Annotated in this window: 63 protein-coding genes, 1 tRNA gene and 1 riboswitch (1 of these 65 cut by a window edge); of the genes, 18 read left to right on the top strand and 46 right to left on the bottom strand. The window is 61.2% G+C overall.

What is annotated here, in order from left to right; all coding sequences use genetic code 11:
* From EA798_RS15895 to btuB, 4 genes are all read right to left on the bottom strand, one after another.
* On the bottom strand, positions 1–885 hold the 5' portion of the coding sequence (locus EA798_RS15895; RefSeq protein ID WP_122099552.1) for a cobyrinic acid a,c-diamide synthase CobB. 408 nt of this gene lie to the left of the window's left edge; the window shows 885 of its 1,293 coding nt (coding positions 1–885); the start codon lies at positions 883–885; its stop codon lies beyond the left edge, outside the window.
* 88 nt (positions 886–973) lie between these two features.
* On the bottom strand, positions 974–1,585 hold the full coding sequence (cobO, locus tag EA798_RS15890) for a cob(I)yrinic acid a,c-diamide adenosyltransferase (RefSeq protein ID WP_122099551.1): 612 nt from the start codon (positions 1,583–1,585) through the stop codon (positions 974–976).
* Entirely contained in the window at positions 1,582–2,151 is a 570-nt protein-coding gene (locus tag EA798_RS15885; RefSeq protein ID WP_048328720.1) for a hypothetical protein, read from the bottom strand. Before EA798_RS15885 ends, cobO begins: the two co-directional genes overlap by 4 nt.
* A 46-nt stretch (positions 2,152–2,197) precedes the next feature.
* Positions 2,198–4,051, bottom strand: a complete 1,854-nt coding sequence (gene btuB, locus EA798_RS15880) for a TonB-dependent vitamin B12 receptor (RefSeq protein WP_122099550.1) — start codon at positions 4,049–4,051, stop codon at positions 2,198–2,200.
* Between the two features lie 119 nt (positions 4,052–4,170).
* A riboswitch (cobalamin riboswitch) is annotated at positions 4,171–4,386 on the bottom strand.
* Between the two features lie 143 nt (positions 4,387–4,529).
* Between btuB and EA798_RS15875 the strand changes: the two genes are divergently transcribed.
* A complete protein-coding gene (locus EA798_RS15875) occupies positions 4,530–5,333 on the top strand; it encodes a metallophosphoesterase family protein (RefSeq protein WP_106155525.1) in 804 nt (267 codons plus the stop codon).
* Positions 5,334–5,355: 22 nt separating this feature from the next.
* Here EA798_RS15875 and nhaD read toward each other — a convergent pair whose 3' ends face one another.
* From nhaD to ttcA, 14 genes are all read right to left on the bottom strand, one after another.
* Entirely contained in the window at positions 5,356–6,609 is a 1,254-nt protein-coding gene (nhaD, locus tag EA798_RS15870) for a sodium:proton antiporter NhaD (RefSeq protein WP_122099549.1), read from the bottom strand.
* A gap of 186 nt (positions 6,610–6,795) precedes the next feature.
* Positions 6,796–7,320 carry a C40 family peptidase gene (locus tag EA798_RS15865; protein ID WP_122099548.1) on the bottom strand — a complete coding sequence of 175 codons (525 nt, stop codon included), beginning with the start codon at positions 7,318–7,320 and terminating at the stop codon, positions 6,796–6,798.
* A gap of 76 nt (positions 7,321–7,396) precedes the next feature.
* Entirely contained in the window at positions 7,397–8,029 is a 633-nt protein-coding gene (locus tag EA798_RS15860) for a C40 family peptidase (RefSeq protein ID WP_122099547.1), read from the bottom strand.
* A 67-nt stretch (positions 8,030–8,096) separates the two neighbouring features.
* Positions 8,097–8,861: an NAD-dependent deacylase gene (locus EA798_RS15855; RefSeq protein WP_122099546.1), complete on the bottom strand. Its 765-nt coding sequence runs from the start codon at positions 8,859–8,861 to the stop codon at positions 8,097–8,099.
* A gap of 122 nt (positions 8,862–8,983) precedes the next feature.
* A complete protein-coding gene (locus tag EA798_RS15850) occupies positions 8,984–9,280 on the bottom strand; it encodes a cyd operon YbgE family protein (RefSeq protein ID WP_122099545.1) in 297 nt (98 codons plus the stop codon).
* Positions 9,277–9,381 carry a cytochrome bd-I oxidase subunit CydX gene (gene cydX / locus EA798_RS15845; protein WP_003292563.1) on the bottom strand — a complete coding sequence of 35 codons (105 nt, stop codon included), beginning with the start codon at positions 9,379–9,381 and terminating at the stop codon, positions 9,277–9,279. The genes EA798_RS15850 and cydX overlap by 4 nt, the downstream gene beginning before the upstream one ends.
* A 45-nt stretch (positions 9,382–9,426) precedes the next feature.
* A complete protein-coding gene (cydB, locus tag EA798_RS15840; protein WP_122099544.1) occupies positions 9,427–10,569 on the bottom strand; it encodes a cytochrome d ubiquinol oxidase subunit II in 1,143 nt (380 codons plus the stop codon).
* A gap of 12 nt (positions 10,570–10,581) precedes the next feature.
* Positions 10,582–12,195 (bottom strand): cytochrome ubiquinol oxidase subunit I, encoded by a 1,614-nt coding sequence (locus EA798_RS15835; protein WP_122099543.1) that lies wholly within the window; start codon positions 12,193–12,195, stop codon positions 10,582–10,584.
* Positions 12,192–12,371, bottom strand: a complete 180-nt coding sequence (gene cydP / locus EA798_RS15830) for a cytochrome oxidase putative small subunit CydP (RefSeq protein WP_045157703.1) — start codon at positions 12,369–12,371, stop codon at positions 12,192–12,194. Before cydP ends, EA798_RS15835 begins: the two co-directional genes overlap by 4 nt.
* A 322-nt stretch (positions 12,372–12,693) precedes the next feature.
* Positions 12,694–13,248: a putative natural product biosynthesis protein gene (locus EA798_RS15825; protein ID WP_122099542.1), complete on the bottom strand. Its 555-nt coding sequence runs from the start codon at positions 13,246–13,248 to the stop codon at positions 12,694–12,696.
* Positions 13,249–13,353: 105 nt separating this feature from the next.
* Positions 13,354–13,722 carry a DUF2946 domain-containing protein gene (locus tag EA798_RS15820; RefSeq protein WP_102821403.1) on the bottom strand — a complete coding sequence of 123 codons (369 nt, stop codon included), beginning with the start codon at positions 13,720–13,722 and terminating at the stop codon, positions 13,354–13,356.
* A gap of 58 nt (positions 13,723–13,780) precedes the next feature.
* Positions 13,781–14,452, bottom strand: coding sequence for a DNA-3-methyladenine glycosylase I (locus tag EA798_RS15815; protein ID WP_122099541.1), 672 nt, complete (start codon positions 14,450–14,452; stop codon positions 13,781–13,783).
* Positions 14,453–14,758: 306 nt separating this feature from the next.
* Positions 14,759–15,835: a 3-deoxy-7-phosphoheptulonate synthase gene (locus EA798_RS15810; protein WP_122099540.1), complete on the bottom strand. Its 1,077-nt coding sequence runs from the start codon at positions 15,833–15,835 to the stop codon at positions 14,759–14,761.
* 557 nt (positions 15,836–16,392) lie between these two features.
* Positions 16,393–17,217, bottom strand: a complete 825-nt coding sequence (gene ttcA / locus EA798_RS15795; RefSeq protein ID WP_106155538.1) for a tRNA 2-thiocytidine(32) synthetase TtcA — start codon at positions 17,215–17,217, stop codon at positions 16,393–16,395.
* Positions 17,218–17,350: 133 nt separating this feature from the next.
* Between ttcA and EA798_RS15790 the strand changes: the two genes are divergently transcribed.
* The 4 genes from EA798_RS15790 (at position 17,351) to EA798_RS15775 (ending at position 20,131) form a co-directional block, all read left to right on the top strand.
* On the top strand, positions 17,351–17,944 hold the full coding sequence (locus EA798_RS15790) for a DNA-J related domain-containing protein (protein WP_106155539.1): 594 nt from the start codon (positions 17,351–17,353) through the stop codon (positions 17,942–17,944).
* 139 nt (positions 17,945–18,083) lie between these two features.
* Positions 18,084–18,683 carry a Yip1 family protein gene (locus tag EA798_RS15785; RefSeq protein WP_015277777.1) on the top strand — a complete coding sequence of 200 codons (600 nt, stop codon included), beginning with the start codon at positions 18,084–18,086 and terminating at the stop codon, positions 18,681–18,683.
* A 189-nt stretch (positions 18,684–18,872) separates the two neighbouring features.
* Positions 18,873–19,574 carry a Yip1 family protein gene (locus EA798_RS15780; RefSeq protein WP_122099538.1) on the top strand — a complete coding sequence of 234 codons (702 nt, stop codon included), beginning with the start codon at positions 18,873–18,875 and terminating at the stop codon, positions 19,572–19,574.
* Between the two features lie 62 nt (positions 19,575–19,636).
* Positions 19,637–20,131, top strand: a complete 495-nt coding sequence (locus EA798_RS15775; protein ID WP_015277779.1) for a SprT family zinc-dependent metalloprotease — start codon at positions 19,637–19,639, stop codon at positions 20,129–20,131.
* A 16-nt stretch (positions 20,132–20,147) separates the two neighbouring features.
* Here the strand turns inward: EA798_RS15775 and EA798_RS15770 are convergent, their stop codons facing one another.
* A complete protein-coding gene (locus EA798_RS15770) occupies positions 20,148–21,326 on the bottom strand; it encodes an MFS transporter (RefSeq protein WP_122099537.1) in 1,179 nt (392 codons plus the stop codon).
* 197 nt (positions 21,327–21,523) lie between these two features.
* On the opposite strand from EA798_RS15770, the gene napE reads away from it, so the two are divergent.
* Genes napE through EA798_RS15745 form a run of 5 tightly spaced genes read left to right on the top strand, consistent with a single transcriptional unit; the run spans position 21,524 to position 25,630 of the window.
* Positions 21,524–21,703 (top strand): periplasmic nitrate reductase, NapE protein, encoded by a 180-nt coding sequence (gene napE, locus EA798_RS15765; protein WP_106155542.1) that lies wholly within the window; start codon positions 21,524–21,526, stop codon positions 21,701–21,703.
* 59 nt (positions 21,704–21,762) lie between these two features.
* Entirely contained in the window at positions 21,763–22,017 is a 255-nt protein-coding gene (locus EA798_RS15760) for a chaperone NapD (RefSeq protein WP_106155543.1), read from the top strand.
* Complete coding sequence (gene napA / locus EA798_RS15755) at positions 22,017–24,521, top strand: nitrate reductase catalytic subunit NapA (RefSeq protein ID WP_122099536.1); 2,505 nt, start codon at positions 22,017–22,019, stop codon at positions 24,519–24,521. Before EA798_RS15760 ends, napA begins: the two co-directional genes overlap by 1 nt.
* Before the next feature lie 13 nt (positions 24,522–24,534).
* Positions 24,535–25,023 carry a nitrate reductase cytochrome c-type subunit gene (locus tag EA798_RS15750; protein WP_038662229.1) on the top strand — a complete coding sequence of 163 codons (489 nt, stop codon included), beginning with the start codon at positions 24,535–24,537 and terminating at the stop codon, positions 25,021–25,023.
* A gap of 10 nt (positions 25,024–25,033) precedes the next feature.
* Positions 25,034–25,630 carry a cytochrome c3 family protein gene (locus EA798_RS15745; RefSeq protein WP_015277785.1) on the top strand — a complete coding sequence of 199 codons (597 nt, stop codon included), beginning with the start codon at positions 25,034–25,036 and terminating at the stop codon, positions 25,628–25,630.
* A gap of 111 nt (positions 25,631–25,741) precedes the next feature.
* Here EA798_RS15745 and dcd read toward each other — a convergent pair whose 3' ends face one another.
* Positions 25,742–26,308 (bottom strand): dCTP deaminase, encoded by a 567-nt coding sequence (dcd, locus tag EA798_RS15740; RefSeq protein ID WP_003302346.1) that lies wholly within the window; start codon positions 26,306–26,308, stop codon positions 25,742–25,744.
* Positions 26,309–26,638: 330 nt separating this feature from the next.
* On the opposite strand from dcd, the gene EA798_RS15735 reads away from it, so the two are divergent.
* Positions 26,639–26,848: a cold-shock protein gene (locus tag EA798_RS15735; RefSeq protein WP_003282211.1), complete on the top strand. Its 210-nt coding sequence runs from the start codon at positions 26,639–26,641 to the stop codon at positions 26,846–26,848.
* 103 nt (positions 26,849–26,951) lie between these two features.
* On the opposite strand, the gene apbC is transcribed toward EA798_RS15735, so the two are convergent.
* Positions 26,952–28,046, bottom strand: a complete 1,095-nt coding sequence (apbC, locus tag EA798_RS15730; RefSeq protein WP_122099535.1) for an iron-sulfur cluster carrier protein ApbC — start codon at positions 28,044–28,046, stop codon at positions 26,952–26,954.
* 181 nt (positions 28,047–28,227) lie between these two features.
* Between apbC and metG the strand changes: the two genes are divergently transcribed.
* The 4 genes from metG to EA798_RS15710 all read left to right on the top strand — a co-directional run bounded on the left by metG (position 28,228) and on the right by EA798_RS15710 (position 31,381).
* Positions 28,228–30,270 carry a methionine--tRNA ligase gene (gene metG / locus EA798_RS15725; RefSeq protein ID WP_122099534.1) on the top strand — a complete coding sequence of 681 codons (2,043 nt, stop codon included), beginning with the start codon at positions 28,228–28,230 and terminating at the stop codon, positions 30,268–30,270.
* A gap of 62 nt (positions 30,271–30,332) precedes the next feature.
* Positions 30,333–30,545: a cysteine-rich CWC family protein gene (locus tag EA798_RS15720; RefSeq protein ID WP_122099533.1), complete on the top strand. Its 213-nt coding sequence runs from the start codon at positions 30,333–30,335 to the stop codon at positions 30,543–30,545.
* A complete protein-coding gene (locus tag EA798_RS15715) occupies positions 30,535–31,227 on the top strand; it encodes a pseudouridine synthase (protein WP_122099532.1) in 693 nt (230 codons plus the stop codon). The genes EA798_RS15720 and EA798_RS15715 overlap by 11 nt, the downstream gene beginning before the upstream one ends.
* Positions 31,228–31,307: 80 nt before the next feature.
* Positions 31,308–31,381: transfer RNA gene (locus tag EA798_RS15710), tRNA-Gly, on the top strand.
* Between the two features lie 100 nt (positions 31,382–31,481).
* Here the strand turns inward: EA798_RS15710 and EA798_RS15705 are convergent.
* The 14 genes from EA798_RS15705 to EA798_RS15640 all read right to left on the bottom strand — a co-directional run bounded on the left by EA798_RS15705 (position 31,482) and on the right by EA798_RS15640 (position 40,362).
* Positions 31,482–31,772, bottom strand: a complete 291-nt coding sequence (locus EA798_RS15705; RefSeq protein WP_003302338.1) for a helix-turn-helix domain-containing protein — start codon at positions 31,770–31,772, stop codon at positions 31,482–31,484.
* 5 nt (positions 31,773–31,777) lie between these two features.
* Positions 31,778–32,092 carry a type II toxin-antitoxin system RelE/ParE family toxin gene (locus tag EA798_RS15700; RefSeq protein ID WP_017244792.1) on the bottom strand — a complete coding sequence of 105 codons (315 nt, stop codon included), beginning with the start codon at positions 32,090–32,092 and terminating at the stop codon, positions 31,778–31,780.
* A 43-nt stretch (positions 32,093–32,135) separates the two neighbouring features.
* Positions 32,136–33,143, bottom strand: a complete 1,008-nt coding sequence (locus EA798_RS15695) for a phage integrase (protein ID WP_244221286.1) — start codon at positions 33,141–33,143, stop codon at positions 32,136–32,138.
* Positions 33,143–34,420: a hypothetical protein gene (locus EA798_RS15690; RefSeq protein WP_110777815.1), complete on the bottom strand. Its 1,278-nt coding sequence runs from the start codon at positions 34,418–34,420 to the stop codon at positions 33,143–33,145. Before EA798_RS15690 ends, EA798_RS15695 begins: the two co-directional genes overlap by 1 nt.
* Before the next feature lie 147 nt (positions 34,421–34,567).
* A complete protein-coding gene (locus EA798_RS15685) occupies positions 34,568–35,752 on the bottom strand; it encodes a zonular occludens toxin domain-containing protein (protein ID WP_122099530.1) in 1,185 nt (394 codons plus the stop codon).
* A 12-nt stretch (positions 35,753–35,764) separates the two neighbouring features.
* Positions 35,765–36,091 carry a DUF2523 domain-containing protein gene (locus tag EA798_RS15680; RefSeq protein WP_122099529.1) on the bottom strand — a complete coding sequence of 109 codons (327 nt, stop codon included), beginning with the start codon at positions 36,089–36,091 and terminating at the stop codon, positions 35,765–35,767.
* Positions 36,091–37,560, bottom strand: a complete 1,470-nt coding sequence (locus tag EA798_RS20775) for a virulence factor TspB C-terminal domain-related protein (protein ID WP_244221285.1) — start codon at positions 37,558–37,560, stop codon at positions 36,091–36,093. The genes EA798_RS15680 and EA798_RS20775 overlap by 1 nt, the downstream gene beginning before the upstream one ends.
* A gap of 149 nt (positions 37,561–37,709) precedes the next feature.
* On the bottom strand, positions 37,710–37,919 hold the full coding sequence (locus EA798_RS15670; RefSeq protein WP_122099528.1) for a major capsid protein: 210 nt from the start codon (positions 37,917–37,919) through the stop codon (positions 37,710–37,712).
* Positions 37,920–37,929: 10 nt separating this feature from the next.
* Positions 37,930–38,145, bottom strand: a complete 216-nt coding sequence (locus EA798_RS15665) for a hypothetical protein (protein WP_015277797.1) — start codon at positions 38,143–38,145, stop codon at positions 37,930–37,932.
* Entirely contained in the window at positions 38,142–38,321 is a 180-nt protein-coding gene (locus EA798_RS15660; RefSeq protein ID WP_008567547.1) for a hypothetical protein, read from the bottom strand. Before EA798_RS15660 ends, EA798_RS15665 begins: the two co-directional genes overlap by 4 nt.
* Before the next feature lie 15 nt (positions 38,322–38,336).
* Entirely contained in the window at positions 38,337–38,696 is a 360-nt protein-coding gene (locus EA798_RS15655) for a hypothetical protein (protein ID WP_042926025.1), read from the bottom strand.
* A 294-nt stretch (positions 38,697–38,990) separates the two neighbouring features.
* On the bottom strand, positions 38,991–39,779 hold the full coding sequence (locus EA798_RS15650; protein ID WP_244221284.1) for a DNA cytosine methyltransferase: 789 nt from the start codon (positions 39,777–39,779) through the stop codon (positions 38,991–38,993).
* Entirely contained in the window at positions 39,769–40,107 is a 339-nt protein-coding gene (gene pflM / locus EA798_RS15645; protein WP_122099526.1) for a lysogeny maintenance protein PflM, read from the bottom strand. The genes EA798_RS15650 and pflM overlap by 11 nt, the downstream gene beginning before the upstream one ends.
* Positions 40,108–40,146: 39 nt before the next feature.
* Positions 40,147–40,362 (bottom strand): MerR family transcriptional regulator, encoded by a 216-nt coding sequence (locus EA798_RS15640; protein WP_017244781.1) that lies wholly within the window; start codon positions 40,360–40,362, stop codon positions 40,147–40,149.
* A gap of 102 nt (positions 40,363–40,464) precedes the next feature.
* Here EA798_RS15640 and EA798_RS15635 point away from each other — a divergent pair, with 102 nt between their 5' ends.
* Complete coding sequence (locus EA798_RS15635; protein ID WP_122099525.1) at positions 40,465–40,887, top strand: Arc family DNA-binding protein; 423 nt, start codon at positions 40,465–40,467, stop codon at positions 40,885–40,887.
* 209 nt (positions 40,888–41,096) lie between these two features.
* Here the strand turns inward: EA798_RS15635 and EA798_RS15630 are convergent, their stop codons facing one another.
* The 5 genes from EA798_RS15630 to EA798_RS15610 all read right to left on the bottom strand — a co-directional run bounded on the left by EA798_RS15630 (position 41,097) and on the right by EA798_RS15610 (position 45,477).
* Entirely contained in the window at positions 41,097–41,831 is a 735-nt protein-coding gene (locus EA798_RS15630) for a hypothetical protein (RefSeq protein ID WP_122099524.1), read from the bottom strand.
* A gap of 2 nt (positions 41,832–41,833) precedes the next feature.
* Entirely contained in the window at positions 41,834–42,616 is a 783-nt protein-coding gene (locus tag EA798_RS15625; RefSeq protein ID WP_122099523.1) for a hypothetical protein, read from the bottom strand.
* On the bottom strand, positions 42,613–44,586 hold the full coding sequence (locus EA798_RS15620) for a hypothetical protein (RefSeq protein ID WP_122099522.1): 1,974 nt from the start codon (positions 44,584–44,586) through the stop codon (positions 42,613–42,615). Before EA798_RS15620 ends, EA798_RS15625 begins: the two co-directional genes overlap by 4 nt.
* A 37-nt stretch (positions 44,587–44,623) precedes the next feature.
* The gene (locus EA798_RS15615) at positions 44,624–44,845 is read right to left on the bottom strand and encodes a hypothetical protein (protein WP_061337462.1); all 222 of its coding nucleotides are present in this window, start codon (positions 44,843–44,845) and stop codon (positions 44,624–44,626) included.
* Between the two features lie 164 nt (positions 44,846–45,009).
* Entirely contained in the window at positions 45,010–45,477 is a 468-nt protein-coding gene (locus tag EA798_RS15610; RefSeq protein WP_122099521.1) for a very short patch repair endonuclease, read from the bottom strand.
* Between EA798_RS15610 and EA798_RS15605 the strand changes: the two genes are divergently transcribed.
* On the top strand, positions 45,389–47,179 hold the full coding sequence (locus EA798_RS15605; RefSeq protein ID WP_244221283.1) for a DNA cytosine methyltransferase: 1,791 nt from the start codon (positions 45,389–45,391) through the stop codon (positions 47,177–47,179). The two genes, EA798_RS15610 and EA798_RS15605, sit on opposite strands and share 89 nt — an antisense overlap.
* A 250-nt stretch (positions 47,180–47,429) precedes the next feature.
* Here the strand turns inward: EA798_RS15605 and pcaD are convergent, their stop codons facing one another.
* From pcaD to EA798_RS15580, 5 genes are all read right to left on the bottom strand, one after another.
* Positions 47,430–48,218: a 3-oxoadipate enol-lactonase gene (gene pcaD, locus EA798_RS15600; RefSeq protein WP_122099519.1), complete on the bottom strand. Its 789-nt coding sequence runs from the start codon at positions 48,216–48,218 to the stop codon at positions 47,430–47,432.
* Between the two features lie 180 nt (positions 48,219–48,398).
* Entirely contained in the window at positions 48,399–49,604 is a 1,206-nt protein-coding gene (gene pcaF, locus EA798_RS15595; protein WP_122099518.1) for a 3-oxoadipyl-CoA thiolase, read from the bottom strand.
* Entirely contained in the window at positions 49,601–50,398 is a 798-nt protein-coding gene (locus tag EA798_RS15590) for a CoA-transferase subunit beta (RefSeq protein WP_122099517.1), read from the bottom strand. The genes pcaF and EA798_RS15590 overlap by 4 nt, the downstream gene beginning before the upstream one ends.
* On the bottom strand, positions 50,398–51,255 hold the full coding sequence (locus tag EA798_RS15585; RefSeq protein ID WP_122099516.1) for a CoA transferase subunit A: 858 nt from the start codon (positions 51,253–51,255) through the stop codon (positions 50,398–50,400). The genes EA798_RS15590 and EA798_RS15585 overlap by 1 nt, the downstream gene beginning before the upstream one ends.
* Before the next feature lie 227 nt (positions 51,256–51,482).
* Entirely contained in the window at positions 51,483–52,325 is an 843-nt protein-coding gene (locus EA798_RS15580; protein WP_122099515.1) for an IclR family transcriptional regulator domain-containing protein, read from the bottom strand.
* A 218-nt stretch (positions 52,326–52,543) separates the two neighbouring features.
* Between EA798_RS15580 and EA798_RS15575 the strand changes: the two genes are divergently transcribed.
* Complete coding sequence (locus EA798_RS15575; protein ID WP_122099514.1) at positions 52,544–53,359, top strand: DUF1206 domain-containing protein; 816 nt, start codon at positions 52,544–52,546, stop codon at positions 53,357–53,359.
* A gap of 93 nt (positions 53,360–53,452) precedes the next feature.
* Here EA798_RS15575 and EA798_RS15570 read toward each other — a convergent pair.
* On the bottom strand, positions 53,453–54,145 hold a 693-nt coding region (locus EA798_RS15570), incomplete at its 5' end, for a sodium:solute symporter family transporter (protein ID WP_420849560.1).

Here is a 54,145-nt window from a genome sequence, read left to right as displayed (position 1 = left end):
ACGCAGGTGCAGTTCGGGGTAACCCCCCGGCAGGTACAGGCTGTCCACGGCCGGCAAGCGGGCGAAGCGCAGCGGCGAGAAAAACAGCAACTCGGCGCCCAACGCCTGCAGCAGGTCGAGATTGGCCTGGTAGAGAAAGGCAAAGGCCGCATCGCGCGCGACACCGATGCGTACACCCGCCAGCAGGGGTTCGAGCGGCGCGCTGGCCGGCGCGGCGAAGGTGACCGGTGCAGGCAACTCGGTGTCGGCACTGATTGCCAGGGCATCGGCCGCGGCATCCAGGCGGGCGTCCAGATCAGCCAGCTCCTCGGCCTGCACCAGCCCGAGGTGCCGACTGGGCAGCTCCACCTCGACACTGCGCGGCAGGGCGCCGTACCAGCGGATCGATTCCGGCAGGCTGTCGCGCAGAATCTCGCCATGCCGGGCGCTGCCGACCCGATTGGCCAACACGCCGTCGAACGGCAGGTCCGGCTGGAAGCTGCTCAGCCCGTGCGCCATGGCGCCGAAGGTCTGCGCCATGGCCGAGCCATCGATGACCGCCAGCACCGGCACGCCGAAGCGCCGCGCCAGATCGGCCGCCGAGGGCGCACCATCGAACAGGCCCATCACCCCTTCGATCAGGATCAGGTCGGCCTCGCCCGCCGCTTCCCAGAGCAGGCGCCGCGACTCCTCTTCGCCGACCATCCACAGGTCGAGCTGATAGACCGGCTTGCCGCTGGCACGCGCGAGGATCATCGGGTCGAGAAAGTCCGGCCCGCACTTGAACACCCGCACGCGCTTGCCCTGCCGCGCATGCAACCGCGCCAGCGCCGCGGTGACGGTGGTCTTGCCCTGGCCGGAAGCAGGTGCGGCGATCAACAGTGCCGGGCAGTTTCTACTGGTCATCGCGGTCTCCCGTTCACCATTTCACGCAGGCAGGTGCCGTAGGGTGGATGACGCTTCACCCATCCACCGTCACTGGTCGCAACGATCATCAGAACTCCACGCCTTTCTGCGCCTTAACACCCGCCTTGAACGCGTGCTTGATCAGGCCCATTTCGGTGACGGTATCCGCCGCCTCGATCAGCCCGTCCGGCGCGCCGCGGCCGGTGACCACCACGTGCTGCAGCAGCGGCCGCGACTCGACGTCGGCAAGCACCGGCGCGAGCTCCAGGTAGCCGTACTTCAATGCGATGTTCAGCTCATCGAGCACCACCAGGCCAATCTCTGGATCGGCCAGCAGCTCGGCCGCCACCGCCCAGGCTTCGCGGGCCTTGGCGATGTCACGCTGGCGATCCTGGGTTTCCCAGGTGAAGCCCTCGCCCATGACGTGGTAGCGCACCTCATCCGGAAAGCGCCGAAAGAACGCCTCCTCGCCGGTGCTGGCCGCGCCCTTGATGAACTGCACCACGCCGACCTTCATGCCATGGCCCAGCGCACGCGCCAGCATGCCGAAGGCCGAGCTGCTCTTGCCCTTGCCGTTGCCGGTATGCACCAGCAGCAGGCCGTACTCGTCCTGCGCCTCGGCGATCTTCTCGTCCATCAGCGCCTTCTTGCGCTGCATGCGCGCCTTGTGGCGTTCGTCGCGTTCGCTCGACTCGCTCATGCCCGCGCCTCGCCGCGCTGGGCGCTCCATGCGCGCAGGCCGATGAACAACAGCGCCGCAACGCCAACGTACAGCGCCAGGGATGACAGGTAACGCGGGTAGTAGGTGGCGATTCGGTCGACCAGCAGCATCAGGCTCGGCTCGGGGTAGCGCCCGGAGAAATAGAGGAAGCCGCCGCCGGAGAACAGGTAGCAGACGAAGGCGCTGACCATCACGCACAGCGCCAAGGTCGCCAGACTGCTGAATTGGTCACGATGCCAGCGGGCATACAGGCGCCCGCCCAACCACAGCGAACCGTAGGCCGGCACCAGCATCCAGTAGGCCGGCGACATGCACCAGTCGCTCACACCCGCCCACTGGATGGCGGCGAAATCGAGCAGCGAAGCCTCGAGAAACAGCGCCGGAAACACCCACTTCGGCCGTACGAGCACACCGGCGAGAAAGAACACCGCCCAGGACGCGCTGGGCAGGTTGACGCTGGCGAAGTGCTGTCCGCGGGTCATGGCCAGCAGCGCAGCGAGCGCAAGGCCCACCAGCAGCTGGTATCTCGGGGCAAGCTTGATCATTGCAGTCTCCTTTGTTGGGCGCGGGCGACATGCCCGCGCCGCAGTCTTACAAGGCCTGGTAGCGCACCGTCAGGTAGGCCGCCTGGCCGGGCTGGTTGTAACCCTCCGCGGTCTCGTAGTCGGCATCCAGCAGGTTGGCGACGCGCGCCTGCAGGCGCCACTCGGGGGTAATGCGGTATTCGCCGCGCAGATCGAGGGTGGCGTAGCCGGACAGCTCGCGGGTGTTGGCCAGATCGTCGTAGCGCTGTCCCTCGGCATGCAGGCTGGCACCGACGCTGAAGGCGCCGAGCCGGCGATCGAGGTCGAGGTTGAACAGCTGCTTGGCGCGACGCGCCAGTTCGTTGCCCCGGTTGGCGCCGGCGGAGCGGTTCTCCGGTTCCAGCAGGCTGTAGTTGGCATTCCAGTCCCAGCCGAGCAGTTGGCTGCCGAGCACCAGCTCGACCCCGCGGATGCGCGCTTGCTGCACGTTGGCCGGAGCGGAGATGCTGGCGTCATAGGCGATGAGCTCATCGACCACGGTGCGATAGGTATTCACTGCCCACTGCCCCCAACGATGCTGCCCGGCAAGGCCGACCTCAAGGCTCCTGGAGGTTTCCGCATCCAGTTCGGGATTGCCGTAGCCGGGGAAATACAGCTCGTTGAAGGTCGGCGCCTTGAATGCCGTGCCGTAGCTAATGGTTCCGCGCAACCAGTCGGTCAGCGCATAGCCGTAGCCGATGTTGCCGGTGTCGTGCTGGCCGAACTGCTCGTTGTCATCACGACGCAGCGAAAGCTGCCAGTCATGGCGGCCGACCTCGCCAAGGTATTGAGCGAAGTAGCCGTCGTTGTCCCGAGAATCCTCGGCGTACACCGTCGTGCCATTGACCTCGTCGCGCTGGTGGTCTGCGCCCAGCGTTAGGGTATGGCCGGTGGCGAGCTCGATATCGTTCTGCCAGCTGAGCGTGTCGCGACGGCTGTCGAAACGCGAGTTGAACCGCCCGTCCTGATAGGCATCGGACTTGTCTTCGCTGCGTCCGGCCTGCAGCGTCACCCGCCAGGGCTCCAGTGGACTGAAGCGCGCGCGCGTGCCGAATACTTTCGACTCGCCATCGGCGTTTGCGCCGAAGCCAGATGTGCGCTTGCTGTTCACGCTGTCGTAATCGTTGTGCGCCTTGGCCTGCAGCAGGTTGGCGTCCAGCTCCAGGCCATTGTCGAAGCGGTAGCCGGCGGCAAGCGTGGCAGACAGGTTGCGATAACCATCGGCATCACTTTCGTAACCGCTGGTGCCCGCCGACTTGACGTTGATGCCATCGGTGTCCGAGCCGCTGACGCCCAGGCTGTACCAGCCACGACCGTCACCGCCGGATACGCCGGCGCTGCCCGTGTAGGTGTCATGAGTGCCGTAGCCGGCGGAGAAGAACGGCTTGACGCCCTGCCCCTGGCCCTTGCGGGTGAAGATCTGGATCACGCCGCCAATGGCTTCCGAGCCGTACAGGCTGGAACGCGGGCCGCGCACCACCTCGATGCGCTCGATCAGCTCCAGCGGCAGATCCTGCAGCGCGGCACCGCCGGCCGTTACCGAGCCGATCTTGATGCCATCGATCATTACCAACACATGGTCGGACTCGGTACCGCGCATGAACAGCGAGGTGGACTTGCCAGGCCCGCCGTTGTTGGCCAGCGAAACGCCAGGCACCTGCTTGAGCAGCTCCGGTAACGAACTCGCCTGGCTGCGCTCGATGCGCTCGCGATCCAGCACGGTGACTGCGGCCAGGCTCTGCTGGGCAGTTTGCGCGGTACGGGTGGCGGTCACCACCTGCTGTTCGAGGTCCAGCGGGGCTGCAGCCAGTTGGCCGATGGAAAAGGGGAAACTGCCGAGCAGCACACAGGCCGCTGGCTTGAAACGGGGCTTGCCAGTCAAGGTTCAGGTCTCCGTCGTGCCCACCCGCACGACTGAAAGTCGACGAAGACAGACGGAGGAACTGCAGAAGAGAAGTGAATACCACGAGGGATACGCACCCGCCCAGCGCCCGCCGCACTGTCAGTGAAATGCGACAGGCCGGTCTCCGGGCTTGCGAGCGTACGCCTTGCGGCGTCCCGAAACCGCGCCTTCCCATGCGTTGAGCACAGTGGCTGTTAGGGTTTCTCGACTCGCCTACCGTTGCGGGGGCAGCGCCGGAATCTTCGTGAGAATGGACCGGCTTCCCTGTTTCACCCCCTCGCTGAAGAGGGGGCACCTGAGGCGTCGCGGAGGTTAGTCCAAGGCCGGGCTTGGTGCAACCGCGGGGTTGTCGCAGCGCCCTGCAATTTCCGCTTGCATCTCGGTGCTCGGAACGGCGGACGCCAAAAGGCTTCGAATGCAACAATGCCCCGATCAGCCAGGACCCATATCCGACGCCATGACCAGCATCGTGCAGATTTCCGATACCCATTTCGGCACCGAACAAGCCAGCGTGGTTCAAGCACTGGAAGATCACATACGCGAACACAGCGCCGACCTGCTGGTGTTCTCCGGCGACATCACCCAGCGCGCCCGCCGCGAGCAGTTCGCCAGTGCCGCCGCCTTCGTGCAACGCGTGGAAGCCAATGGGGTGCGCGACACGCTGGTGATTCCGGGCAACCACGACATTCCGCTGTACAACGTGTTCGCGCGCCTGTTCACGCCCTACGGCAATTACCGCCGGCATTTCGGCGACGAACTGGAACCGGTTTTCGAGAACGAGCAGATGCTGGTGATCGGGCTCAATACCACCCATCCGCGCCGGCACAAGGACGGCGTGGTGACGGCGCGACAAGTCGAGGACGTGGCTCGACGTCTGGGGGAAAGCGACCCGCGCAAGATTCGCATCGTGGTGGCCCACCAGCCATTCGGCGCGATGGTACCGAGCGACCTGAGCAACCTGCAGCACGGCGCCGAACCCGCGCTGCAGCGCTGGGCCGAACACGGGCTGGATCTGGTCATGGGCGGGCATATCCATCTGCCCTATGTGCTGCCGCTGTCCAGGCAGTACAGCGGCCTCGCGCGCGAGATCTGGATGGTGCAGGCCGGCACCACGCTCTCGACCCGCCTGCGTGGCACCTCACCGAACTCCTTCAACCGCCTCAAGCTGCACCCGGGCGCCGAAAAGAAGGTCTGCGTGGAGCGCTGGGATCTTTCCGGCGGCCGCTTCGTGCTGGGTTCGCACTTCAACCTGAGCTGGTGACTCCGGCGCTCGCGCGTGGTGATCAGCCTATCGACAGACCGATCAGGTAGACACCGGCGAAACCGATGTTGAAGGCGACGAACAGATAGAGCATGTGCCGCAGGTAGCTGCCGAAGGTCAGCCCCGGCACCTTGCTCATCGCGACGATACCGGCGGCCGAACCGATCACCAGCAGCGAACCACCGACGCCGACCGCATAGGTCAGAACCATCCATTCGGCAACGCCCATTTCCAGCCCGGACTTGAGCAACGCGGCGGTCAGCGGCACGTTGTCGATCGCCGCCGACATCACCCCCATCAGGTAGTTGGCCATCACCGCCGGCACCTGGTCATAGATGTGCACCAGCCCGTCAAGCACGCGGATCTCCTTGAGCATGCCCACCAGCAGCAGGATGCCGAGGAAGAAGAACAGCGTCTCGAACTCCACCTGACGCACGTACTCGAGGATCGGGTCGGAATCGTTGTCGTCACTGAAGAAGCGCGCCACCAGGAACATCACCGACAGCCCGGCGAGGAAGGTCAGCACTGGCGGAATCTGGAACAGGAAGTTGCCGATGATGGTGCTCAGAATGGTGCACAGGAAGATCAGCGCAATCGCCACATCGACGCCACGCACATCGTTGCGCTGGCCTTGCACCATCACCTCGCCTTTCATGCCGATCGACAGCATCGCTGCCAGCACCATCACCGCGATAAACGCCGGCACGGCCAGCACCAGCAGCTGGAGTATTGCCACCTTGCCAGCCAGGAAGATCATCAGCGTGGTGACGTCACCGGTGATCAGCGCGACGCCACCGGAGTTGACGGCAAACACCACCAGCGTGGCGAACTTGATGGTCTTCGCCCGATCCAGCTGCAGCGAGAGGATCAGGGTGATGGAGACCAGCGTCGCGGTAATGTTGTCGGCCAGCGACGAGAACACGAAGCAGAAGGTGGCGGTGAGAAACAGCAGCGCGCGCTCGCTGATTCTTTTCGGCAACACGAGATAGATCAGGTTCTCGATCATCCCCTTCTTGTTCAGATAGGCGACGAAGGTCATGGCCGCCACCAGGAAAATCCACAGCCCGGCAATTTCGGCGATGTTTTCGTTGAGGCTCTCCAGCACGGTTTCCCGCGCCTCGCCGGCCGGAGCGAAGATGAAAAGCAGCAGCCAGGCCAGCGTGCCGAAGAACAGCGTCACCTTGGCCTTGTTTACATGGGTTATTTCTTCAAGCACGACACCAAGCAGTGCCGCCACCGCCAGTGCAATCAGCACGTACGTCAGCAATACAGGCATAACTCACCTAATGGGAAAGCAGGGAAAGGGGCTTGTGCACAGCGGGCTGCGCACGGAAGGAAAATTGGGCAGCGCATGGTAGCCAAACGCCGAGACGAGCGAAATCACCGCATGTCAAACGGAGACTGTTTCAGGATGTGATATCAGCAGAGGCAACGCATGGGCTGCCAAGAGGGGAACAGCGACTCAGGGGTTGCGTGCCAGCTGTTCGTGATCGAGCACACGCTTGGCACCCAGGTAGTTTTTCTGCCAGTAGCTGGCGCCAAGACTGTCCAGGCGTACCGTGCCACCGGACGAAGGCGCATGGACGAAACGGTCCTGACCGACATAGATACCGGCGTGGCTGACGCGCCGGCCTCCGCTGGTAGCGAAAAACACCAGATCACCGGGTTGCAGCGCATGGCGCCGCACGGCCGGCCCGCGCAGATTGCTCATTTCCTGCGTGGTACGAGGCAGGCTGATGCCGGCCGCGCCGCGATAGACGTAGCCGATCAGCCCGCTGCAGTCGAAGCCGCTGTCCGGCGTATTGCCGCCCCAGCGATAGGGCGTGCCGACCAGCCCGAGCGCGCTGAACAGCACATCTTCGGCAACACCGGGCACCGGATGAGTGACATTGGGTTCCTGAACGACTGGCGGCGCCGGCGGCTGACCGGCACAGGCGGCCAGCAGCGCAAAGAGAACGACAAGCGTAAGACGGGCCGGGTAGTGCATCGCAGAGCGGTCCAGGCAAATGAGCCATCACTCTGCCGGCATGCGGGGCCAGACGCAACCCCCGCAAGTCGCCAAATCAGCGTTGAGCCGTATGCGGCTCCAGATCGGTAGCCAGCGCCAGGACGCGCTTGGCTTCCATGTAGCTGGCACGCCAGTACTTGTCATCGAGGCTGTCGACGCGTACGCCGCCGCTGCGGCTGCTGGAAGCATGGATGAACTGGTCATCGCCGATGTAGATGCCGGCGTGGCTGACGCGACCGCGGCCGCGGTTGTTGAAGAACACCACGTCACCCGGCTCCAGCTCGTTGCGCTTGACCACCGGCGCGTCGAGGTTGATCAGCTCGCGGGTGGAGCGTGGCAGCTCGAGCCCTGCTTCCTTGCGGAACAGGAAGCCGACGAAGCCGCTGCAGTCGAAGCCGGTCTTCACCGAACTGCCGCCGAAGCGATAAGGCGTACCGACCAAGGTAAAGCCACGTTCGAGGATGCTGTCAGCCAGTTCCGGCAGCTGGTATTCGTGCTCGTCGGTGAGCTCGGCCAGCGACTCTTCTTCGCTCTTGTCGAGGGCCGCGAAGTCGAAGCCAGCCAGGGGATGGTTTTGCGACAGCCGAGGCGATTCGATCTGCTGCTCGGTCTGTACAGGCTGACCGGCACAGGCCGTCAGCAGGGCGATAAGTGCGAGAGGCACGAGGGGTGCGAAGCGTTTGCGCATGGGCACGACCGTGTCGGTGATTTCAAAGTGCCGGCGACTATGCCTTCTATCGCTTCGATGATCAAATTTAATCGGACGAAATGTGACGGATTAAATGCGACAAAACGTCTACGGCCCTTCCTTCCAGCCGCACGTCGGCAAACGGGCTGATATCGGTCGGTTGTAGATTCACCTCGACGACGAAGCCACCGCTCTGTCGGGCTCGCCAGACGGGTTCGAGGATGTAGCCGAAGCTCGCCGTCGTGCCCACTACCAGCACGGCGTCAAAGCCGATACGCGATTGTTCCTGCAACGTAGCCAGGGCTGTCGCAGGCAGCATTTCCTCGAATAGCACCACGGCGGGACGCAGCACCCCGTCGCAAGTCAGGCAACGTGGCGGCAATGGCTGATCCAGCAGCGAAGGCAGTGGACGTTCGTCGACCTTGCCGCAGCCCATGCACGACAGCGGCGCCAGCTGACCGTGAATCTCGATCAAGCGATCCGGCGGACTGCCGGCGCGGCGGTGAAAGCCATCGATGTTCTGGGTCAGCACCCAGGTGCCCGGCTTGCGCCGCTGCAGCTCGGCGATGGCGAAGTGACCCGCGTTGGGTTCGGCCGCCAGGCAGGCCCGCCCGATCTCGGCGAGATACTTCCAGCACAACGCCGGATCACGCCGCAGCGTCGGCCCGGATAGCGCCACCTCGATCGGCAGGCCGTCTTCGGTTTCGCCGTTATAGAGCCCGCCGAGGCCACGATAGGTGGGCAGCCCGGAATCGGCCGACAGCCCTGCCCCGGTGATGATCAGAATGCGTTCGGCGCCGCTCAGCGCCTGGGCGGCCTTGTCGATATCCATGAATGTCGCGAACCCGTTTCGGTGGCACTCCCCCGATCATGCGGGGAACCGATGGCCGCGTCGCGACCACGGCCATCAGCCTACGAATCGCCGCGCCTGACTGCAAAGGCATTCGCCCCTGCTCAGCCCAGCTGGGCCTGGAACAGCACCGCGTAGCCCAAAGCACACAACAGCCAGGCCGGCAGCGGGCCGAGCAGCCAGCGCCAGCCCCACCATTGCGGCACGAAGCCGACGCCGTGCACGAAGCCTGCAGAAATACCCCACATCACCAGCATCAGCTGCGGGTGACTGTAGCCGCCCTGCCCGTCCAGCATCGCCGCTGGATGGATCAGCAGCACCAGCGCCAGCGGCGAAGCCAGCAGCAGGGAAAGTACGCGGCCGGCCGGCCCATAACTGAGCCGGTGCAGGACGCCGCTCACGGCTCGGCGTCCAGATCCTGTGTGGCTTCCAGCCACAGCGCGTTGATGATGCCGAAGCTGCAGGCCAGCAGCACACCGAGAATCCAGGTGAAGTACCACATAGTCATTGCTCCTTGGCGGGCGGGCGCGGCGGCCCACCCGCTCGGTCAGTACAGCCCGTGGGGGTTGGCTTCAATGGTTTTCTGGGTGAGCCGGCCCCACATGCGCACGTAGCTCCACAGCGTGTAGCAGAGGATCAGCGGCACGAAGAGGCAGGCCACGACGAACATGATGCCCAGGGTCTTCTGGCTCGACACCGCGTCCCAGATAGTCAGGCTCGACGCCGGATCGAGGCTCGACGGAAAGACGAAGGGAAACAGGGCGAAACCGGCGGTGCAGATGCTACCAACGATCATCAGGCTGGTTCCGACGAAGCTCACTCCACCGCTGTTGCGACTGCAACCGAGCAGCGCCAGCAACGCCCCGAGAATGCCCGCGACCGGCGCGATAACGGTGATCGGATAGCGTCCATAGTTGCCCAGCCAACCCGCATTGTCCTGCACCACCTGCTTATCCAGCAGCGGATTGAGCGCTGCCCCCGGATCGGTAACTGACAGTTGGGTGAAGCCCTGGACGCCCAGCATCAGCCACAACCCGGCGGCAACAAAGCCGAACAGGAACACCAGCACGCACAGGCGCGTGGCCTGCCGCGAGCGCTCGGCTAACGCGCCGTCAGTGCGCAGCATCAGCCAGGCGCCGCCGTGAGCGCTGAGCATGCTCAGGCTGACGATGCCGCAGAGCAGCGCGAACGGGTTGAGCAGCGCGAAGAACGAGCCCTGGTAGGTCGAGCGCATCAGCTCGTCGAGCTGGAACGGCAGGCCAAGGAACAGGTTGCCGAAGGCCACGCCGAACACCAACGCTGGCACCGCACCGCCGACGAACAAGGCCCAGTCCCAGGCGCTGCGCCAGCGCGGATCTTCCACCTTGCTGCGGTAGTCGAAGCCCACCGGCCGGCAGAACAGCGCGAACAGCACCAGCAGCATCGCCCAGTACAAGCCGGAGAAAGCGACCGCATAGACCATCGGCCAGGCGGCGAACAGCGCGCCGCCAGCGGTGATGAACCACACCTGATTGCCATCCCAGTGCGGCGCAATGGTGTTGATCGCCACGCGTCGCTCGTTGTCGGTCTTGCCGACGAAGGGCATCAGTGCCATAGCGCCCATGTCGAAGCCATCGGTCAGGGCGAAGCCGATCAGCAACACACCGATCAGCACCCACCAGACAAGTTTGAGTACTTCGTAATCGAACATTTCGTATCCCCCTCAGACGCTGCCGGGCTGGGAAGTCAGGCCACTCGGCTGCGCCGGTGCCACCAGTGCTTCACGCACGTTCCGCTCGAAGTGATAACGACCGGTGTGCAGGCTGCTCGGCCCAAGCCGTGCGAAGCGGATCATCAGGAACATCTCGATCACCAGCAGCAGGCTGTAGAAGGCCACCAGGGCGATCAACGAGCCCCAGATATCACCGGCCGCCAGCGTCGAGGTGGACAGATGGGTCGGCAGTACCTCGGCGATCGACCACGGCTGGCGGCCATGCTCGGCGACATACCAGCCGGTCTGCGCCGCGATCCACGGCAGCGGCAGGCTGAACAGCGCAAACCTGAGCAGCCAGGGTTTGGTCTCGGCATTGCGCTTGATCGAGGCCCAGCTCGCCAGGGCGAACAGCACCAGCATCAGAAAGCCGGCAGCGACCATCACGCGGAAGGTCCAGAACAGGCTGAACACGTCGGGAATGGTGTCCAGTGCAGCGAGCTTGATCTGTTCTTCGCTGGCGTCCACCACATCGGCGGTGTACTTCTTCAGCAGCAGCCCGTAACCCAGGTCCTGCTTGACCTCGTTGAACGCGGCGATGGCTTCGGCTGACTTGTCGCCGCTACGCAGCACCTGTAGCCGCTCGTAGGCGAGCATGCCGTTGCGGATGCGCAGCTCGTGCTCGGCGACCAGCTGCCTGATGCCCCTGACCTCCTCGTCCACCGAGCGCGTAGCGATCAGGCCTAGTGCATAAGGGATCTTCACTTCGTAATCGGTGCGCATCTCCTGCTGATTGGGCAGGCCGAACAGGGTGAAGCCGGCCGGCGCCGGGTGGGTATCCCACTCGGCTTCGATGGCCGCCAGCTTGACCTTCTGCACGTCACCGATCTCATAGCCGGATTCGTCGCCAAGAATGATCACCGAGATCGTCGACGCCAGGCCGAACACCGCCGCGATGGCGAACGAGCGGCGGGCAAAGCCCAGGTCGCGCTTCTTCAATAGATAGAAGGACGAGATTGCCAGCACAAAGATCGCCCCGGTGACGTAGCCAGCCGACACCGTGTGGACGAACTTGACCTGCGCCACCGGGTTGAACAGCAGCGCACCGAAGTCCACCAGTTCCATGCGCATGGTCTCGAAGTTGAATTCCGAGCCCACCGGGTTCTGCATCCAGCCGTTGGCAATGAGGATCCATAGCGCCGAGAGGTTCGAGCCCAGCGCCACCAGCCAGGTTACGGCCAGGTGCTGCACCTTGCTGAGCCGATCCCAGCCGAAGAAGAACAGGCCGATGAAGGTCGATTCGAGAAAGAACGCCATCAGCCCTTCGATGGCCAGCGGTGCACCGAAGATGTCGCCGACGTAGTGGCTGTAGTAGGCCCAGTTGGTGCCGAACTGGAACTCCATGGTCAGGCCGGTGGTGACGCCCAGGGCGAAGTTGATGCCGAACAGCTTGCCCCAGAACTGGGTCATGTCCTTGTAGACCTGCTTGCCGGTCATGACATAGACCGACTCCATGATCGCCAGCAGGAACGCCAGCCCCAGGGTCAGCGGCACGAAGAGAAAGTGATACATAGCCGTCATGGCGAACTGCAGACGCGATAAATCGACAACGCTTTCCGAGATCATCTCGGCCCTCCCTCGGGGTTTGAGCCCCGCGAATCAAGCAAATGGTCGGCAACGCGCACCGAACCGTTCTCGGGAATGCTGGGTGCATCGAACCAGACGTTTTTTATGGTTATGAGGATTGCGACCTTGACCAGCACTACCAGCACGACGTCTCGCCGGAGCGATGACTTGAACATGCCTACCTCCTTGCGTGACCGCCCGAGCGCCTGGCGCTCCGGCAGCATGTTGCGATTGAAGGCCCCCTTGGGGTGGGGGCCGGCATCCAGGCGCGACGCCTGGACTCAATCGCGAAGCCCCGAACCACCCGTGGAAGCTGCTCTGGTTCGAGGCAGACAAAGTGTCCGGCGCACCCTGCAAGCCGACAACTGCGACAGCCTGCCCCACCCGCCCGGGCCGCCCCGTGCCGATGCGGCGCTGCGCTCGTAGCACCCGGCGACACTGGCAAGCGACGGCGGGGCAGATACAACGAGATCGCCAGACTGTGGCGCCCTGTCGCAGTCATGGCACACGCAACCAGCGGCGAAATCCGTTGCCGGCCGTACTCGACAGCGGGCTCCAGGCGAAGTCCCAGGGCGCTGGCGGCAGCTCTTCCGCCTCGGCGGCGAGCGGGCGTGCACCCTGGCGAATCCGCGGCTTCCAGTCGAATACATGCTCGCTGCTGCCGCGCCAGCCGAGCACGACGCCGATTGCCGGGCTGTCATCGCTGGCGACCCAACGCGCCGCGGCGGCAAGCATCATGGCCTCGATCTGCTCCGGCTCGACCAGCTCGCGGTAGTCGGAGGCCAGCAACCAGCGGCAGACACCAAGGTGGAAGGTCCAGTCCAGCGCCAGCTGGCAGCCGTAGGCCCAGGTCATGAACTGGCGAAAGATCTCCAGTCCCTCTGGCGGGTCGAGCTTGAGCAGCCGCGGGCAGACATCGAACAGCGCATGCCAGTACGGCAGCAACTTGGCATCCAGATGCACGAAGCTGCGGGCGTTGCTGGGGTAATCGGGAAAAGGCAGCCGATAGCTCACGCGGCTATCGGCGCGGGTGAATCGTTCCATCATGGTCATGTGAAATCCCCTGAATTGACTGGGCCGTCGGAAGGCTCCGACAGGTAGCCGTCTGGTCCGCCACTGCTGGACAGAAGGACGGCGAATCACGTCAATCAGGAAATCTCAGGGTGCGCGCGGATTCAGTGCCGGCCAGTGGTGGCGCGGGCCGTGACGCTCAATCGGTGGTAGCGGGGTTGCACCTGTCGCGCGACGCCCCAGCCAGGCCAAGGCGAACAGTGCGACGATGGCGAGGAAAACCGAACTGCACAGCGGGCAGTCGAGGGCATGCTGCGACAAGTCATGTAAATCGGAGGGGAGCGCGCCGAGGCCGGTGCCGCCATCGTCGCCGGTGATGCAGAAGGCGTCCTGCCCCATGGCCAGTCCGAAGCCCACATGGGTGGCGTGGTTCAGACTGCAGACAAAGGCATTGAGCAGGATGCAGGTGAAGAGCACCCATACGATCTGCGCACGCTTGTCTTTGACGATGGTCATGTTTCGACTTTACACCGCGCGCCTGGGCACGGCGCTGCGCTAAAGCGTCGCAGCCTCGTCAGTGGTTGACGGTGAACGCCAGCATCGCCGAGAGCTGACACAGCGGACGGCCGCTTTCCGCCTGCCACAGGTTGAATGCGGCCTGCACCGCGGCCTGATCGCGCTGACTGCTCGGCACCTTGTCGACAATTTCCTGCGCCTTGAGCGCGGCTACCACGTCATTGCTGGGCACAAAGGTGTCCTTGCCGGCCATGCGCAACAGGCGCGGCGCCGACAGGCCACCGAGCTGGCTGCCGTGCCTGGTCAGGTAACGCCACAGGCCGACGATGTCGCTGCTCGGCCAATCGGCCAGCAGGTTGCCGAAGCTGCCCCTTTCCCTGGCGACATCGAGCACGAACTGCGCGTTGCGCGGCACGCTCTTGAGCTTGCCGAGATGACGGATCAGTCGGGTGTCCTGCATCAGTCGCTCGATGTGCTCGCCGCCCATCAGCACGACTTTCTCCGGGTCGAAACCGAAGAACGCCTGCTCGAAGGCCGGCCACTTGGCATCCACCAAACTGTGCTTGAGGCCGGCGCGGAAGATGCGCAGGCTGATCAGCGACAGGTAGCGGTCGTCCGGGACGGCTCGCAGCTCATCGGTGCTGCGCGGCTGCGGCAACCGTGCTTCCAGCGCCGCCGCGGAGCCAAAGCGATTGAGGCAGTATTCGTGCAGCCATTTGTAGTCATGCATAGTTCAGATCCGATGGTGACGGCAGCGGCACAGGGTGCCGATGACGAGCCGACCTCGCAAGTCCGCCGCCGACGCAGCTGGGCAGCAGCGGTCAGGTGGCGTTCGCGCAGGCGGGTCTGAACGAATGTTCGCGGGCAAGCCCGCTTCCACTGTGAAGCCGGCGCAAGCCGGGTGACACCGCGTGGTACGCGTCCCATTGCCCTGACACCAGGCGCGCAGACGGTGGACAAGCTTCGCGTTGTCCACCCTACGAGCAGAACGTCGCTCGCTTGCGAGCCGGCTCAGACGTGCAACAGGCTCCCGGTATCAACCACGCAGCCGCTGCGCCGCCTGACGCAGCATTTCCTCGGTCGCCGTCCAGCCCAGGCAGCCGTCGGTGATCGACACGCCGTAGCGCAATTCACTGGAGAGCGGCTGGCAGCCATCGAACAGGTGGCTCTCCAGCATTACGCCACGCAGGCTCATGTCGCCGGCCAGGCGCTGCTCGATCACCGACTCCAGCACCGCGGGCTGGCGCAGTGGGTTCTTGCCGCTGTTGGCGTGACTGCAATCCACCATGATGCGCGGAGCAATGCCCTGCTTTTCCAGCGTGCGACGAGCAGCAGCGACACTGGTCGCGTCGTAGTTGGGTGCGCCGTGACCGCCACGCAGCACCAGATGGGTATCCGGATTGCCGCGGGTCTGCAGCAGGGCGGGATGGCCGAGATCGTCGATGCCGAAGTGCTGATGCGGATGTTCCGCTGAGCGCATGGCATCGCAGGCGATGCCCAGACTGCCATCGGTGCCATTCTTGAAGCCCACCGGCAGGTCCAGCCCACTGACCAGCTCGCGATGGATCTGCGACTCGCTGGTGCGTGCACCGATCGCGGCCCAACCGAGCAGATCGTCGAAGTACCCCGCAGCCAGCGGCTGCAGCAGTTCGGTGGCGATCGGCAGACCGGTTTCGAGAATATCCAGCATCAGCCGCCGCGACAGGTGCAACCCTTCAGCCATATTGCCGCTGCCATCGAGGTGCGGATCGTAGACCAGCCCTTTCCAGCCGACGGTGGTGCGCGGCTTTTCCACATAGGCGCGCATCACCAGCAGCAGCTGGTCGCTGACTTCGTGCACGAGCGCGGCCAGACGCTCGGCGTATTCGAGCGCGGCGACAGGATCGTGCAGGGAACAGGGTCCGACGACCACCAGCAGGCGCGGGTCGTGGCCGTCGAGCACCGCGCGGATGGCGTTGCGGTCGCTGTGGATGCGTGCAGCAAGGGCGCCGCTCAAGGGGAGACGCTGGCGCAGTACCGCGGGGCTTGGCAGCGGCTGCGCGCTACGGCGAGCGACGCTGGCTTCGGCGGTGGCGGCGGATTGGGTGGCAAGTACAGTGGCGGATGCATTCATGATCTGGCGGTTCCTTCTGCCGGCGCGGGTGGTCCGCGGCGGCGCTAGTCGGGTGTTCGTTCGCGTGAGGGCTGTTTGGCGTCGAAGCGGCTAAATCGCCAGTCATAGCGGTAATAACGATCGGTGCGGTAGGTGGTCATGGCGTGTTCCTCGTTGCGTTATGGCCGTCAGGTGGCCGAAAAAACAAAACCCCCGGTCGGGTGGCCGACCGGGGGTTCGAAAACTGCTCTGGTGGCGACCCTGCTTTGCTAGGGCGCCTGTGGGGTATCAGGCGCGCCTGTGGCTAAACCAATACCCGAAGTAATAACCAGCGGCGGCAACCTGCTGCCCACGAACGACCACAGTGCGAATGGCACAGGCATCGACAACGTTGAGGGCTACAGGGTTCAGGGACATGCTGATCTCCAGAAGATGGCCGAACCATACTCCGCCAGACGTGCGGCTTTCAACCCGCATGGCGAAAAAGCTCGTCGGGTGGGCTTCCGCCCACCGAGGCGATGCGGTGGATGACGATGGCGGACTGAACAAGCCCGCCCTGCGGAAACCGCGAGCGCGACTTACAGGCTCATCACATCGACGAAGCGCGGCGTGGCGCTGTCGTCGATACGCAGGCTCTTGAAGTCGAACAGGTTGCGATCGGCCAGCTGCGAGGGCACCACGTTCTGCAGCGCGCGGAACATGATCTCGGTGCGCCCCGGCGACTTGCGCTCCCACTCCTGCAGCATTTCCTTGACCACCTGGCGCTGCAGGTTCTCCTGCGAGCCGCAGAGGTTGCACGGGATGATGGGGAACTCCTTCATCTTCGAGTACGCCTCGATGTCCGCCTCGCTGCAGTAGGCCAGCGGGCGAATCACCACATTGCGTCCATCGTCGGAGAGCAGCTTGGGCGGCATGGCCTTCAGCGTGCCGCCGTAGAACATGTTGAGGAAGAAGGTTTCCAGGATGTCGTCGCGATGGTGACCGAGCGCCATCTTGGTCGCGCCGATCTCGTCGGCGAAGGTGTACAGCGTGCCCCGGCGCAGGCGTGAGCACAGCGAACAGGTGGTCTTGCCTTCCGGAATCTTCTCCTTCACCACCGAGTAGGTGTCCTTCTCGATGATGTGGTACTCGACACCGATGGACTTCAGGTATTCGGGAAGGACGTGCTCGGGAAAGCCGGGCTGCTTCTGGTCCATGTTCACGGCAACGATCTCGAACCTGATCGGCGCGACCTTCTGTAGATAGAGCAGCACGTCGAGCATGGTGTAGCTGTCCTTGCCGCCAGACAGGCAGACCATGACCTTGTCGCCATCCTCGATCATGTTGAAGTCGGTGACGGCCTCGCCGGCGAGGCGGCGCAGGCGCTTCTGCAGTTTGTTCTGGTTGACCGAGAGGTTGCCCATGTCAGGTGTCCGGTTGAGATGCGAAAGGCGCGCATTTTACGCGTAAACAGTCACTGGCCCCAGCCCGTTCGCCGTTTGCCCGTTGTGAACCAGCCCCGTTCGGGCGCCTTGGATGCTGTGCTAGGCTCGCCCGATGGACGACCTCTCCCCCGCACTGGATCTGCCAGACCACCTGCTCGTACTGCTGCAGGAAAACCCCGAAGGCTGCAGCGAATACGCGCTGATCCAACAGCTCAAACGTCGGCACAGCACGCACATCCCCAATTTGCCGCTGACCGACAAGCTGGTGCTGTTTCGCACGCACTTCCTGGTCTTCAACGCACTGTATCTGCTGCGCGACCGGCTCTGGGCCGAAGCCAGCGGCCATTTGCAGATCAGTCCGCTGCATGTTCAGTTGCTGCCTTATGCGAGTGCCACCGCCGGACTCTGCGAGCAGGACGCACTGCGCGAGTACTATCTGGATCTCTCCAATCTGAAAGACACCGGCGAAGACGATGTCGAGCGCCTGCTCGCGAGCTTCTGGACGCGCATGCAGGGCAGCGATGAGAAGCGCGCGGCACTCGAACTGTTCGAACTGGATCGCTCCGTGCAGCCCCTCACGCTGGAGCTGATCAAGCGTCGCTACCGCCAGCTGGTGGGCCTGCATCATCCTGATCGAGGCGGCAGCACGCAGCGCCTGCAGTCGATCAACCTGGCCATGGAAATACTCCAGCGCTATTACCGATGACGCGATAGCTTCGAAACGCTCTAACCCCGCTGATGCATCGCCGATTGGCGTTCCTATACTGCGACATAAGGTCGCACGCGCCGTCCTCGATGACGACCGCCAGGCGAAGCGACCCTCCATAAACAGAGGAGACGCTGGCATGATCAATCACGTTTGGGGTTTGTTCACTCACCCTGGCCAGGAGTGGACTGAAATCCGCGGTGAAGAAGAAACCGTCAGCCACATGTACCTGACTCATGTGTTGCTGCTCGCTGCGATTCCGGCGGTATCGGCATATATCGGAGCCACGCAGGTCGGCTGGAGCATCGGCGGTGGAGAGCCGGTCAAGCTGACACAGGCCAGTTGCATGCAGTTGGCGATACTTTCCTACTTCGCCATGCTGGCTGGCGTAGCCGTAATGGGCGGCTTCATCCACTGGATGGCGCGCACCTATGACGCTAATCCGACACTTACCCAGTGCATCGTCTTCGCCGCTTACACCGCGACTCCACTATTCATTGGCGGGCTTGCCGGGCTCTACCCTCACCTGTGGCTCGGCATGCTGGTCGGTACGGCGGCGGTCTGCTACACGGCTTACCTGCTCTATGTAGGGTTGCCGAAGTTCATGAACATTCCGGAGGACGAGGGGTTCATGTTCTCCAGCTCCGTGCTTGCCGTGGGGCTGGTGGTGCTGGTGGCGATCATCGCGTTGTCGGTGATTACCTGGGGCATGGGCATCGGCCCGGTGTACGTACGCTGACAACCGCAATCCTCAACCAGGCCGCCCTCGGGCGGCCTTTTCGTTTGCCAAGAATGTGCCCGCATCATGTCCAGCGACGAAACACCCGAGCGGCCGAGGGAAACCCTCACCGCATCTGCCGATCTAAAGCGATAACGCCGCTGTCGACTTCGTGTCCGCAGCGGCCCTCAAGGCAGACGGAGACTCGGTATGATCCCGCACTTAGTAACTTTGCTGACCCGCCCCGATCAGGCGTGGGCCGACATTCGCCGCGACGAAGAAAATAACAGCTCCAACTACCTTGTCCACTTGCTGCTCTGGGCCCTGCTGCCGGCGATCTGCATGTTCATCGGTACGCGCTACGTCGGCTGGAGTCTGGTAGAGGACGAGCGAATCTGGCTCGACACCCGCAGCGCCTTTCTGCTGAGCGCCCTTATCTACATCACCATCATTGTCGGCACCTTCATCATGGGGTTCTTCCTGCGCTGGATGTCGCGGACCTTCGACGCTCGGCCGACGTTCAATCAGTGCGTGGGCTTCATTGCCTATGTCATCACCCCGTTCTTCCTGGCCGGCCTTGGCGCGCTGTACCCGACGCGCTGGATTGCTATCCTCGTGCTGGTAGCCGCCGGCGCCTACTCGACCTACCTGCTCTTTGTCGGCCTGCCGAAGTTCATGCGCATCGACAACCGCAACACCTTCCTCTACGGCGCCTGCACCTGGGGCGTTGGCTTGCTGGTACTGGTCAACCTGAAAGTGCCGATGATCCTGTTCTGGATGCTCGCCCTGGACCCGACCTACGAGCGTGATATCCCGCAGAATCAGAGCTATGGCTTCGAGGAGAACCGCCCGCAAGAGGAGCCGGGCGGCGTCGATAACGAACGTCGTTTCAATGAGCGTCCCAACGAGTGACGAGCGATACTGCTCGGCCCGGCAATGGTTTGGCATAATGCGGCGCTCTCAGGAGTTGCCCAATGCCCGAGCGTCTCAATGCCCGTGTCGAAGCCTGCTATGCGCTGGCCGAGCAGTTTTTCAACCGACGCTTTCCGCGTCCCGAAGTGAGCTTCAAGCTCCGCGGCCAGAAGGCAGGCGTCGCTCACCTTCAGCAGAACCTGCTGCGCTTCAACGAACAGTTGTACAGGGAAAACACCGAGCACTTCCTGCGCCAGACCGTCGCCCATGAGGTGGCGCATCTTGTTGCCCACCAGATGTTCGGTTCGCGCATTCAGCCCCATGGTGAGGAGTGGCAATTGATCATGCGCGGCGTGTACGAATTGCCGCCTGATCGTTGCCATACCTACGCCGTCCGCCGTCGCGCCGGCACCCGCTATGTCTACCGCTGCAGTTGCGTGGATCAGGATTTCGATTTCACTGCCCAACGCCATGCGCTCGTGGCAAAAGGCCGTCGCTATTACTGTCGACGCTGCAAGACAACGCTGACCTTCACTGGCGAGCAGCGCCGCGAATAAACCCGTCTCGGCCTTGCTACAGTGCTCTGGCCTGCCAGCCGGCGATGACGAACAACGCCGCCAGCAACGCCATCAGCGGCAGCCAGCCGGCGTGATCCCAGACGTAGCCTGCGCCATAGCCGACCACACTCGATCCCAGGTAATAGGCGCACAGATACAGCGCCGATGCTTGCGCACGCGCCTCCTTCGCCTGGCTGCCGACCTGCCCGCTGGCTACCGCATGTGCAGCGAAAAAACCGAGGGTGAACAGCCCAAGCCCAAGCACGATGGCCGCCAGCCAGGGCGTAGCGCACAAACCGACACCCAGCAGCATCAACACCACGCCACCGCGAAGCACCTGTCGCGCGCCAAAACGAGGCACCAGCCGTCCGGCCCAACCGGCGCTGAAGATACCGCCCAGATAGACCACAAACAGCATGCCGATCAGTGTCGAGGACAGGCCAAACGGCTCGCCAGCCAGACGAAAGCCGATGTAGTTGAACAACGCGACGAAGCCGCCCATCAGCAGGAAGCCCTGCAGGAACAGCCTGCGCAGCGTGGGATTGCGCAGATGCAGGCGGAAATTCGCCAACAGAGTACGTAGCAAGAGTGGCTGCGCCTTGAAATGCCGCGACGCCGGCAGCAGCCAGACGAACAACGCCAGCGCCAGCAGACCCAGCGACGCGATACCGCCAAGCGCCAGTTGCCAGCCACCCAAGTCGCTCAGCAGCCCGGACAGCAGGCGCCCAAGCATTCCGCCCAGGGCGGTGCCGCCGATATACAGCCCCATCGCAGCCGGCAGCGACTGCGGCTCGAACTCCTCGCCGACGTACGCCATTGCCAGCGCCGGCAATCCACTCAGCGCCAGCCCCAGCAACGCGCGCAGCGTTAGCAACAGCTGCCAGGAATCGACCAGTACGCTAGCCAACCCGAGCAGGCTGGCCAAGCCGAGCGCAGCAGCCATCACCGGTTTGCGCCCCCAGCTTTCAGCAAGCGCGCCCGAAATCAGCAAACAGAGCGCGAGCGACAGCGTCGTCAGCGACAGCGCCAGGCTGCTGCTGGCAGCAGACACGGAAAAGTGTGCAGCCAGCCTGGGCAGCAACGGCTGAACGCAATACAGCAAGGCGAAAGTGGCGAACCCGGCACAGAAAAGTGCCAACGTGGCACGCCGATAGGCAGGCGTACCGCGTCTGAGGTGAACGCTATCGTCAATCATCCGAACCTCATCGCGAGCGCCGTCGCCCGCAAAAAAACCGCGCAGGCTAGCACAACCTGGCGCAATAGCGCATGCCAGAGCGTCCGAAGCGAGCCGCTGATCGCCAATAGCGGGCAAATCCGTGTCAACGGTCGAAACGAGCTTTGCCCTCCACGGGTCTCTGACTAGACTCCCTATATGCCAGTCGGAGTAAAACAATGACAGTAGCGCCGAATGACACCCGCCCCACCCCTACTTCGATCAAGCGGGATGAAACCCGCCTCTTCGTTTTTCTGATCGTCTTCCTGTTTCCCATCCTCAGTGTCGTGCTGGTCAGTGGCTACGGCTTCATCGTCTGGATCGTGCAGATGATCTTCGGACCGCCAGGTCCGGCGTAAAGCCAATCGCTGCCAATAGAACCGGTCATCACCCTGTCACAACAAAAACGGAATAACTGATGGGTACCCCCCTGCATATCGCCAGCCTGCTGGTGCATTGCCGCCCCGAATGGCTGGCCGCGGTAAAGGCCAACCTGCAGGTGCTGCCCGGCCTCGAGCTGCACCAGGAGAACACCAACGGCAAGTTGGTAGTGGTTCTGGAAGCCGAACACGAGTCACGCATCCTTGCCGCGATCGACCACATCCAGCAATTGCCTGGCGTGCTTAATGCCGCATTGATCTATCACGAAGAACTCCTCGAAGGAGACGCCTGATGAGCCTTACCCGACGCCAATTCGCCAAGGCCAACGCTGCAGCTATCGCTGCAACGGTAGCCGGCATGCCCATTGCCTCGACCGCGAGCAATCTCGTAACCGAAGCGGACGCCACCAACCTCAAGTGGGACAAGGCCCCCTGTCGCTTCTGCGGTACCGGCTGCGGCGTCATGGTGGCTACCCGCGAGAATCGCGTTGTCGCGACCCATGGCGACGTCAAGGCCGAAGTGAACCGCGGCATCAACTGCGTCAAGGGCTACTTCCTGTCGAAGATCATGTACGGCTCGGATCGCCTGACGCAGCCGTTGCTACGCATGAAGGACGGCAAGTTCGACAAGCAGGGCGAGTTCCAGCCGGTTACCTGGGACCAAGCCTTCGACATCATGGAGGAGAAGTACAAGGCGGCGCTCAAGCAAGGTGGTCCGGAAGCGATCGGCATGTTCGGCTCCGGCCAGTGGACGATCTGGGAAGGCTACGCCGCCAACAAGCTGATGAAGGCCGGCTTTCGCTCGAACAACATCGACCCCAACGCGCGCCACTGCATGGCCTCGGCGGCGTTCGGCTTCATGCGCACCTTCGGCATGGACGAGCCCATGGGCTGCTACGAGGACATCGAAGCGGCAGACGCTTTCGTGCTCTGGGGCTCGAACATGGCGGAGATGCACCCGGTGCTCTGGACCCGCGTGACGGATCGCCGCCTCAGCGCGCCGAACGTCAAGGTGGCGGTCATGTCGACCTTCGAGCATCGCAGCTTCGAGCTGGCCGACATCCCGATGATCTTCAACCCGCAGACCGACCTGGTGATCCTCAACTACATCGCCAACCACATCATCCAGAGCGGCGCGGTAAACAAGGACTTCGTCGAGAAGCACACCAAGTTCGCCAAAGGCGCTACGAACATCGGCTATGGCTTGCGTCCGACCGACCCGCTTGAACTCAAAGCCGAGAACGCTGCGGTGGCCAACACCTGGACCGACATCAGCTTCGAGGATTACGCCGAGTTCCTGAAAACCTACACCCTGGAATACGCTGCGAAGGAATCCGGCGTGCCGGCCGAGCGGCTCCAGGCGCTAGCCGAGCTCTATGCCGACCCGAAGGTCAAGGTCATGTCGTTCTGGACCATGGGCTTCAACCAGCACACCCGCGGTGTCTGGGCGAACAACATGATCTACAACATCCACCTGCTCACCGGAAAAATCAGCGAGCCGGGCAACAGCCCCTTCTCGCTCACCGGCCAGCCTTCGGCGTGCGGCACCGCGCGCGAGGTCGGTACTTTCTCCCATCGCCTGCCTGCGGACATGGCGGTCGCCAACCCGAAGCACCGCGCCATCGCAGAGAAGATCTGGAAACTGCCGGAAGGCACCATCCAGGAGAAGCCCGGCTTCCACGCAGTGGAGCAAAGCCGCAAGCTCAAGGACGGCGTACTGAAGGTCTACTGGACCCAGGTGACCAACAACATGCAGGCCGGTCCCAACGTCATGCAGGAAATCCTGCCTGGCTGGCGTAACCCGGAAACCTTCATCATCGTCTCGGATGTCTACCCTACCGTCTCCGCGCAGGCCGCGGACCTCATCCTGCCTAGCGCGATGTGGGTAGAGAAGGAAGGCGCCTACGGCAATGCCGAGCGCCGCACACAGTTCTGGCACCAGCTGGTCACCGCGCCCGGCGAAGCGCGCTCCGATCTTTGGCAGCTGGTCGAATTCTCCAAGCGCTTCAACGTCGACGAGGTATGGCCGGCCGAACTGCTCAGCAAAGCACCCGACCTCAAGGGCAAAACCCTCTACGACGTACTGTTCAAGAATGGCCAGGTCGACAAGTTCTCCAGCGACGAAATCACTGAGGGTTACGCGAACCATGAGGCCGAAGCCTTTGGTTTCTACCTGCAGAAAGGTCTGTTCGAGGAATACGCCGAATTCGGCCGCGGCCATGCCCACGATCTGGCGTCGTTCGAGACCTACCACGAGACCCGCGGTTTGCGTTGGCCTGTGGTCGACGGCAAGGAAACCCAGTGGCGCTACCGTGAAGGCTACGACCCCTATGTCGAGGCCGGCAGCGAGGTGCAGTTCTACGGCTATGGCGACAAGAAGGCGATCATCTTCGCCCTGCCCTATGACGTGCCGGCCGAAGTACCGGATAAGGACTACCCCTTCTGGCTCAGCACCGGACGGGTGCTCGAGCATTGGCACACCGGCAGCATGACCCAGCGGGTCGACGAACTGCATCAGGCGGTTCCCGATGCTCTCGTCTATATGCACCCGGAGGATGCGCGCAAGCTCAATGCCCGGCGAGGCAGTGTGGTGAAGGTCATCAGCAGGCGTGGGGAAATGCAGGCACGGGTGGAGACCCGCGGTCGTAACAAGCCACCGATGGGTTTGATCTTCGTGCCGTTCTTCGACGCCAACAAGCTGATCAACAAAGTCACCCTCGACGCCACCGACCCGATCTCCAAGCAGACCGATTACAAGAAATGCGCCGTGAAGATCGAAGTGGTCAGCATCGCCTGAGAGGAGAGTCGCCATGAAATTTCGTTTACTGCCGCTGACTCTGCTTGCGGTGTTCGGCTTGGCCATCGCTGCCGAAACCAACTATCCGCTGGACGCTCCGGCTCCGGACGGACGCCGCCCAGGCGGGACCATCACCCAGGAGTTCACCCCACCGAAGCTGCATGACGAGGAAAACAAGGACATCAGGCGCGAGCGTAACTATCCGGAGCAACCGCCGACCATCCCGCACAGCATCCGCGGCTACCACGTCGACAAGAATGCCAACAAATGCCTGAGCTGCCACAGCAGGGCCAACAGCGCACGCGCGCAGGCGCCGATGATCAGCATCACCCACTACACCGACCGCGATCACCAGACCCTGGCCGCGGTCGCACCGCGCCGCTATTTCTGCACGCAGTGTCACGTGCCACAGCACGATGTGAAGCCGCTGGTGGAAAACCGCTTCAAGAACATCGACGAGCTGCTGTACCGGGAAACCTCACCATCCACCAGCGGAAACTGAGGGGGCCTGGATGAAGTCGATCAAGTCGTTTTTCAAACGCTACTGGGGCGTTCTGCGCCGACCCAGCGTCCATTACAGCCTGGGCGCGCTGACGCTCGGTGGTTTCATCGCCGGGATCATCTTCTGGGGCGGTTTCAACACGGCGCTGGAAGCCACCAACACGGAGGCGTTCTGCATTTCATGTCATGAGATGGAAGACAACGTGTACATGGAGATCAAGGACACCATTCATTACAGCAACCGCTCGGGCGTGCGGGCAACCTGTCCGGACTGCCACGTACCGCACAAGTGGACCGACAAGATCGCGCGCAAGATGCAGGCCTCCAAGGAGGTCTGGGGCACCATTTTCGGCACCATCAACACGCGCGAGAAATTCCTCGACAAACGCCGGGAGCTCGCAGAGCACGAGTGGGCGCGCCTGAAGGCCAACGATTCGCTTGAATGTCGCAACTGCCATGACTTCGGCTTCATGGATTTCACCCGGCAAGGCAAACGAGCATCGGAGTTCCACTCCACCGCCCTGGCCAATGGCGAAGCGACCTGCATCGATTGCCACAAAGGCATCGCGCACAAGCTGCCCGACATGCGGGGAGTACCGGGCTGGTGATGGCGAGAGAACGGCGCCTGGCCACCTAGCGGCGTGGTGTCGCTTCCTTTTCCATAGTAACAACAAAAAAGCCCTGGCCGATGCCAGGGCTTTTTTTCATGCGCAGCGTGATCAGGCCTTGGGCAACGTCACACCGCGCTGGCCCTGGTACTTGCCGCCGCGGTCGCGGTAGGAAACCTCGCACTCCTCGTCGGATTCGAGGAACAGCATCTGCGCCACGCCTTCGTTCGCATAGATCTTTGCCGGCAGCGTGGTGGTGTTGGAAAACTCCAGGGTCACATGCCCTTCCCATTCCGGCTCCAGCGGCGTGACGTTGACGATGATGCCACAGCGCGCGTAGGTGCTCTTGCCCAGGCAGATGGTCAGCACGTTGCGCGGAATGCGGAAATACTCGACGGTACGCGCCAGCGCGAAGGAGTTCGGCGGGATGATGCAAACGTCGCTCTTGATGTCGACGAAGCTCTTCTCGTCGAAGTTCTTCGGATCGACCGTCGCCGAGTTGATGTTGGTGAACACCTTGAATTCGTCGGCACAGCGCACATCGTAGCCGTAGCTCGAGACACCGTAGGAAATCAGCCGATCATTGCCTTCGGTGCGCACCTGGCGCTCGACGAAGGGCTCGATCATGCCGTGTTCCTGGGCCATGCGGCGAATCCACTTGTCCGATTTGATGCTCATGGCTGGCGTCCTGAATAGTTGAAGATGGGCGTGCGAAGACGCGCATCTTACCGAGCCTCGTGCGCGTGTTAAAGCATGGCCACCATGCGTGGCGCAGAGCTCGTCACACCAGGGCAACGCCGCTTGGCGAAGAAATCCAAAATAAAGCTCGCTTTGCTCCAGAAAAAAGGTATTGTTACTGGGCTGCTGCTGCATGTGTCACCGTGAATCGCTACATGTTTAGATTTCGATCCAAATATCGATACGACTCCTATCTCCTTGCACACAGTGATGTTCGGACCCTTTCAGTCCGCACTTTATTTTCAAAAACTTGGTTCAAGGAGACATCAAATGTCCAATCGCCAAACCGGTACCGTTAAGTGGTTCAACGATGAGAAAGGCTTCGGCTTCATCACTCCGCAATCCGGTGACGACCTCTTCGTACACTTCCGCGCCATCCAGGGCGACGGTTTCAAGAGCCTGAAAGAAGGCCAGCAAGTTTCCTTCGTCGCTACCCGCGGCCAGAAGGGCATGCAAGCTGAGGAAGTTCAGGTTATCTAACCTGAGTCTTCTCTGAAAAAGCCCCGCTTCGGCGGGGCTTTTTTATGCCTGCGATTATCGCCCGGACGCAGGCGGCGACGCTTGGCGCCACCGCCGCTACGGCTCAGTCCTCGGAGATCACGATCTTCGGCATCGACTGGGCGATGATCTGCCCGCTCTGCGCAATCCGAGCACCGACGGTACGGGCCACCTCCTGGTAGATCATCGCGATCTGGCTTTCCGGATCGGCAATCACAGTTGGCTTGCCCGCGTCCGCCTGGCTGCGGATCGCCATCGACAAAGGCAGCGACGCCAGCAGATCGACGTTGTATTGCGCCGCCAGCTTCTCACCACCACCCTCGCCGAACAGATGCTCGGCATGGCCGCAATTCGAGCAGATATGGATGGCCATGTTCTCCACCACACCGAGCACCGGGATGTTCACCTTGCGGAACATCTCCACGCCCTTCTTCGCATCGAGCAACGCCAGATCCTGCGGCGTGGTCACGATCACCGCGCCCGTTACCGGAACCTTCTGCGCCAGGGTCAGCTGGATATCACCAGTGCCAGGCGGCATGTCCACCACCAGATAATCGAGATCGTTCCAGGCAGTCTGGGTAATCAACTGCAGCAGCGCGCCGGACACCATCGGGCCGCGCCAGACCATCGGAGTCTTGTCGTCGGATAGAAACGCCATGGACATGACCTGCACGCCGTGGGCCTCAAGCGGGATGAACGCCTTGCCGTCGCGAATTTCCGGGCGGGTCCCCTCGGCGATGCCGAACATGATGCCCTGGCTCGGGCCGTAAATATCGGCGTCCAGCACGCCCACCCGTGCACCTTCCCGCGCCAGCGCCAAAGCAAGATTGGCCGCCGTGGTGGATTTGCCGACGCCGCCCTTGCCCGATGCCACAGCGATGATGTTCTTCACATTCGCCAAAGCGGGCACCTGATCCTGAGCCTTGTGCGCGCGGACTACGCAATCGACCTGCACATCCGCGCGGCTTACGCCTCCCAGCTGCTCGATTGCCATTGCCAGCAGCTGCGCCCAGCCACTGCGAAACAACCCGGCGGCGTAACCCAGCTCCAGCTGCACGCTGACCCGATCACCCTGCACCTCGATCGAACGCACGCAACCGGCGCTCACCGGATCCTGATTCAAATGGGGATCGGTGTACTGACGCAGTACGGTTTCCACAGCTTCACGGGTGACGGACATGGTTACTCCTAGAAAGACCGAGCAAATCAGACAGGCATCTTACCCCGCCCGCGAGTTCCGAGCCCACCGACGACCGGGCGACATTCACTACAACCGGGCGATCGGGCATCGCGGGTGAAAAATGCGCGCCGGACCTTTATAGTTGCAGACTTTCTTTCGCAATTCCGACTGCAGATTCCTCATGTCCGAAGCTCGCCAGATTCTCGTTACCAGCGCCCTGCCCTACGCCAACGGTTCGATCCACCTCGGCCACATGCTCGAGTACATCCAGACCGACATGTGGGTGCGCTTCCAGAAGCTGCGCGGCAACCAGTGCATCTATGTCTGCGCCGACGACGCCCATGGCTCGGCGATCATGCTGCGGGCGGAAAAGGAAGGCATAACGCCCGAACAGCTGATCGCCAACGTGCAGGCCGAACACAGCGGCGACTTTGTCGACTTCCTGGTGGATTTCGACAACTTCCACTCCACCCACTCGGAAGAAAACCGCGAGCTGGCCGAGCTGATCTATACCCGTCTGCGCGACGCCGGCCACATCGCCACCCGCTCGGTAACCCAGTATTTCGACCCCGAGAAAGGCATGTTCCTCGCCGACCGCTTCATCAAGGGCACCTGCCCGAAGTGCGCTGCCGAAGACCAGTACGGCGACAACTGCGAAAAATGCGGTGCCACCTACGAGCCGACTGAGCTGAAAGATCCGCGCTCGGCAATCTCCGGCGCTACGCCGGTGCTCAAGGACTCCAAGCACTTCTTCTTCAAGCTGCCGGACTTCGAGGCCATGCTCAAGCAATGGACCCGCGGCGGCGCACTGCAGGAGTCGGTAGCCAACAAGATCGCCGAATGGCTCGACGGCGGGCTGCAGGAGTGGGACATCTCCCGCGATGCACCGTACTTTGGCTTCGAGATTCCCGATGAGCCGGGCAAGTACTTCTATGTCTGGCTGGACGCGCCAATCGGCTACATGGCCAGCTTCGAGAACCTGTGCAAGCGCCGCCCGGAACTCGACTTCGATACCTTCTGGAGCAAGGATTCCACCGCCGAGCTGTACCACTTCATCGGCAAGGACATCATCAACTTCCACACCCTGTTCTGGCCGGCCATGCTCGAAGGTGCCGGCTTCCGCAAGCCTACCGCGGTCAACGTGCACGGCTACCTGACCGTGAACGGGCAGAAGATGTCGAAGTCGCGTGGCACCTTCGTCAAAGCGCGCACCTACCTCGACCATCTCAATCCCGAGTACCTGCGCTACTACTATGCGTCCAAGCTCGGCCGTGGCGTCGACGATCTCGACCTGAACCTCGAGGACTTCGTACAAAAGGTCAATTCCGACCTGGTCGGCAAGGTGGTCAACATTGCCAGTCGCTGCGCGGGTTTCATCCACAAGGGCAATGCCGGAGTGATGGTCGATGCCAACCCTGAGCCCGAACTCTGGACCGCCTTCCAGGAAGCTGCGCCGAGTATCGCCGAGGCCTACGAGGCCCGCGACTTCGCCCGCGCCATGCGCGAGATCATGCACCTGGCCGACCGCGCCAACGCCTGGATCGCCGACAAGGCGCCCTGGGCGCTGAACAAGGTTGAAGGCAAGCAGGCCGAGGTACAGGAGATCTGCGCGTTCGGCGTCAACCTGTTCCGCCAGCTGGTTATCTTCCTCAAGCCGGTACTGCCGAACCTTGCCGCCGCTGCCGAACAGTTCCTCAATGTTGAACCGCTGCGCTGGAACGATCACGCAACGCTGCTGGCCAACCACCAGCTCAACGCCTTCACCCCGCTGATGACCCGCATCGAGCCGGCAAAGATCGAAGCCATGATCGAGGCTTCCAAGGAAGACCTCGCCTCCAGCGAAGCCGCAGCTGCCCCCGCAGGCAACGGAGAACTGGTCAAAGCACCGCTGGCCGCGGAAATCAACTTCGATGCCTTTGCTGCGGTCGATCTGCGCATTGCGCTGATCGAGAAAGCCGAGTTCGTCGAAGGCGCCGACAAGCTGCTACGCCTGACGCTGGACATCGGTGATGCCAAGCGCAACGTGTTCTCTGGCATCAAGAGCGCCTATCCGGACCCGAGCAAACTGGAAGGTCGCCTGACTCTCTACGTTGCCAATCTGGCGCCACGCAAGATGAAGTTCGGCATGTCCGAAGGCATGGTACTGGCGGCGGGCCCTGGCGGCAGCGAGATCTACCTGCTGAGCCCCGATAACGGTGCCAAGCCCGGCCAACGCGTCATGTAAACGACTTTTGCGTGCCGGCCTCTCGACCGGCACGCAAACGCCCGACGCTAAACGGAAACGCCATGAGCGAGCCTGTAGATTCTTCCCGCTGCCCGCTTTGCGGCCAGCCCAACCAATGCGCCGAGTGCGATCCTGCCGCGGACCAGCCATGCTGGTGCTTCACTGCAACCATTCCCCAAGACGCAATTGAGCGGATTCCTGCAGCCTTGCGCAAACGAGCCTGCATCTGCCCCCGCTGCGCCCGCGGCGCATCCGCAAACCCCGATGCGCCTTGATCGCTACCTCGCCAACCGCGCGCGCGTTAGCCGTCAGGATGTCCGGCGCCTGGTGGCCGAAGGCCGAGTAATGGTGAACGGCGAAGTCAACCGGACCCTGGACCGGGAAATTCGTGTCTTTGATCGCATCGAGCTGGATGGAGAATCGCTGCAGGTCGGAAAGGCTGCCCGTTACCTGATGCTGCATAAGCCGGCAGGCTGCGTCAGCGCCACCCAGGATACGGCGCATCGCACCGTGCTGGACCTGATCGACGAGCCGGACAAGCAAGACCTGCACATCGCCGGCCGCCTCGACTTCAACACCACCGGCCTGATGCTGCTGACCAACGACGGTCAGTGGTCACGCCGCCTGACCCAGCCGACCAGCCTGCAAGGCAAGGTCTACCTGGTTGAAACCGAAGACGAAATCGACCCCGCCTGTGTCGAAGCGTTTGCTCGAGGCATGTACTTTCGCTTCGAGAACCTCACTACCCTTCCCGCCAAACTCGTAATACTCGGTTCAACCAAGGCCCGCCTCACCCTGCACGAGGGTCGCTACCACCAGGTCAAGCGCATGTTCGGTCGCTTCAACAACAAGGTCACCGCCCTGCACCGCGAAAGCATGGGTCCCCTGACGCTGGACGGATTGCTGGAACCCGGCGGCTATCGGCCGCTAACCGCACACGAGATCGGACAAATCTAAGCCCTTGTCGCCCGCGCACCAGAAAAACTCCGCACTGCCCTTCATTTCATCCAGGCCTTCTGGTACAAAGGCACCCCAAAGCGGGCGTCGTATAATGGCATTACCTGAGCTTCCCAAGCTCATGACGAGGGTTCGATTCCCTTCGCCCGCTCCAGACACCTAACGTTAAGGCCCTGTTTTTACAGGGCTTTTTCGTTTTTGGCTTTTGGTGGTGTCGAAGAAGTGTCGAAAAGGTCCAGCCGTACAGGCCGAGATCAGACCGAAGAAAGCGCCTGGATGACGTGCTTCGGATCGTTATGGATGGCGCGCAGCAGCGCTTTTGCGGGTCCGGTCGGTTCGCGTCGGCCTTGTTCCCAGTTACGCAGCGTACCCAGTTGAACGTCGATCATCGCCGCGAACTTGGCCTGGGTCAGACCGGTTGCTTTGCGGATCTCTTTCACCTGCAGCGAGTCGACGACGAATTCCCGCGAGGGTTGACGTTCGCCACGGTGAATCTCGTCCATCTGCTGGACGCTTTCTAGAAGGTCTTCGAAGAATTTGCTCATGGTGATTACCTCCACCGCTCGATGATTTGCTTGAGCACCTTGCGCTCATCTGCCGTCAGGTCGTCCTTCTCGTTCTTCGGATAGATCAGCAGTAATGCGATCTGCGAAGCCGCCGTGAAGTGGTAGTAGATGACCCTGGACCCGCCTCGCTTGCCGTGACCACTAGACGCAACGCGAACCTTGCGAATGCCGCCAGTACCTTCAATCACATCGCCCATGTCCGGCCGGTCAGCCAGTTGCCGCTGAAACTCTGCGTAGCTGTCATCGCTAAGCAGATCCCGCAGACGCTTGGTGAAGATCGGTGTCTCGATAAAGATCATAACGAATAGTACGCCAGTGGCGCACCCCCTTCAATTGATTCGATTACTGGCAGGCGAGCGGTAACGTGATGCCGGCCAACGGTCCTAACCTGATCGCATCGTTCAAATGCTCAGGCGCGAGGTGGGCATACCTCATCGTCATGTTCAGCGACGCATGGCCCAAGATCTCTTTCAGCGTCACGATATGCCCACCGCCCATGATGAAGTGAGCTGCGAACGTGTGGCGCAGGATGTGGCTTGCCTGTCCGCGTGGTGGCTTGATCGAGGTCGAGAGCAGGACCAACCGAAACACGCCAATGCAGTTGGTGAACGGCCCGTAGGTTTGCCAGTGCTTCTTGATCGCGGCCACCAGCTCGGGCGTTACCGGGACCATCCGCACCCGCTTCGACTTGGTATTGGCAAACACCAGGGCATTGCCTCGAATCCGCTCCGGTCGAAGCGCTTGAGCCTCACCCCACCTCGCCCCAGTCGCCAGACAGATCCGCGCCACCATCGCCGGATGTGGAGACGTGGTCCGCGCCTGGAGCGCATCGAGCAGCTCGGAAATCTGCGGCTTGGTCAGGTAGGCCAAGGGGCGCTCCTGCAACCGAACCGGACGGATACGGGTGAACGGACAGGGATAGTCGATCACATCGAGTTTATGCAGCTCGTTGTAAACGGCTTTCAGGTAGCCGAGGCGATTGTTCGCCGTCTTGCCGGTGACGCCAGCTGACATCCAACGCGCGCGTGTGGCGGCGATCTTCGCGCCATCGACCATACGAGCTATCGGATCGCCCATCGCCTTTGCACACGCCCGCAGGATCGCCACACGACGAACGCCATCGGAGAGCGAGACGCCGTGAAGGTCGAACCATAGCTCGACCAGCTCTGACAGCCTGCGCTTGTCCTTTGGCCGCGGTGCCCAATCGTTAGATTCGCTGCACTTGGCTCGACAGGTCGCCTCGAAGCGCATTGCCTCAGCCTTGGTCTTCAGCGTCTTGCGGAACCGCTTGCCTTTGACCGGCTCAACGTCGACCCGCCAGCGACCGTCAGAGAGCTGCTGAATCGCCATCAGACCGCTCTGCCCCATCGAACGTGACGCTCCTGAAGCAACGTTTTGATGTGCTTGTACAGATCACGCTCGCTCATGTCCTTGGCGGCGTAGTGGTCACGAATGACCGGCCAGCATTCCCAATCCTTCAGTCGATCAAATGCGGTTTTAGCGCCCACTCGCTCCCGTGCCAGCAGGCTTACGAAGTTTCCCAGGAACAGTTCCACGTTCTTGCCCGAGAAGCCCCTTGAGGTCTTGTAGTAGCGCTTGTATTCCGTTTCATCGACCAGGGAATCGACCGCCACGTCGACCCGCACGTCATCACGCATCAGCGTCCAGATCGGTTCGTATTGCCCTGGGCGGTGCAGCAACTTGAACTGGCACAGCCCGTAGCGCCACAGGCCGTCCAAATGGGCGGAGAACGCCGCAAACGAATCCGTTTCAATGGCCTCGCCAGTCTTGGCACTGATCGACCCGCTGGCGAACTGCTGGATGACCGAATGGTGGTAGCGCAGCTCGACCCGCCACACGTCCGCCTCGGGATCGTAGTTATCAGGATCGGCCGGATCGAACGAATCCCGGCGACGCCAGACGCTTTCCCAGAAGTCGAGCTTATCGGTCGCGCGGGCCTGTTCGGTTTTGTTGTAGATGCAGAGCTGAACGCCACCAGCTGAGCCAAACATGGATGTTTCGCCACGACCGTAGACGCTGGACTTGGTCGCCCAGTTGATCTCGTTGATACCCGAGATATCCCGGTGCGTCCGCGCGCGACAGTGCAGGCGTGCCACCAGATCCACCGGAGGCTTCCAGCCCTGGAGATCCAACGCCAGATGGACAGCGCACTGGTTGCGTTCGCGGTGTGTCATTACGGCTGCGGCGTAGTAGTCCATCCGCTCTTGCAGGCGCTCAGGCGACAGCGCGTCGATGGCGTGCGGTGACACTTCGATTTTCAGATGCGGGCCGATGTTCTCGAGCTTGGCGTTGAAGTTCTTGATGAGCAGGATGAACCCGAGGTCAGCATTCTGGAGCTTGTACTGGTAACCCGAGTCCCGCCCTACCCGACCGGCGTGCCAGAACTCCCCGGCGAACTCGACCATGACGCCCGGCTTCTCGAACAGCGCCATGATTTCCGGGCGGATCAGTCCGCGGTACAGCTGGCGGACCGTATCGACGCCGCAACGCAGCAAGCGAACGCCCGACAGGTCGGTCAGCTTGGCCGAATGGCTATCGAAAAACAGTCGCCCGGTTGGGGTTTCCTGAAAGTTCTGATCAACACGAATCTGGTCTTTAACGCTCATTCTCTTGTGCTCCAAATTGCAACGAATTGACACTGTTCAGTTGGGTTTATCTGACGTGTTACAGGGACGTCAGCGCGCGCGTTTGCACGCCGGCTCGTGCCTCGCCGCGCGTGCAAAGAGCGCGGAGCGCACGCGCGCTGACGGTCATCACCACAGGAATTGCCCTTTCTGGTACGGCACGACAGTCATGTTCGTGCCACTGGCTGGCTGCGCTGCTCCAGGGCGTGCCCCCTGCATTGCCGGAGACTGGTTGTTCTGGACTTGCTGCGTTCGCTCGCCGGTGGAGCGATCAGGAAGGGTCGGATCGAAGAACCCGTTTTCGACCACGCGCATGCAGAAGGCGAAGTCGGTCTCTACGCGGGTGCTCTGCTGCGTGTAGCACTGGCAGACAGTGGGTGTGCCGTTGACTACGGCATGTGCCATTCGCCCGAACTCGCGGGCATAGGTCGCGGGGTCGGTGCTGGACATGCAGTAGAGCCGGGGAAACGACACGGGCCGCGTCAGCTCGTCGTAGATCGGCGCCGACGATGGGACCTGTGGTATTCGAGGCACGCGCCGCCCGATGTAGCTGGCGACGTTCTCAGGCGTATCGGACTTAGCCTCGCCTACCGGCTTGATGAACGCCCCGACCGTATCTCGCACCTGATCGACCATGCTCCCGGCCGGCGCGCTGGTAGCCGTCGCGGCTTGCGCTTTCTCGGCGGCGTAGCGCTCATAGGCGCGATAGACGAGGATGCCGGCACCGAGGATCACGCACAGCGCCAGGATGAACTTGGTCGGCACCTTGGCCTGAAAGTGGTGCTTGGCGTTGCTACTGGTGTAGGCACCGAAGTAGCGCTTATCCAGGCGCAACGACTTTTTGTCGGCATCCTTGAAGCTGGTCTTCAGCTCGACCTTTTCCACCACCACTTCCGACTCGAAGCGCAGCAGCTGGGCGGACTTAAAGACGCGCCAGTAGTGAATGTGCGTGTTGCACAGCCGACGCAGGTGCACATCGAGATAGCGCGGGTCCTGGGTGACGAGGTGCACTTCGTGGCCCTGGTGGCGCATGGTCTCGAAGCGGGTGATGTGCTCCGGTGGCCGCGCCCGTGGATCGCGTGCGCCGAACCAGCCCTGCGCTTCGTCTACGACGATGATCGAATCGTTGGGCAGCTCGAACCACTTTTCGGGATCTTCGAACTCGAACCACTGCGCTTGCAGCTGATCCGGCTTGAGGCCGTTGATGTTGTGGAAGTAGACGACCCGGCCTTCGGCGTGGGCCTTCTGATCGACTTCGCGGATGGTGTTGAGGGTCTTGCCGTGACCGGGCTTGCCAGTGCGGATAACGAGCATGACGGCGCCTCCTTAGGCTTCGATGGAGGTGCCGCCCGGCTTATGCCAGACCTGATTACGTTTGCGGTCGGTGGCCTTGTCGATGCCGGCGAGGATGAAGCGCGTGGAGATGGCGGCGAAATACAGGTTCACCACCACATCGAACTTGGCCAGCCCGAGAATCCCCTGGATCACCGGCCCGACATCGCCCATCAGCCCGAACAGGTAGTCCTGCGCCTGGCCAATGATGAGGTTGAAGCCCATGTACGAGACGAAGCCGAAACCGATCATTTTCAGCACCATCTTTACCAGCGGGCCGACGATGATCACGAGCATCTGCACGATGAATAGAAACTGCATCACTGACCTCCTACGGCGCGGCCCACATACAGGGCGGCAAGAACGGTGGCCACAGCCACGAACAGGCCGCTCAGATCACTGGCGGCGCGGCAAAGCGGTTCGTAGCTGAGCTGGAAAGTGCGACCGCCTGCAGTGGTCAGGCTGAAGCTTTCGGCGGCAGGGCAGGCGGACGGAAGAAAGCGGGTGCCCTGGTTGATGAAGGACGGCACGTCGATGACGCCGGAGCCCTCGTCCAGCTGGAACCGGTCGCCGGTAACAGCCGCTTCAATGGCGGGTTTGTGCTTGGGGAAATCGGTCATCTCCTCAGCGAGGCACAGCTGTTCCTTCTGCTGGCGGAGCACTTCGCAATCAATCGGGTCACCGCTGCAGGAGAACGCGGCATCGCAGGAGCCGGCAGAAGCCAAACGTTCCGGCCCTTCTTCGCCGTCCTCTTCACCCTCCTGGCTTTCCTTACATCCCGACCCTTTGCATTCCTTGCTCTCATCGCCCGGAGTGCCATCAGGGTTGGTGCCAGAGGTGGATTTTTCTTCAGCCGTGGTGGAGGTACAGGGCTTTGTGCCGACGCAGACGGTCTTGTCGGTGGTCGTGTTGGTTTCCGTCTTGGTGGAGCCGTCCGGATTGGTGGTCTTGGTGGTGTCCTCGGTTTTCGCGGTGTCTTCAAAGCGCGGCGCGGGCTTGCCGGAGGTGCAGTGCAGGTAATCCGCGGCGTTGCTGCAATTGAGCTGGCCCGGCTCTTTCAATTTTTCGCTACTGGTGCAATTGCGCGATTGGGAGCCGTCAGCGTTGGTGACCCAGTCACCGCATAGACTCTCGCTGGTGAACTGAGGTGTGCTGTCGGCCGGCGGCTTGGACGGTGGCTGATCGAAGACGCTGCCGGGAGGTGGGTTGTTTGACGTGCATTGCGAGGCCGCGCCCTTGTAAACCACCTTGCAATAGACGGAGTTCAGGTCCTTGCCTGTGGTGTCCTCCAAGAAGCGGTTGCAGCCTTTGACCGTGGCGGTGCGGTTGTAGAGGCAGCCACTTTCACAGATCGAGGATGGGGGTAGCGAAGGCGGCACCGATGGGTCAAGCGATCCGGCGTTGTACTCATGGACGAACTCGCCTGTTACGGACTCGCATTGATCCGGTTCCGGCGCGATGCATTCGCCGGTCTGAGCGTTGTAGTTTTCTCCAGCAGGGCATTCATTGCCGTACCGAATAACATCGTCGCCTCGCGTTCCCCCGTGAGTGGCGTTGTAGATGTAGTAACACGCCTGACGGGGAGTGCCGTTCACTTCAAAGATCGCGCCTCGAACTTCACCTCTATACGTGCTTTTGGTTTTGACCGCAGCGTCGTGACAGGCGGCCTGTGGCGTCGAAAAACCGGGATTCAAATTGGACTTGTAGTGCCAAGTATAAACCTTAGCCTGGGCGGCGGAAGAAAAACCGGCAATCAGCAGAGTGGCCAGATAGAAGAAGTGTTTGTTCATCCCTACACCCGCCCAAAAAACACGAGATAGAACGCCAGGGTGGTGAGGATCAGGACGTACAGTTCGTAGCTCATGGCGTTTCCCTGGAAGAGAAAACCCCGCCGGAGCGGGGTTTGTTTGCTTCGGCACATGCAGTGCGCGGTTCCCGGTTACAGGGCGCGGCGCATGTACTTGAACGCCATCGCGGCGATGATGACGGCGAAGACGGCCCAGCCGATGGTCCCGACGTCGGTGCCCGCGGTGTCGAGGGCTTCGGTGGCTTCGGCCGGGACGGCCGCGTAGACGGAGCCGGCTACAGCCGAGAGGGCAACGGCAGCGCCGAGGCCGATTTTTTTCACGAAGTGCTTGTTCAGTTGCATGGGTGATACCTCACTGTTTCAGGGCTTTTTTCAGGACCAGGAAGCCGAACACGGTGGCGAACAGAACAATCGCTTCGCCTTGCAGCTCGGAGACTTGGTCCCAGGTCAGTGCAGAGCCGTAGAGGCTTTGCATTTCCTCGACCGTGAGGGCGACCAGCGAGCCGGAGCAGATGGGCGAACCATCGGCGCCTTGCAGCCAGTCACCGTCACAGGCGAGGAAATTCATTCGCCGGCCTGCTCGAGGTCGGCGGTTTGTTCGGAGGGTTCGCAGTCAGGGCAGACGGCGAAATGAGGCGGCAGGCTGAGGTCGGGCAGCAGGTCGCTTTGCGGCGCGGGCAGCGCCATGAGCTTGCCCATGTCGTTGCCGCAGCAGTCGCAATACACCCGGTCATCGATCAGCATGGCCGCCCCTCCCGGTTAGTTGGCCTTGGCCGGGTCGCCGGCTTTGGCCTGGGGTTGAGCTGGGGTGCGCGGGGTTTCGGCAGCGGCGCGGGTCTGGACGGCTTCGAGCTGGAGCGCCAGATTCTTGCCCTTGTTCTGGCCACCACGGGCAATCTCGAAGTGGATGCGCACCAGTTGCAGCGGCTCGAACTTGGCGCCGGCTGCGAAGATCTCGTCGGCTACTTCGTCCGCTGCTGCCATGCCGATGATCGACAGGCCGTGTTCGGTCTTGCCGTCCGGCTCATCGCCGTAGAAGACCTTGATGTACTTCTGGCCCGCTTCACCGTCGAAGCGTTGAGTGCCGAGAAATGCAACTTCCATAGTCGAACGTGCCATCTTGTGTTTCCTCTCTCTAGTTGCGCTTTATTGCGCTGCTTTGCTTTCTGCAGGCCAAGCGATCCCGAGCGAGTGAAAAAGCAATTTCACTGCGACCGGCTTGTTACTTGGCTTGCGGGTTAAATCTGTAGCTCTAGTTATACGCTCTTGAAACGGTCTTTTTTCATACCCAAGGAATTATCAAGTTGCGTGGTTTATTGGCATGAATAGCGACGAATCGACACTTACCAACTACGCTCAAAACAAAATTAATTAATAAAACTCACTCTCTAAACACCAAGGGCTTCGCCCTTGTCATCCCACTCTCGCCGCCGAGGGCTCGGGAGCGCGGGAGGGAAAAGCGCTCCCGCACTCACGAGCGAAGGCTGTTTCGGTTCGTGCGGGGTCAAGGGTGCGCTCCGCCCGTGCTTCCGTTCGCCGGATCGGTGAAGCGTGATCCGACGAGCCGGGAGCGCGGCCCTGGACCTGGACAGGTCGCGCGGGGCTGGCGAGCTGGCTCAACACGTAGCCGCCCCACTGCTTGGCTATCGCGTCCGCAATACCCTGGTAGGTACGCGAACGGTTCTTCCAGCGGTCCGGCCCCGGTGCCATGTGATGCACAGTCGGCTCGCGACCGTCGACGATTTCGGTCGGCACCAGGAGCGGCAGGTTCTGGAGCCAGAAATGCGTTTCCTTGCGTTCGCCATGCCCAAACATCCACGGCTGGATGATCTGGTCTGGTTTGCGGATCTGGCTAGAGATAACGGACTTCGGGTTTTCGAGCGCCTTGAAAGGGATCGGCGCAGCAAGCAGCTCGCGCACAAAATCCAGGGCGCGCTCTTGGCGACCATCAGCGATCTTCTCGGGAAACCAGCGGGCACCTGAGGTAGCGAGGTCGGTGCAGGGCGGATGGGCAATCAGCAGATCCCAGCCCCAGTCGAGTACTTCCAGCACATCGCCCTGGATGTGCTCGCCATCGGTTTCGGATGGCAGCAGGTCGCAGCTGACGGCATAGAACCCGGCGCGGGTCAGAGCATCACGAACGCGGCCAGAGAACTCGCAGGCAACGAGAGCAGTTGGCTGTCTCATGCCATCACCCCACAAGCTCGAACGGTTCGTGAATCGGTACGTAGGGCGTGGGCTTGCCCGAGTCGTAGATAACGCTCCACCACTTCCCGGGCCGGTCGGGTGGCGTGTGCTTCTCGCAGATAAAGGCCGGTTCCACCTTCCAGTCCGAGAGCAGAGGCTTCCAGATTCCACCGACGCAGCCCATTTGCAGCGTGCGAATCGGCCGCGCAGAGGCGGGGCGGCATTGGGCGCAGGGTGTGTACCGGGAGGGAGCGGTTGTCGCCACTTCGCGTCCGGACCAGCAGACAGAGCAGTCGCAGTCCTGGGCGTGCGGAAGGCGTTGATAGCTGGCCGGCTTCTGCATAGGTCATCCCCTCCCCTGGCTTCCCGTAGGCGGTGCGGATCATGCGGTCCACTCCTGTTCCAGCAGCCAGTGACGGAGCATTGCGCTGTTGACCATGCGCCGCTTGCCGAGCTTTACGGTCGGTATCACCCCGCGCGTCGCCCAGGCACGGGCCATACCGGCACTGATGCCATTACGGTCGGCCCAGCATTCGACGGTTTCCACGTCCTGCTGTGGGCCGATCAGCTTTGAAGGTTCTAGCTCTTCCAGTTCCATGGATTACTCCAGCCAGTCAATGTGGACCACGGTGGTCCAATGACAATATGGAACCACGGTGGTCCCATTGCTGTCAAGACCACGGTGGTCCATCATTAACCGATGAGCAGAGAAGACCCCCAATTCAAGCTACGTATGCCGCCAGAGCTACGAAACCAGGCCGAACAAGCAGCTAAAGCAGCCGGCCGGTCTCTGAACGCAGAGCTGGTTGCCCGCATAGAGGCAAGCTTCATATCCGATTCGGAAATGGAGAGACTGCTGCCGGCCAAGCGCGCACGTGAGTTGTCTCTAATGGCACGAGCTGAAATCCCGAACGAGATACGTAAACGGGCAATTTCTGCTATTGGACGGGCTATAAGGCTGGGCCATAGTGAAGCGGTAGCGAGTTTTGGAGACCTGAATTTAGAATTTGGAATTCCAGACAGCGCACTTGAAGATCTCACGTCGAAAGTTATCGAGGAGCTTGAAGAAAGCGGCTATAAAGCCAAATGGGATGACATCGCAACGCTCTGGATTGAGTTTTAGACGAGACTCAGCCCAACAGAGCAAATGAAGCTGCACAGGCAACTTTAAATCAGATTGTAGTGTCGGAAGTAGCGCAGAACTTATATGCTCACAGCGAGCGCATGACCTGCAGTGATGAAATGAAGACGCTATTGTTCTGTGGCGAGCAGCTTTAATAGAGTGACCGGAACTGCCGTTAATCAGCAGCCCGGATTATCTGCAAAGTGTATTTACGCATATGGGATGAATTTCTTGAAGTCATTAGGCAGCATGTCTGCTAAAACTTCCCATCCTAGCTCCTCGATATCGTAAGTCAGCCCGAGCTGGTCCAGAACGGTAGTAAGCCTCCTGGGAGCTCCTGCATCCTTTCCGCCGCTGCCTCTTTTCAAGGCGCTCTTTTCTTCATCGAAATAGAGCTTTGTCACCAAGGTCATGATCCCGGGGCTAAGAACAACCCACTTGCGCGCCATCATCTGTTCGAAGACTTCGCCTGTCTTGTTTACAGGAATTCCTAGAACGGCCTTGAGGCAATCGGGGTTATCTCGATGCGCGCGATAGGCAAGCCATAATGGGGCCATTTTCTGGCGATAAACCTTTCGCCAGTTTCCGGGCTCATATACCCATAGCGCGGACTCTCCAATCTGGCCTTTGCTGCCAAAAAAATTACGAGCAAACTTCAGCGTGAGCCAACTCCAGAAACCCTTATCATTCTCCAAGGACTCTTCGTCTAGTTCACTGGTGATGACGGCTTGGTCAATGGCTTTTGCAAGCGTGAGCTTCGTTTTAAATGCTTCCTGACCAAAGGTTTCCGCGGGAATGGGGCGGCCTACTGCTTTAGTAAAAGCTGCCCCCTCCAGTAATTCAAGGGGAATAGGAGTCGATGAGTTCTCTCTGACCTGCCCAAGCCAGATATGCATCTGTTCTATCCCGGCCGGATTAAAGGCACGCATCTGCATCATTTCCATTTTCAGCTCTCCTGAGTCATTTCCATGGCCATGGCGAGACTGCCGCGCAGCTTTTTCTCTTTACAAAAGCCGGTAACAGCATTCTGAGCCCACTCGTCTATATCGCTGTGTTCGCCTGTCCTTGGATAGGAGCAGCCAGCCCATTTTTCTCCTTGAACCAGCCACATGCTTATGGTGTTACCGTCAGCTATATCACCTTCGTCGTCTGGTCCTTCACCCTGTTGGTCATGTGCGAGATACGTGAGAATCGCCCTGATTACGCCCGGAAGGAGTGACAGCAGGACAGGGCTGGACTTGATCTCCTGTTTGGTACCCAGTCCGCTATCGAGAACCAGGGTCGGGCTCTCCTCCATGTTCTCAAGCTCCCACACACCCCCATGCAGATCGCGCATGACAATCGGAAGCAGGGATCGCTGGGGTGTTTCTCCGTCTTGCGTGCTATGGGCCTCCAAGCCTTCAGCCGTTGCGAGCAAGCGGCAAGACTCTTGCTCTACAACGAGCACCCGGTAACGAACATCTTCAGGGTCTCCCATGGCGGAGATATCAAACTGTGAGCTGGCACCGTCTGAGGTGAACGCCTTCCCTGCACGCCCCCAATCATGCCGGATGCGTAGTACCCTTCCTCGCTCGGCCTCTATCACGACCATTGCGTCAGCTCTGAGGTTATAGCCCTCAAGCCGGAGTTGGACGTTACAGATCAACTTGTTGTCATGACTCTCAATAATGATTTTTACATCTTCCTTGAGGATCTTGACGCGACCAGTAAAGTTGAATCGACGGCTCATTCTTCTGCCTCCTCATCTTCTTCGGAGGACTCACCGAATGGGGTAGAGCCGACCTTCATGATCAAATCGCGCTTCAGGTCCTCTGGCAAAAAAGTGATTTCAAAGTCAGGCGAGGTTACGTGAAGCGACAGGCTGCAGTAGTCGCCCTTGAGGATAGTGACCGCATCATTCTTCGCAACCCGGAAGCCGCTCTTTTCATCAACGCCTTTGGACGCAGCCATGTACAAGTCGAAATCGAATTTCGAGTGGGCTTTGAAAGGATTACGACCACGCAGGTCATAGGCAGCTCTCAGGTGAAGTACGTAACCGTCGGCTCTGATGAAGCCTGCGGGGTTCCCCGAGAGATGTATTTCTCCTGCCGATTGTCTCAACCTCCAGCATCGCGGGATTGGTGCAGGAATATTGGGAAGCTCAGTATGTGGTGTCTTCTGAGGCTCTTTCTCTCGCTCCACCAGATCTTTGTCCTTTGATGGCTGTGGCGGTGCGTCGATGTGGGGAAGAGGAAGAATAGCTGCCAACAGACTATGGTCTGGTTTGCCCTCTTCAGTCATCAGCTTGCCAAGCAACTTCTGAGCACTTTCCCGCACAAACGGGATCAGCCTGTTTGCCGCGCTGTACTTCTGCTCCTGAAACTTGTCCCGCGTGCTTTTCCAGTCGGTATGAGCAGGGCACTCAGCACGACGCAGCGCGTCTGCAATTGCACTATTGGATGCATGGATCAAGGCGAAGCAGTCCGGAGTCTTGGTGCGGCTAGCCAGATTAGGAATTATCAGCTCGTCACGAATATAGAGAGGAAAGTGACGGCCCGGCTTTCGTTTTATCAGAACGTCGAAGTGCCCTGACTCTGCCGCGCTCTTGGCTGGCGTGATCACCATCGGAACCTTGAAATGTACGATCTTCCCATGCTCAAGCGCTGACTCTATTTCTTGAGATGACATGGTGGTTTTGTAGTCTGACCAGTCGTAATTCAGGCCCTGCAAGCCTGACTCCTGTACGACATCCACCATCACACAGGGGGACTTTTCGAGTTTTAACAGGCTGCCTGCAAGCTGGATGGCATCCTGGAAATACTCATTTTCAGCGTTAGCCTGCTTGAGTCCCTCGTAGCTGCTGTCGTCGAAGCATTGACGCCTACCCGTGCCGTGGTCCACCAACTCAATAACGAGATTGCCGGCCAGAATTGGAATGAAATACTCGCGAGCAATAGCAGAGGCCAGGCGGGGCAGCGTTACGTATTCTTCGTAGATCCATGGAATTACTAAGCCAAGGCCGGGTTCGTCCTGACGGGTAAGGCAGAAATCGGCATTCAGTTTTTGAGTTACCTCATCACTGGTAAATGGAATCTGAAGGCCATCCTCATCTAGGCTGAACCAGCCATCAGGCGTGTACTGAATTCCATCAATGGTGTGATGCCGCAGAATGGCCTGCCCCATAAGATGGGACTTCGAATCACTTGCCCGGGTGGTAATTGCGAAGAACGAACGAGCACGACTTGTGCGAGGAATGACTACCTTGCCAACCCCCCAACTGCCACGCTTGCCATCACCCTTATTGGATAAGCCTTCCGCTCTGAAAAAATGATAGAAATTGCCGCCTGTGACCGGGTCCGTTGTATTGGTTTGACCCTCCAGACCCTTTGTGCCGAAGTCCTCAATGGTCAGGTATGAGCAGGCTTCGTCGCTCCAATGCGGTAGCGAGGCTAGACGTATTTCTTTCGCGGAGAAGTGAGCCTGCACCTCCTTGGGAAACCAGAAGCTTGCCTTTTCAGACGGTAGTTTTCCAAGCGAGAAAACGATCCTGACAGGATCGCTACCTGCACGCGCATCGAGAGAGTTCTGAACAGTCTCACGTATTAAGGCGTGCTCTATATCCCCGATGGACTGATCTTGGAAGAACTCATCCTGCATTGGATCCCTTGCTTTGGCACCTTTCGATAACGGCACGAAACGCCACTGAGGTTGCGCGATCATTCTGAGCCCTCCAAGGCCATTTTTTGATCAGCTTTGCTTACAGTTTGAAGTCACCTGAGGACCCACCATCCGCTTCAGAGAAGCGAGATTTGGCTTGATCCAGCTCTTTCTGAAGCGTCTTGAAGATCTTTTTCACATCATCATCTGTAAATGTGTAAGCGTTTCTGTTCGAAAGGTTTCCGATCAGCCTCAGGTCATTCAACGCTCTGTTGACGCGCTGCTCTGCAAGACGGACGAATTTTTCTCTTTTCTCTTCCATAAAATCCTCGAAATTTTGAGAGCCAGCCTCACAATGTTTCGTAAATATTTATGAAATGTTTAAACCTGTCAAGCTTCAGGTGGCGTGATGCCACCGGACTAGCCATGAGAAATAGCCGGTTTCTGACATGCTGCAATGCGGCCGTAAGGCGCAGGCCAGAGGACTCACGCCTTGGATGACAGAGCCTGTGCTTGAAGATCGGGCCAGGAGAGGTTTTTTTGATTACAATCCCGCACTGCATCTGGGAGCCAGTCCATACCGGACTCGGGCCCTCGAATGCCGCACTCCCACAGCTCAATGACGCGCCACCCAAGGGCTAGCAGCTCCTGCTTTATCCTGGTGTCGCGGGAAACGTTCTGTTCAAATTTGTCCTGCCAGAAATCGTGGCGGGTACGTGGAGTAGTGGCATAGCGGCACCCGGGATGCCTGTGCCAGAAGCAACCATGAACAAAAATGCAGAGCCGATAGCGAGGAAGCACCAGATCAGGCTTTCCTGGAAGATCTTTCTGGTGAAGGCGGTATCTGAACCCCTGCCGATGGAGCATGCGTCGTACCTTCATTTCCGGTGACGTGTTGCTGCCCCGGATGCCCGCCATCATGCGAGACCTGACTTCCTTACTGACTATGTCCATGAATCAAGACCAGAAGACCCTTTTTCCGGAGGATACGCCTGTTGATCCTCTCGATGAGCTTGACCACCCCATTCAGGTGGTCGACCTGTTCGCTGGCCCCGGTGGCCTTGGAGAGGGATTCACTTCGTTCGGTGACGGCAAGCGCTTCGAGATAGTCGTTTCTGCTGAGAAAGATCCCAAGGCTTGGCAAACGCTTCGCTTGCGGGCGTTTTATCGACTGCTCAAAAAAAACAAAGACCCGCATCTCTCTGAGTACTACAAGTACTGCAACGATCCCGACGCATCGGGCGAATTTGTGTCATCTGACGAAACCCGTCAGCTATGGGATCAGGCAGGCAGGGAAGCAAGGTGCATAACCCTGGGGAGCGAAGAGGGAAACCAGGAACTGGACGAAGCGCTGGCCGACCCGTTACATGGTCTGGATCACAGCCGCCCTTGGGTACTGATAGGCGGACCGCCGTGCCAGGCATACTCCGTCGTCGGACGCGCTCGAAATCAGGCCAAAGCGGACTACAAGGCCGAAGAGGATCATCGCCACTTCCTGTACAAGGAATACCTCCGCATCATCAGGGAGAAACAGCCGACCGTCTTCGTCATGGAGAATGTGAAAGGCATTCTCTCTTCGAAGGTGAACAACGAGCGAATCTTCTCCCATATTCTCAGGGACCTCTCGAACCCGCATCAGGCGCTCGATGGAGAAGGCGCCGGCAAGCGCTATCACCTGTATTCGCTTGTCACCGGAACCCACTTCGCACCGGGAGACGACGTCGACAAGATTGATCCACGGGCCTTCATTATTCGAGCAGAGAACTACGGCATTCCCCAGGCGCGTCACCGGGTGATCCTCCTGGGTATCGCCGAAGATTGTCTGCCACCCGATCCAAATCAGGTAAAACTCGATACAGCCAACGATCGCGTCACTGTCGGACAGATCCTGAACAATCTACCCAGACTGCGCAGCAGCCTCACCAAGATGCCGGACAGTCACGAAAGCTGGGCATTCGTCGTCAGGGACCAAGTGGAATACCTTCGCGCCCAGATAGACGTCGCAGACAATATGTGGCGTGCCCTTAGTGACGTATTACGAGATTTCGACGCGCCTACAGGCCCTGGCGGAAGGCGCGTGAGACGGTCGCCCGATAATGAGGATGGCGGCACCGATAACGCTCAGCTCGATGAGTGGTACCTTGACCCGGATTTGAACTACTGGCTGAACCACGAGGTGCGTGGCCACATGCCCACGGATCTGCGTCGCTACGTGTTCGCCGCTACCTACGCGAAGCTTTACGGTGTCTCTCCAAAAGGCCACAAAGGCTTCAATCTCGAAGGGCTGGCCCCTGATCACAAGAACTGGAAAAGTGGTGTGTTCAGTGATCGCTTCCGGGTTCAGGCAGAGGGCCTACCGGCGACTACAATCACCAGCCATATATCGAAAGACGGTCACTACTTCATCCACTACGACCCTACCCAGTGCCGGAGCCTCTCAGTACGCGAAGCGGCCCGCCTTCAGACCTTTCCGGATAACTACTTCTTCCAGGGCAACCGGACGGAGCAGTTCCACCAGGTGGGTAACGCTGTGCCGCCCTTGCTCGCATCAAAGATTGCCCGTGTCGTGTATCGAATTCTGTTCGACAAGGTCCGCGCATTCGATGAGCCAGAGGCGGCAGAAGTAGAAGCAGAGGCAGCAGCAGTAATTGACTGACTGTCGATAAAGTGTCGAAAACACTGTGCCGAATAGCGACGAAACGAGCAGACCGCTCAGCCCGGAAACCGCATAACGACACGCTTTGCGACGGAACGACACACTAAGCAAAAGGGTTCGATTCCCTTCGCCCGCTCCAGTCTTCGAAGGCCCTGCTTATACGCAGGGCCTTTTCGTTTGTGGCGGCGACATGCGTTGAGCCCTGACTACGATTGCGCTCGATGGTCGGTTTTCTAGCCCATCACAGTCCTCAGCCGCGCAAAAACGTCAGCACTCGCTGTGTGAAGGCGTCGCCGGCTTCGACGTTGGATAGATGCGCAGCCTCGAAGGCGACCAGTTCGGCGCCTGGGATGTTTGCCTGGATGAACTCGCCGTGTTCGACGGTCGTAACCGGATCCTTGGCGCCGCAAACGATCAATGTCGGTGCCTTGACCGCGGCAAGCTGCCCACGATAGTCGGCGTCGCGCACCGCCGCGCAGTTGGCAGCGTAGCCGTCCGGCGAGGTACTGCCGATCATGTCGGTGATGCGTGCCGCAACTGCCGGGTTGGCTTGGGCGAACTCGGCGGTGAACCAGCGCGCAATGGATGCATCACGCATGTCGCGCATGGTCTGTTCGCGGCCGGCCAGGACGCTGTCTATACGGGTATTCCACACCTCGTCAGTGCCAATCTTTGCTCCGGTGTTGCAGAGCACCAGTCGCTGTAGACGCTCGCCCGCATGTATGCCCAACCACTGGCCGATCAGCCCGCCCATGGACAGACCGCAGAACGCAAAGCGCTCTATACCAAACGCATCCAGCATGCCTAGCACATCCTGGCCCAGCTGTTCGATGCTATAGGGACCAGGCGTCACGCTGGAGCCGCCGTGTCCCCGAGTGTCGTAGCGCAGGACGCGAAAGTGCTCGGCGAACGCCGCAACCTGGTCGTCCCACATGTGCAGGTCGGTGCCCAGTGAATTGGAGAGCACCAGTACAGGAGCATTTTCCGCACCATCGAATCGGTAGTTCAGGCTGACATCGGCCAGTTTCACGCTCGGCATTGTTGTTCTCTCTTTCGTTTGTTCGATCAGGCCGCCCACCTCCAGGTGTTGGCCAATCACGCAGGCAGCTTTGTAGGTATCCGCTCGCATGGCGCAGAGATGGGATCGTGTGAATCAGCCACCCTCATAGGCTTCGCGGCAGACGACTGCCGCCGCGACCAACCTATCAGGCATCAGCTGTCAGACCCGCTCCACGGCCAGTGCCAGGCCCTGCCCTACGCCGACGCACATGGTCGCCAGACCGAGACGGCCGCCGGTTTTCTCCAGCTGATGGACTGCAGTCAGCACCAGCCTTGCGCCGCTCATGCCCAGTGGATGGCCAAGGGCGATGGCACCGCCGTTGGGATTCACCTTCGGGCTGTCGTCCGGCAGGCCGAGGTCGCGGGTCACGGCCAGCCCTTGCGCCGCAAAGGCTTCGTTGAGCTCGATCACGTCGAAATCACTCACGGCGATGTTCAGCCGTTCACACAGCTTGCGTACTGCCGGCACCGGGCCGTAGCCCATGATGCGCGGCGCAACGCCGGCGCTGGCCATACCGAGCACCTTGGCGCGCGGCTTGAGTCCGTACTTCTGCACGGCTTCGGCGCTGGCGAGAATCATTGCCGCAGCACCATCGTTGACGCCCGAGGCGTTGCCCGCAGTGACAGTCTTGTCCGGGCCGTTGACCGGCTTGAGCTTGGCCAGCGCGTCGGCGGTAGTGTCAGCGCGCGGATGCTCGTCGCTGTCGAAGACCGTTTCGCCCTTCTTGCCCCTGATCACCACCGGGACGATTTCCTCGGCAAAGAACCCGGCCTGCTGGGCCGCAGTGGCACGCTGCTGGCTGCGCAGGGCAAAGGCATCCTGATCCGCGCGGCTGACCTGCCACTCATCAGCGACGTTGTCGGCCGTCTGCGGCATGGCGTCGACGCCATACAACTCCTTCATCTTCGGGTTGATAAAGCGCCAGCCAATGGTGGTGTCCTCGATCTTCTGGGTGCGACCGAAGGCCGTATCAGCCTTGCCCATCACGTAGGGCGCACGGGACATCGACTCGACGCCTCCGGCGATCGCCAGCTCCAGCTCGCCGCTGGCGATGGCACGAAAGGCCGTACCGACCGCGTCCATGCCCGAGGCGCAGAGGCGGTTGAGCGTCACGCCCGGCACCGTCTCCGGCAGACCGGCGAGCAGCAAAGCCATGCGCGCGACGTTTCGGTTGTCCTCGCCGGCCTGGTTGGCGCTGCCCATGAAGACCTCATCGACCGCTGCCGGGTCAAGGCCCGGGTTGCGTTCGAGCAACGCCTTGAGCGGAATCGCCGCCAGATCGTCGGCGCGCACCGCAGCCAGCGCACCGCCAAAGCGGCCGATGGGCGTGCGCACGGCATCACAGATAAATACGTCGCGACTCATTCCTCACCTCCCAACTGACCATGAGCAGCAGCCGTGCGTGCTTCCAGGGCGCGCAACGCTTCCAGCTCCTCGGCACGCGGCGGCTCGGTGACGGCCACAGTGTCGGCGAAGCGGATCTGCCAACCGGTGTTCTCGATCACCTGCTCGCGCGCCACGCCAGGGTGCAGCGAGGTGACCACGAATTCATTGGTACCTTCTTCCGGCTCCATGATGCACAGATCGGTGATGATCGCCACCGGGCCGGCCCCCGGCAGACCGAGCTGCTTGCGGTGCTCACCGCCCTCGCCATGACCGACCGAGGTGATGAAGGCGAGCTTGTCGACAAAGGTGCGGTGGGACTGCTTGAGGATGATCAGCACCTTCTTCGCGCTGCCAGCGATTTCCGGCGCGCCACCAGCGCCCGGCAGACGCACCTTGGGCTTGTGATAGTCACCGATCACCGTGGTGTTGATGTTGCCGTACTTGTCCACCTGCGCAGCCCCGAGAAAGCCGACGTCGATGCGTCCGCCCTGCAGCCAGTAGCGAAAGATTTCGCCAGTCGGCACCACGGTGTCGGCGGTTTCGGCCAGTTCGCCATCGCCGATGGACAAGGGCAGCACCGACGGCTTGGCGCCGATCGGGCCCGATTCGTAGATCAGCACCACTTCCGGTGCGTGGGTCAGGCGGGCCAGATTGGCGGCCTTGGACGGCAGGCCGATGCCGACGAAACAGACGCTGCCGTTACCCAGATTGCGCGCCGCGGCTACGGTCATCATTTCATTGGTGCTGTAGTCATTGCCGAGATGAGCGCTCATCAGTTGGCCTCCTGCTGCTGGGCAATCTTCGCGCGGTAGGCGGCAGAATCGGCGGTACCGCGAATGTAGGTATCAATCCAGGCGGTGAACGCGTCGCGGTCACGGGCGATCGGGTCCCAGGACTGGTAGAAACGGTTGTCGCGCTCGTAGTAGCCATGGGCGTAGGACGGGTGGGCGCCGCCTGGCACCAGGCACACGGCGGTCAGCGCCCAGGTTGGCAGCACGCAGGCATTCATCGGTGCTTCGAGGTCGTCGACGATCTCCTCGACGGTGACGATGCAACGCTTCGCCGCCAATGCCGCTTCCTTCTGCACGCCGAGGATGCCACGAATCAGCACGTTGCCCTTGCGATCGGCCCTCTGCGCATGGATGACGGTGACATCCGGACGTACGCTCGGCACGGCCGCCAGCACCTCACCGGTGAAAGGACAGGTAACCGACTTGATCAGCGGGTTGACCTTCGGCAGATCGGAACCGGCGTAGGCACGCAGCACCGCAAACGGCAGACCGGACGCTCCGGCGACATAGGCGTTGGCGAGATCCGCATGGCTGTGTTCCTCGATTTCCAGAGCCTGTGGCCAGCCCTTCTCCACCGCATCGCGCAGGCGATGCAGCGAACCGACGCCAGGATTGCCGCCCCAGGAGAAGATCAGCTTCTTCGCACAGCCGGCGCCGATCAGCAGGTCATAAACCAGGTCAGGTGTCATGCGCACCAGTGTCAGATCCTGCTTGTTCTGGCGGACGATCTCATGGGCGGCAGCCGTGGGGATCAGGTGAGTAAAACCTTCCAGCGCGACGGTGTCGCCGTTCTGGACGAAGCGCTCGACGGCGTCGCGGAGCGAGAGGAATTCAGCCATGAGTCGAATCTCGTGTTGTTTTCGGTACGCTGAGTGCGTTCGGGAAAACGTTAACGGTCCGACCACCGCGCCACAATCCGATAATCGACATAGGGTTCGATTATCGAACGGATACCTATCTGGCTTCGAACACCTGCAATGAGGCTGGGTTGGTGTATCAGCGCCCCTGTCGTGGGCGCGCCGTCAGTCCGAGAAGGACTTGAAGCTCGCCCTAGCCACCTTCGCGGTCAATGGAACAACCGGGTGCTGAGCTCACGACTGGCCTCCAGCAACACCGGTAGAAAGCGGGTTTCCAGCTCCTGGCGCGAAACGCGTCCGGCATGGGTACCAACGTTGAGCGCAGCCAGCACCTGGCCGGCGGAGTCCTTGAGCGGCACCGCCAGCGAGCGCAATCCCACTTCCAGCTCCTGGTCGACGATGACCCAGCCCTGACGACGGATATCGTCGATGCTGCTGCGCAACGCTTCCGGTGTATGCAGAGTGCGACTGGTCTTGATCTGCAGGTCGGCACGGGCGAGGTAGTCGTCCAGCGCCGCGTCATCCAGCGCCGCGAGGAGGATGCGACCCATGGACGTGCAGTAGGCCGGCAGCCGGCTGCCCACCGAAAGATCAACGGAAATCAGCCGCTGCGGAGTCGCCGAGCGCGCCACGTAGAGCACCTCGTCGCCCTCCAGTGTCGCCATCGAGCAGGCCTCGTGCAGCTGCTCGCTGAGCCGGTCGAGGATCGGTTGCGCGGTCACCGCCAATGGGGTCGACGACAGATAGGCGTGACCGAGCGTCAGCACCTTCGGCAGCAGCGAGTAGGTACGTCCATCGGTGGTGACGTAACCCAGTTTCATCAGCGTGTGCAGGCAGCGGCGCACGGCTGCCCGCGGAATCTCGGTGCGATGGCTGATCTGGGCGATGGTGAGGAGGCGCTTGCGCTCCTGAAACGCGTGAATCACCGCCAGGCCACGCGCCAAGGACGTCATGAAGTTGGGATCACCCGTCAGCGCGTCGATACGCTTGGCCGGCGAGGCGATGATGGGTGGTGCCATCGGCGGAAAATGGACGCGATGGTCGTCGGTCATGGCGGTAATCCTCAACTTGGCAGTTCGGGCGATTATCGGCACAGCGGTCGATAATCGCCAGCCCGTCATCAGCATAGTGGCCAAAGCGAGCGCCAGCATTCCGGGCCTATACGGCTATAACGGACGAATCCATCTCCGAACCGAGCGGCAAGCCGGACGTCTACTGAACAGGTGGCCGCAACGGCGCCTCTCTCTCACGGCACAACGGAGGATGGTGGATGAACGTAACCCGCGGGGTGATCTGGCTGGCACGCAGTGGCTATGCGGCACGAGGCGTGGTGTACGTGATCATTGGATTTTTCGCCATCATGGCCGCGATTGGAGCAGGAAAGACGGTAGATACCAAAGGCGCAGTCCAGCAACTGCTCGGGCAACCCTTCGGAAGCATGCTGCTCTGGCTGGTAGTGATCGGTCTGCTTGCGCATGTGGCCTGGCGACTGACCCAGGGCATCGGCGATACCGACAGGCACGGCCACGATATCAAGGGCCTGCTGATCCGCACGGGGCTGGTAAGCAGCGGTGTGGTCAACCTGCTGCTCGCACTGTTCACCCTGAGCCTGCTGGTGAGCGGGCTGGATCGTTTCTCCGAGGGAGGCGGCGGTTCGGGCAGTGACAAGACCGACAGCCTGATGCGCCTGTTGGGCCTTGAGCATTCCCACTGGCTGATCTGGGCGATCGCGCTGATCCCGCTTGGGGTCGGCATTGCGCACCTGATCAAGGCCTGGCGCGCGCATTTCGAACGCTACTTCCTGTGCGATGAACGCACCATGCAGCTGGTCCGCCCGGTTTCCCGGGTCGGTCTGGCTGCCCGTGGCTGTTCCTTTCTGATCATCGCCGGCCTGCTGTTCATGGGTGGCAGCCGCTATGAGCCCACCGATCCACCGGGCCTCAAGGAAGCACTGCAAGCGCTGCAGGGCATGCCCGCAGGCGGCGTGCTGCTGCTGGCGATCGGTGTCGGCATGCTCGCCTTCGCGGTATACAGCTTCGCGGAAGCGCGCTGGCGGCGGATCGATCTGTCGGAAGTGACGAATTGAAGCCTGGTCGGATACACAGGATGCGCTAAGCGTACAGCTGCATGCGACGTCGCAGCGCAGGTCGAGCGTGGCTGCTCGACCTGCGCTGCCGACTCAACCGGCGTGGTAATCCGCGTCGGCTTCCTCGAAGCGCTTGACGATGCTCGGGGCCGGCTCGGCGCCCAGCTTGCTTACCACGACGATGGCGATGCTGGCGAGGATGAAGCCCGGGATGATCTCGTACAGGCCCAGCCCGATAAACTCCTTCCACACCACCACAGTGACGGCGCCAACCAGCATGCCGACCAGTGCGCCATTGCGGGTCATGCGCTTCCACAGCAGCGAGATCAGCACCACCGGCCCGAATGCCGCGCCGAAGCCGGCCCAGGCGTAGGACACCAGGCCCAGCACCTTGCTCTCCGGGTTGGAAGCGATGCCGATGGCGATCAGGGCGATCAACAAGACCATGCCGCGGCCGACCCAGACCAGTTCGGTCTGCGAGGCATTCTTGCGCAGCATCGCCTTGTAGAAGTCCTGCGTCAGCGCGCTGGAGCTGACCAAGAGCTGGGCACTGAGGGTACTCATCACCGCTGCCAGCACGCCGGAAAGGATGATGCCGGCCACCCACGGGTTGAACAGGATCTTCACCAGCTCCATGAACACCCGCTCGCCGTTCTGGCTGACCGCACCGGCCTGCTCCGGATGGTCGGCGAAGTAGGCGATGCCGAGAAAGCCCACCGCGACCGCGCCGGCCAGGGTCAGAATCATCCAGGTCATGCCGATGCGGCGGGCGTTGGGGATGGTCTT

The organism is Pseudomonas songnenensis (assembly GCF_003696315.1).
GTDB classification, from domain to species: domain Bacteria; phylum Pseudomonadota; class Gammaproteobacteria; order Pseudomonadales; family Pseudomonadaceae; genus Stutzerimonas; species Stutzerimonas songnenensis.
This window is presented reverse-complemented; position numbering and strand designations above follow the sequence as displayed.

Coding starts and splice junctions, on each gene's coding strand:
- EA798_RS15690 (WP_110777815.1), bottom strand. CDS start 34,420: ATGAGCGTTAAAGACCAGATTCGTGTTGATCAGAACTTTCAGGAAACC.
- EA798_RS15610 (WP_122099521.1), bottom strand. CDS start 45,477: ATGGACATAGTCAGTAAGGAAGTCAGGTCTCGCATGATGGCGGGCATC.
- EA798_RS15615 (WP_061337462.1), bottom strand. CDS start 44,845: ATGGAAGAGAAAAGAGAAAAATTCGTCCGTCTTGCAGAGCAGCGCGTC.
- EA798_RS15585 (WP_122099516.1), bottom strand. CDS start 51,255: ATGGCTGAATTCCTCTCGCTCCGCGACGCCGTCGAGCGCTTCGTCCAG.
- EA798_RS15855 (WP_122099546.1), bottom strand. CDS start 8,861: ATGGATATCGACAAGGCCGCCCAGGCGCTGAGCGGCGCCGAACGCATT.
- cydB (WP_122099544.1), bottom strand. CDS start 10,569: ATGTTCGATTACGAAGTACTCAAACTTGTCTGGTGGGTGCTGATCGGT.
- EA798_RS15655 (WP_042926025.1), bottom strand. CDS start 38,696: ATGGCACGTTCGACTATGGAAGTTGCATTTCTCGGCACTCAACGCTTC.
- EA798_RS15885 (WP_048328720.1), bottom strand. CDS start 2,151: ATGATCAAGCTTGCCCCGAGATACCAGCTGCTGGTGGGCCTTGCGCTC.
- dcd (WP_003302346.1), bottom strand. CDS start 26,308: ATGAGCATCAAATCGGACAAGTGGATTCGCCGCATGGCCCAGGAACAC.
- EA798_RS15685 (WP_122099530.1), bottom strand. CDS start 35,752: ATGCTCGTTATCCGCACTGGCAAGCCCGGTCACGGCAAGACCCTCAAC.
- EA798_RS15705 (WP_003302338.1), bottom strand. CDS start 31,772: ATGAGCAAATTCTTCGAAGACCTTCTAGAAAGCGTCCAGCAGATGGAC.
- EA798_RS15790 (WP_106155539.1), top strand. CDS start 17,351: ATGGACGACCTCTCCCCCGCACTGGATCTGCCAGACCACCTGCTCGTA.
- EA798_RS15735 (WP_003282211.1), top strand. CDS start 26,639: ATGTCCAATCGCCAAACCGGTACCGTTAAGTGGTTCAACGATGAGAAA.
- EA798_RS15835 (WP_122099543.1), bottom strand. CDS start 12,195: ATGATCTCGGAAAGCGTTGTCGATTTATCGCGTCTGCAGTTCGCCATG.
- EA798_RS15825 (WP_122099542.1), bottom strand. CDS start 13,248: ATGACCATGATGGAACGATTCACCCGCGCCGATAGCCGCGTGAGCTAT.
- pcaD (WP_122099519.1), bottom strand. CDS start 48,218: ATGCCGAGCGTGAAACTGGCCGATGTCAGCCTGAACTACCGATTCGAT.
- napE (WP_106155542.1), top strand. CDS start 21,524: ATGACAGTAGCGCCGAATGACACCCGCCCCACCCCTACTTCGATCAAG.
- EA798_RS15660 (WP_008567547.1), bottom strand. CDS start 38,321: ATGCTGATCGATGACCGGGTGTATTGCGACTGCTGCGGCAACGACATG.
- metG (WP_122099534.1), top strand. CDS start 28,228: ATGTCCGAAGCTCGCCAGATTCTCGTTACCAGCGCCCTGCCCTACGCC.
- EA798_RS15770 (WP_122099537.1), bottom strand. CDS start 21,326: ATGATTGACGATAGCGTTCACCTCAGACGCGGTACGCCTGCCTATCGG.
- EA798_RS15785 (WP_015277777.1), top strand. CDS start 18,084: ATGATCAATCACGTTTGGGGTTTGTTCACTCACCCTGGCCAGGAGTGG.
- nhaD (WP_122099549.1), bottom strand. CDS start 6,609: ATGCCTGTATTGCTGACGTACGTGCTGATTGCACTGGCGGTGGCGGCA.
- EA798_RS15700 (WP_017244792.1), bottom strand. CDS start 32,092: ATGATCTTTATCGAGACACCGATCTTCACCAAGCGTCTGCGGGATCTG.
- cobO (WP_122099551.1), bottom strand. CDS start 1,585: ATGAGCGAGTCGAGCGAACGCGACGAACGCCACAAGGCGCGCATGCAG.
- EA798_RS15635 (WP_122099525.1), top strand. CDS start 40,465: ATGAGCAGAGAAGACCCCCAATTCAAGCTACGTATGCCGCCAGAGCTA.
- EA798_RS15875 (WP_106155525.1), top strand. CDS start 4,530: ATGACCAGCATCGTGCAGATTTCCGATACCCATTTCGGCACCGAACAA.
- EA798_RS15630 (WP_122099524.1), bottom strand. CDS start 41,831: ATGGAAATGATGCAGATGCGTGCCTTTAATCCGGCCGGGATAGAACAG.
- EA798_RS15625 (WP_122099523.1), bottom strand. CDS start 42,616: ATGAGCCGTCGATTCAACTTTACTGGTCGCGTCAAGATCCTCAAGGAA.
- EA798_RS15580 (WP_122099515.1), bottom strand. CDS start 52,325: ATGACCGACGACCATCGCGTCCATTTTCCGCCGATGGCACCACCCATC.
- pcaF (WP_122099518.1), bottom strand. CDS start 49,604: ATGAGTCGCGACGTATTTATCTGTGATGCCGTGCGCACGCCCATCGGC.
- EA798_RS15640 (WP_017244781.1), bottom strand. CDS start 40,362: ATGGAACTGGAAGAGCTAGAACCTTCAAAGCTGATCGGCCCACAGCAG.
- cydP (WP_045157703.1), bottom strand. CDS start 12,371: ATGTTCAAGTCATCGCTCCGGCGAGACGTCGTGCTGGTAGTGCTGGTC.
- EA798_RS15760 (WP_106155543.1), top strand. CDS start 21,763: ATGGGTACCCCCCTGCATATCGCCAGCCTGCTGGTGCATTGCCGCCCC.
- pflM (WP_122099526.1), bottom strand. CDS start 40,107: ATGCAGAAGCCGGCCAGCTATCAACGCCTTCCGCACGCCCAGGACTGC.
- EA798_RS15605 (WP_244221283.1), top strand. CDS start 45,389: ATGCGTCGTACCTTCATTTCCGGTGACGTGTTGCTGCCCCGGATGCCC.
- EA798_RS15810 (WP_122099540.1), bottom strand. CDS start 15,835: ATGAATGCATCCGCCACTGTACTTGCCACCCAATCCGCCGCCACCGCC.
- napA (WP_122099536.1), top strand. CDS start 22,017: ATGAGCCTTACCCGACGCCAATTCGCCAAGGCCAACGCTGCAGCTATC.
- EA798_RS15665 (WP_015277797.1), bottom strand. CDS start 38,145: ATGAATTTCCTCGCCTGTGACGGTGACTGGCTGCAAGGCGCCGATGGT.
- EA798_RS15720 (WP_122099533.1), top strand. CDS start 30,333: ATGAGCGAGCCTGTAGATTCTTCCCGCTGCCCGCTTTGCGGCCAGCCC.
- EA798_RS15670 (WP_122099528.1), bottom strand. CDS start 37,919: ATGCAACTGAACAAGCACTTCGTGAAAAAAATCGGCCTCGGCGCTGCC.
- EA798_RS15750 (WP_038662229.1), top strand. CDS start 24,535: ATGAAATTTCGTTTACTGCCGCTGACTCTGCTTGCGGTGTTCGGCTTG.
- ttcA (WP_106155538.1), bottom strand. CDS start 17,217: ATGGGCAACCTCTCGGTCAACCAGAACAAACTGCAGAAGCGCCTGCGC.
- EA798_RS15745 (WP_015277785.1), top strand. CDS start 25,034: ATGAAGTCGATCAAGTCGTTTTTCAAACGCTACTGGGGCGTTCTGCGC.
- EA798_RS15780 (WP_122099538.1), top strand. CDS start 18,873: ATGATCCCGCACTTAGTAACTTTGCTGACCCGCCCCGATCAGGCGTGG.
- EA798_RS15860 (WP_122099547.1), bottom strand. CDS start 8,029: ATGCGCAAACGCTTCGCACCCCTCGTGCCTCTCGCACTTATCGCCCTG.
- EA798_RS15620 (WP_122099522.1), bottom strand. CDS start 44,586: ATGATCGCGCAACCTCAGTGGCGTTTCGTGCCGTTATCGAAAGGTGCC.
- EA798_RS15680 (WP_122099529.1), bottom strand. CDS start 36,091: ATGCAGTTTCTATTCATCGTGCAGATGCTCGTGATCATCGTCGGCCCG.
- cydX (WP_003292563.1), bottom strand. CDS start 9,381: ATGTGGTACTTCACCTGGATTCTCGGTGTGCTGCTGGCCTGCAGCTTC.
- EA798_RS15590 (WP_122099517.1), bottom strand. CDS start 50,398: ATGAGCGCTCATCTCGGCAATGACTACAGCACCAATGAAATGATGACC.
- EA798_RS20775 (WP_244221285.1), bottom strand. CDS start 37,560: ATGAACAAACACTTCTTCTATCTGGCCACTCTGCTGATTGCCGGTTTT.
- EA798_RS15775 (WP_015277779.1), top strand. CDS start 19,637: ATGCCCGAGCGTCTCAATGCCCGTGTCGAAGCCTGCTATGCGCTGGCC.
- EA798_RS15715 (WP_122099532.1), top strand. CDS start 30,535: ATGCGCCTTGATCGCTACCTCGCCAACCGCGCGCGCGTTAGCCGTCAG.
- EA798_RS15695 (WP_244221286.1), bottom strand. CDS start 33,143: ATGGCGATTCAGCAGCTCTCTGACGGTCGCTGGCGGGTCGACGTTGAG.
- EA798_RS15575 (WP_122099514.1), top strand. CDS start 52,544: ATGAACGTAACCCGCGGGGTGATCTGGCTGGCACGCAGTGGCTATGCG.
- EA798_RS15820 (WP_102821403.1), bottom strand. CDS start 13,722: ATGACCATCGTCAAAGACAAGCGTGCGCAGATCGTATGGGTGCTCTTC.
- apbC (WP_122099535.1), bottom strand. CDS start 28,046: ATGTCCGTCACCCGTGAAGCTGTGGAAACCGTACTGCGTCAGTACACC.
- EA798_RS15865 (WP_122099548.1), bottom strand. CDS start 7,320: ATGCACTACCCGGCCCGTCTTACGCTTGTCGTTCTCTTTGCGCTGCTG.
- EA798_RS15815 (WP_122099541.1), bottom strand. CDS start 14,452: ATGCATGACTACAAATGGCTGCACGAATACTGCCTCAATCGCTTTGGC.